The following is a 57,215-nucleotide window of genomic DNA, read 5'->3' as shown; positions in this document are numbered from 1 at the left end:
GTTCGCTGATGTGGATGTCTCGTCCATCCCAGAGCGCAAGTTGACGCAGCTGGCGGACCATGCCTTGACCGAGCGAGTGCCGCGCCTGAAGGAGCAGAGCGGCAAACGAGCTGCGGTACTTGCGGCCATCAAACGCCTGGAGACGAGCGCCCTGGACGATGCCATCGACATGCTCGACAAGCTGATTAGCGAGTGCTTCATCGTCAGACCCAAGAGGTGGGCCGACAAGGCCCTCGTCGATGCCTACCCGAAGTTCGCCCCTGACGGCACGCTGACGGCGCAGGCCCTGCTCGCCGTCCTGGAGTTGGTGGCGGAGTACGTCGATCACGACACCGGCGAGGTGACAGACCCCTACACCGACACCGACACTATGCGAGCAGCGCTGGAGACGGTCGCCGACCGAGACACTCTCGTCAGGGCTGCCAAGAACCTCCTGGAGTACATGCCTGCCCAGGGCTCCGACACCGACGAGGCCCGTCGTGCCAAGGCGCTGGAACGATTCCGAGACGTGCGGAAGCTCGTACCCGTCCTTGTCGAGAGGGTGCGCTTCGGTGCGACCTCAGCGGGGCGGGCTGCCCTCACCGCGCTCCATGCTTTGCCTCATCTCCTGGATCGCGAGGACCTCCGACCCGATGACATCGACACGACGCTGTTGAAAGGCTCCTGGGATCGTCTTGTGCGGGGTGGTCCGGAGCAATCTGAGGGCACAGTGAATCTGCCGGCGTACGCCCTGTGTGTGCTGGAGACTTTCCACCGGCAACTGTGCAAGCGCGAGATCTTCGTTCACGGCTGTTCCCGGTGGGGAGACCTGCGCGCGCGACTCTTGTCAGGTGAGATCTGGGAGCAGGCTCGTCCTGGCCTGCTCAACAGCCTGAATCTACCCGAAGATCCCACCACGTACCTGGACCGTGTCTCCGGGAAGTTGCACGACAGCCTCATGAGAGTTGCCTCTCGCCTGCCCGAAGGCGCCCACATCACCAGCGGCGACTTGACCTTGCCGAAGACGCGCCCACCGCGTACGTCGAACTTGAGCCGACTAGTGGAGAAGATGCTCCCCCGGGTAGAGCTGCCTCAAGTCGTACTGGAGGTCCTCGGTCGAACGGGCGGGATCGCTGCGTTCACCACCCGTAATGGCAATCCGCCGCCCTACGCAGAGTTCGAATTGTCCGTAGCCGCAGTGATGGTCGGGTACGGCTGCAATATCGGCCTCGAAGCCGTCGCGAGCGACGAGAAGGAGGCTCTCGGACACGACCACCTCGTCAGGATCAGCCGCGATTACTTCCGCCCCGAGGTGATCGAGGCATGCACCACCCTCATGCTCGGGGCAGAGTCCGCCACACTCGCCACCATGCAGTTGAACGGAGAACGCCTTGCCTCCGTGGACGGCCTCCACTTCGCCATCCCCACGCCACACCCCGGCCTGCGCATCGCTCCCGAAGGCAGCTCCGAGTTCACGTGGGTAACCGTGTTGACCGAGCAGGCCATCCAGCTGTCCGGGCGCATGGTCAGCGGCCGACCTAGCGCCGCGCTGGAGGCACTCAACACCTTCACCACGTACCGGGACCAACTCGATGCCTCAGGCGCCCGACAGCCTGAAGCCATCGTCGCCGAGGCCGGAACGCACGAGGACCTCGTCTTCGGACTGCTGGCGCTCTCCGGCTACTCCTACCAGCCCACCCCGCAACAAGTCGTCGACGCCAGGCTATGGCGCGTCGACAAGTCGGCGGACTACGGCCCTCTCCAGAACGCGACACGGCGGCACATCGACCTATCGCAGATCGCTGATCACTGGGAAGACATTTTGCGTGTGATCGGATCCATCCATCACGGCGCCGTCAGCGCACACGACGCCCTTCGGATCCTGACCCGCAATGGCAAGCCCACGATGCTCGGATCAGCGATCGCCTCCTTCGGACGCATCGCCAAGACATGCCACTTGCTTCGCCTCTACGACAACCCTGATTATCGTTCGGGGATCGAAGCACAGAGCAGGCTTCACAAGGAACGCTCCGACCTCGCCAGGCGTATCTGCCACGGAATCGACGGGCCCTTCCCTGACTACTACCCCGGCCTGGAAAACCGGCTCGGTATTCTCGGCCTCCTCCTAAACGCCGTGGTCCTCTTCAACACGATCTACATTCAGAAGATCATCGAGAAACTGCGTGCACAGGGCCAGGACATCCCCCACAACGAGCTCCGCGAGCTCTCGAGGCTGATGTACAGCCACATCAACATGCGCGGGCGATTCCACTTCGAGATGCCCACCGAGACCATGTTTGCGATCCCCGACCTCGAACCGGATGCCAACTGAAGGTCGCAGGCCACTTCCACCAGTGGGCCCGCCCTCACGAGGTGCAGAACGGCGAGTCCTCCGCTTCGCCTCGGTGCCGGTGCCTCACCGAGGCGCCGGCACCGCTTCTGCCCGCCATGGTTCACCCGCGCCAGCTCCCGCACGGCAAGTTCATCAACGCCCCAGCGCCGTGTCACCTTCGCTGGTACTGCGGTCAGGGGTTCTCCCTGGACTCTCTCCAACTCAATCGGGCCGGGCCTCTGACCAGCCAGGACACCTGTTAACCCACATACTTGAGATCTTGGTCGCGGAGCAGCAGGACGCAGGGGCTGCCAGAGACGCCGACCTGACGGGCTTCGCCGTCGAGCGCCTTGCTTGGGTGACGAGGGACAACTGAGGTGACGGGCCCTTGAAAGAAAGGGGTGGCCAACAAGGGGCCCGGAGGTACATGCTGGCCTGTTTCCCATGGTGAGGAGAGGCACAGGTGATCCGGCCACTTGAGGAGTTGCGCGCCGCGGACGATCTGTCGTTGGCGTTTAACCCGTATGGACTCGGCGGCCGCATGAGGCCCGAGGACGCTGCGGAGTTCCAGCAGCGGCAGATCGCCGACTGCGACCTGGCGCAGTGCGTCGCGGCAGGGACTCGCGACTCCTTCGAGAGGCTGCGTACCGTCTTCGCCTACGGTGTGCTGTGTTACGACGTGTACACCATGGTCGGCGACCAGGCCCTTCTCATCTACGAGCAGGCGTTGCGCGACCGCTTCATGGAGTGGTGCGCCGGCACCGTTACCTTCCGTCTTCCCCAGGCCTCCGACGTCTCCTACACCGTCACGTCGTACGACGACGTCAAGAAGCGGGCGGACAGGATGACGCGGCAACGTGCGAAGCTGGTCGTCGCCGACCAGGCCATCGAGTTCAACGGGATGCTGCACGGGCTCCGGCTGTGGGCGCGTACGGCGGGTCTGCTCCGCGGTCGGCGAAGCCGTGCGGTCGAAGACGCGCTGGCCAAGCTGCGTAACTACGTTGCCCATCCGTCCGGCCACCATGTCGACACCCCTGTCGGGGCGGCCCGGACGGTGCGGGACCTGGCGGAGCTGATCAACCAGCTGTGGGGGCAGGCCACTCCCGATGGGCGCCTGTACCCGGCGCCTCTGCGTCGGGAGATCGTCGTGCTGAGCTGGAACGGTTCGGGGCGGACACGGATGGAGCCCGCCAGCGCCCTCGCTGTCCCCGACCCCGTGGAAGATCAGGAGAGCGACGACGAGTACCAGCACGTCGTCGTGCGAGCCATCCCGTTCATCCCAGGCAGTCGCTGGAACGATGCTCACTGGGCGGAGTTCGACTCCCGCTACGAGACCACGCGTTTCCCCACGGAGTACCTGTGGGGGCCAGGCACGCGCGAGGAGGCCCGGGCCTGGCTGGAGCAGGAGCGCCCCGACGGGGACAGCGTCGACTTCACCGACCGGGTATTTCTCGTCCAGGACCACGGGCGCCTTCTGCCGCCAATGCGGCCGGCGGTAGCGGCCGGGCTGCCCGACGACGAGCGTGCCGGGGTCTGGCATGCCGTGCGCGCTGACTTTCCCGATGACGCCTTCGCGCACGTCCGAGGCTCCGGAGATCGCAGCGCCGGTCACACCCGCCGCCCCGGAGACTGTCCTGCCTGCTCTGCTGAGTTCCTAGGCTCCGGCACCTACGACGAGGCCCACCGAGCTGCTGCAGTCGCTCTCGGACCGATCCGGGCAGTACAGCTGCCCTCTGTACGACTCCCCTCGTCGACCTTCTGGCCCAACCGACCGTGAGCGGCATACCACGAGGAGACGGTGGCCGCCAACAACACCAGTCCATCGGACATGGTCGCGACTGCGCGCAGAGAGCATGCCAGGCACGATCGGTGCGGGGCATGACGACGTGCCAATCGCCAGCACTCCGTCGCGCCGTGTGGCCGTGTTTCTCCGCGTCGTCATTCGCTTGAGTCGAAGTCTGGCGAGGAGGCAACACGGCTGGCCCTGAGCACCTGGGCAAGGGTCGAAAGCGCTTCGAAGACACCAAGAACCTCGCTAAGGAACTCGAGATAGGTCATCCCGGACGGGTTCTCATCGTTGACAACGCGGCCTGTCTGGAGGTCGTGATGTGCTGTCGCGTGCCCAATCGTGTTCCGGCGGCGGTTGTTGAGCAAGCTTTCGATCGGCTCCCAACCTGGAACTTGTGCCACATATGCGATCTTGTAGGCATTGGGAAGTTTGTCGAACTTGTCGAGGTTCTTGGGGCGCTGCTTCTCGGGTACGCGGTCAGGGTGGACTTCACCGAAGTCGTCAGGGTTACCGCGTTTAACCGAGTTCTGTGCCGCGATGAGCGGCCACAGGCACTTACAGGCGAGTTCGAATCCTTGCTGGTATAGATCCCTCACTAGCGAGAACTCGTCGCGGTACAGCACCAGTTCCTCGAAGGCACTCTTATCGCTCGGCCGGAAGAACCTCTCGAGGAGCCCCATCTCCCAGGACTCGTGATGCTCTATGAAACGGTTGAGTTCGGTGAAGACATCTCGCTCCAGATTCGCTGAGGACTGTCCTCGACGCCGAAAGGTCAGGAGGTGATCCCTGTGGCGTTTGATCGCTGCGGAGTGCTTCCGTGAGAATCGGCCGATGATGTTCGAGCTGGTTGCCCCCGTGGTCCCCGTGATCACCACCGTTGCTGTTCCCATGGCCTGGTAAGCGACAGTCGTTCGCTCGTGGCTCGTGCTCGGTTCCCATGTGAGCCCGAACTGCTGCTGTGCGATGCGAGTGAACATCTTGGTATTACCCTGGAGGTAGTACTGAAACAGCATACGGACCTTGGGCCAGAGGACTCGGCTTGCTTCGAGCGCTGCATGCCGTTCGGACTCGAACTTCATAAAGGCGTCGTCGCCAAGGGCCTGCAGGAGCGTCATCGTCGGGAAGGCCCCGTTCGGGGTATACGAGTCGGCACCGTATAGCGACGGCACAAACGGATTGACCGTCACGACGCGCGTATCGGGAGACTCTGGCGCGGAGCCGCTCACCACCTCACACTCGATGTCGACACGGTGGTTCTGAAACTCAATGCCGGACATCGATCCCCGGATCGACAGTCCGCAATACGGGCACGGCAGATAGAAGCGCGTCCCCCGGGTCGGTTCCACGCCCAGCCGGGCGACGAATACTTCACTACAACCGTGGCACTTGAGGTGATATTGGGAAATCATGGGATCAAGCTACTCTGTCTCGATGCGCCCGTGCACGGAGACCAGCGTGACAGGTAGCTTCTCAAGCATCTAGGAGGAAGCACCCACGGCACTCGGCCTCGACAGCGGCGCTGCCCCGGCGGATCCTCGGGTGCCGAAAGAGGTCGATCTGTCCGGCTCTCCCTGGATACTTGTAAGGCCCTGAGGATCATTCCTTAGGTTCTCAGGGCCTTCGCTTCGGTCGGGTCTGGATCAGTCGGTGATGGAGTGCCTACCTGCGGCGCTCTGAGCGTCTCCCGCCTTGGTACGACGTCGAGAAAGGTAGAAGACTGCACCTCCGGCGAGCAGCAGGGCTGCCCCGCCGACGAGTAGGGCGGTGGTGGTGGAGCTGGAGCCGGTGTTCGCGAGGGAGCCGGTCGGGCCGGCGTCGCCCGTCGGGGAGGCGGAGATGGTGGCGGAGTCGCTGTCGGCCGTGGTGGAGGCGAACGGGGAGGGCAGCGGTCCCTGGGACGAGGAGCCGGTGGAGGGGGAGTTGCTGGGGGTCGGCTGGCTGGAGGCTGACGCGGTGGGCCGGTTAGTCGGCCGCGCGGTCGGCTTCTGAGTGGGCGCCGCCGTGCTGGTGTTGGCGAAGGAGGCCGTGACGGGCTGGCCGGGGACGGCGGTGACGTCGACGGTTAGGGTCTGAGGCCGGTAGCCAGCGGGTGCCTTGGTCTGGGTGACGGTGTAGGTGGTGCCGGCCTTCTTCCCGACCGGGAGGGGGGCCTTGGCGGTGCCGTCCTTGCCGGTGGTCAGGGTGAAGGCACCCTTGTCGTCCTTGGCGCCCTTCGGTACGACATTGGCGACCGTGCCGGCTAGGCCCTTGCCGGTGGCCTTGTCGGTGACCTTGATGGTGAGGGCGGCGGCCTTGTAGGGGTCGGTGATCGGCATGTCGGTGGGTGGTCCGGGGACGATGACGACGTCCTGGTCGGGGACGGTGCCCAGGAGAGGGCTTCCGGAAGTGGTCTCCTTGAGCCGGGCGATACCCGGGGCCAGGCCGGAGCTGGTCAGGGTGCCGTCGCTGCCGGCCTTGCCGTCGGCGATGGTCTTGCCCGTGGTGTCGAGCAGTTGAAATCCGGCGCCGGTGACGGGATTTCCTTCCGGGTTCGTCTTGATGATGCGCAGAGCGCCACTGTCTGGGGCCTCGGCCTTGGTGGACTGGGGTGCAGAGGTGGGAGGCGTCGGGGCCGGGGCAGCGGCCAGGGCGAGGGGGGCGGCGGCGACGGCGGTCGCGGCGGCAAGGGGGAGAACGAGTGTGAGAGGGCGGAGAGACATACGGTCGGATGCTCCAGGCGTCAGCGGAGGTGTCGGGCGGGTTGGACTTCGGGGCCCGGGCCCCGCAGGCATGGGCCCGGGACTGCGGGTCAGCTGTCCGCCGTGTCGGTGCGGCGGCGGCGACTGAGGACGTAGAGTCCGCCGCCGGCGGCGAGGAGACCGGAGGCTCCTGCGATCAGCCAGGGCGTGGTGTTGGCGCCGGTGTGGGCGAGTGAGCCGGACGGCGGGGTCGGGGGCGTGCTCGGCGGGGCCGGCGGAGCCGGGGGCGGGGTGCTGGGGCTCGGCGGCGGGGTGCTCGGGACGGGGTGGTCGGCGAGGGTGACCGCGACGTCGGCGCCAGGCTTCGCGGTGAAGGCGACGGGGGTGGTGTCGAGCTGGTAGCCGTCGGGGGGCTTGGTCTCGGCTGCCCAGTAGCGGGTACCGGCCTTGAGGGTGACGTCGAGGTCGGCCTCGGCGGTGCCGTTCGTGCCGGTGGTCAGCGTGGTGACGACCTTGCCGGGCATGTGCTTGCCGGTCTTGTCCGTCGCGTCGGCCCGGATGGCGATGACCGCGCCCGCGAGCAGCTTGCCGGTGTTCTTGTCGATCTTCTTCACCTCCAGGTCGGCCTTCTTGAACGGGTCGATCAGGTAGATCGGGTTGGCCTGGGCGGTGCGTCCGGCGGTGATGGTGATGGTCTGCTCGGGCACGAGGTCGTGGACGGGGCTGCCGGAGGAGGTCTCGCGCAGGCGGTAGGTGCCGGCCCGGAGCTGGTCGAAGGCGAGGATGCCCTGCTCGTCGGTCTTGCCCGCGGCGACCTTCTTCCCGTCCTTGTCCAGGAGCTCGAAGGCGGCGCCGACCAGGCGGCTGCCCTCGGGGTCCTTCTTCCGGATGGTGACGCCGCCGGTCGCCGCGTCCACGGTGACGGTGGCCGAGTCCTCCGCGTTCGTGGTGCCGCCGGCGAGGAGCATGCGCTGAGCGGCGGGGTTCTTTGGAGTGAGGACCTGCAGGTCGGTGGCGGGCAGGCCGTCGGCCTTCGCGGTGACGCTGGCGGTGCCTGCGGTCTTCGCGGTGAACCCCCACTGGGCGGTGCCGCTCACGCTCGTGGTGACCTTCCCGGAGGCGGTGCCGGAGCCGGACTCCGCCAGCGCGACGGTCACCATCGGCACGGGGGCGCCCGCGCTCGTGGCGACCTTCACGGCGACGGTGACCTTCGTCCCGGCGGTGGTGGTCTTCACCGAGGGAGTGATCGTGAGGGTGTAGGGGCCGGCGAGCCTCTGGGCCTCGGCGATGTAGCCCTGGGCGAGGGTGCGGGCGGTCGGCGAGACGACGGGGTAGGCGAGGCGCTGCTTACCGCGGGCGCCGTCGAGGGCGTACGTGCCGCCGGCCAGGTACTCGTACACGACGGCATCGACCGCTGCCGCCTGCGCGTTCTCGCGGGTCTGCCCGTACTTGCCGATCACGTACGCGGCCTGGGCGAGCCGCTCCTTCGGCACGGTCTTGCCGGTCACCGACGACGTCCAGGACGTCACCGGCCGCGGGGCGCTGTAGCCTCCGGCGTCGGCCGGGCCCTTGCGCTCGGGGTCGGCGCAGTAGGTCTCGGTGTTGCCGTGGACGGCCGGGCCGGGCGGGCCGTATGCGCCGATGTGGCTGGAGGCAGCGTGGCCTTCGGAGTCCGGGATGGTGTAGCCGGGGCCGAGGATCTCGCCGGCCGACGGCGCCGCGGTGGCCGGGGCCGCCAGGAGGGTGCCTGCGGCACACGCGGCGACGGCGACGGCCAGGTGGACGGGGCGAGCAGAGCGAAGACGCATGGAGGTGGGGAAGTCCTGTCGAAGTGGGAGAGGTGGGCAGGCGCGAGTCAGCGGATTAGGGAGACGCGGAGAGCCGAGGACGCCGAAGAACGCGTGCTACCGGCTGCGAGCGGCGCGGGCGGCGGGCCGCGTGGGCACAGCGGCAGGGGCCTTCGGTCCCGTATGGACCGAGGGGGCACCGGGGAACCACAGCTGGACGTACCGGTCGATCGCTGCCCGCAGCGGGGTGACATTGATGCCCTCCCACGGCGGCGCTCCCCTGGGGTGCCAGTCCGTGAAGGTGCCGTGGAGCCCGTCGCCGGGCCTCCAGTCCAACCGCTTGTCTCGGGCGGCGAAGGCACCGTGCTCGGCGAAGTACAGCAACTGGGCGTCGATACGCGCCTGTTCGGGATGGACGACTTCGACACGAAGCGCGTCGTAGCGCTTGTGGTAGCTGGTATCGGCGAAGCTGACGCGCAGCCGGAGGGGCAGGTCGGAGACAGGTCGGGCGTAGTAGGTGTCTCCGACGACGGCCGCCTCCGGGTACGGGAGGGCAAGGTGGCCGGTGAAGAACTGCTCAGCGAACAGGGGCAACTGCGGGGGCTCCTCGTGGTCAGCAGCGGGCGGCGGCGCGGGCGGGCAGCGGTGCCGAGGGAGTGGTGGTACTCCAGCGCGGGACACTGCCGATGGGGTTCGGCGGGCGGACCGCGATCCGGGAGCGGATGTCGCGGGGCGTCGGGGCCGGTGACTTGGGCGCCTCGACCGGGGTGAGCGTGGCATGGGTGGCCAAGCGAGGGTTGAGGGTCTCCCGCCAGCGCGGCACGGGGGCCGGGTCGGTGAAGGCTCGCGCGGTGGCGGCTATCAGGTGGGCCGGTGTCCGGGAGCTGAAGACGATCTCGGCGCGGGTGCCCCATCCGGCGGGCCCGGCCCACAGCGTGATCGCATCATCGGAGTTGAGGTTGACGACGTCGACGGTCGCCCCGGCCTGTCCGTCGGGGGCGTTGACGTGGAGCCGCCCGCGGCCCAGGCCGCCGAGCGTCCAGCCGGCGGCCATCAGCGGCTCGATCGCTCCGGATGGGCGGCCGGCGGCCTCGAGGAACCGGTCGCTGTCCTCTGCCCAGTCCTGGGCGAGCACGGTCGTGAGGGCGCCGACCAGTTCTGCGGGCGTGTTCTGGTTGGCAGTGGCCATCCATCGCGGCGCGGACATCGCGTCGGCTGCGGCGCTGATCGTCCACAGGTCGTAGTCGTCTCCGGCCCAGCCGATCCGGATGCGGTGGTCCGGACTGGTGACGACCAGCTGGTGCGGCCCGTTGCCGAGGTCGTGGCGGGGCCAGTGGGCGACGGGCGCGAAGCCGGCGTCGCCATCGCCGGAGGATCCGGCGAGGTAGCGGGGTGTGACGTAGACGTCACCGTCCACGGGCAGCGGCAAGGACAAGAACATCTCCAGGAGGGATGGGTCAGCGGACGGCGGTAGCGGGGAGCACGGTGCGCGCGGGCGGCACCGGAGGCAGTGCGGTGTCCAGCGGTCGGGGTGTCTGTGCGGCGGAGCGGGCCTCGGCAACCAGTCGCCGCTTAAGGTCGGCCCGGTCCCGGGCCGACAGTTCGATCAGGCCGTCGCCGGTGATGTGCGGGCACAGTCCGGTCACGACACGAGCGGCGGCGGCCGGCTGCTCGTTGACGAGCCGGTCGATGGCCGCCCCGACAGCGCGGCGGCGCAGATCCTCTTCCGGAGCGGTACGGCGGGCTTCGGTTACGGCGGAGGCGTACTGGTGGAGGAGACGCTTGTGTTCGGACTGGCGCTGCCACACGGCGGTGAGGAACCGGCGGGCGTTGAAGATCCTGTACGCGTCGATCTCGGGCATGTCGTACACGCCGTCGGGAAGCGGCCCCAGGGCGGAGTTGCTGGACGCGCGGGCCACGGGCACCGTGAGATCGGTGAGTTCGGCCAGCGCCTGCCCCCAGCGCCGCTGGAGGAGCGGGTGGCGCAGCGCGGCCACGCGTGCGCCCTGGGCCCGGGCGTCGTCGGCGACCAGGCCGCGGAAGGCGACGGGGCCCTTGGCGAGCAGCTCGTCGACCTGCGGTGTACGCGGTGCCGCGAGGTGACCGTCGCGCCACCCCTCCTCGACGGTGTCGAAGACGTCAACAGCAGCCGCGCGAGCAGGGAGCCCCGCGTCCGCGAGCGTCTGGGCGAGGTGCCGGTGGAAGTGATCGGGAAGAGCGTCCACGAGCCAGCTGCGGGCCGTGACGATCACGTCCGTGACCGGCGGTTCGGCGCCGGCCTCCCGCCGTCGTGCTCCGGCATGCCGGGCGGCGGCTTCACGGTTGACCTCGTGCAGGGCGGTGCGGACCCGTCGCAGGAGGCTGGCGGTCCGCGCGGCACGAGCGTCGTGCTGGTAGGTCATCCGCTCGACGCCCACCTGGAGGTCGCCCTCGGCGAACGTGAGGGCGTCGCGCAGCTGCTGGAGGCGTTCGGGGGCCCGGAGGACGGTGTGCTGCGCGGGACGGAGCCGGCCGTCGGCGTCGGCTATCGCGGCCGTGACCAGCTGGTCGAACCGCTCCCCTATATAGAGGGCGAAGGAGTGGTCGTCGAGGGCAGCGACGTCACGTAGGCGCAGACGCTGTCCGTGCCGTATCTCGTCGGTGGGCGGAGTCATGGGGGGTGTTCCTTCTACGGGCGGTGTGAGCGGGACCGGCGAGCGTCAGGCGGTCACGGGGCGGCGTGCGGCGGGGTGGGTGCGGAGCTTGGCAAAGGAGACGGCGAGCCCGAGGGCCTGCAGGACGGCGCAGGCGGTGATGGCGTGGCCGAGCAGGGCGGCCGGGGTGAGGGCGACGAGGGCTCCGGCGATCGGGAAGGGCGCCAGGAGGAGCAGGATGATCAGGCTCAGGGTGCTGCCGAAGACCTCGGCGGGGACCAGGCGGGCGCGCAGAGTGCGCAACACGACGGTCATTCCGGCCTCGCCGGCCATCAGCAGGGCGACCAGGACCAGGAAGACGGTGTAGGTGTCCGCGGCGGCCAGGACGAGGCAGGCGGCGGAGGCGAGGGTGGCGGCTGCGGCGCCGACCGGCCACAGTCCGACATGGTCGATGGCGAGGCGGGCGAGGGCGACCATCGCGAGGGAGGCGACCGCTGCGGCCGACCAGACGAGTCCGACCTGGCTGCTGGTGCCGCCGAGATGCTGGATGACCAGCACGGGGCCGGCGGCCTGGACGAGGCCGATCGCCGTGTTCGACAGCAGCAGGCCGACGCACAACCAGCCCAGGGCGGGCAGTGAACGCAGAGTCCTCCAGCCGGTCTTCATACTCTGAACGACCGGGATAGGCGCCTCCTGCGGCCAGTTCGGGCGCTGGCGCGGGGCGAGCACGGCGCCAAGCACGGAGCAGGCGGCGATCGTCAGGAGCATGCCGGTCGCGCCGACGGACTCCAGCAGGACGCCGGCCAGAGCCGGGCCGGCGAGCGTGGCGCCCTGGTCGATGCCGAGCAGCACGGCTTGGACACGGTGAGCGTGCTCGCCTGCGTCCCGGCTGGCGGCGCCGCCGGCGGTCTCGGCCGCGATGTACGAGAACTCGGTGAGAACGCCGGTGACGGCGGCCAGGGTCATGACGGTGACCACGGCACCGGCGCCGTCGCCGACGGCAGGCAGGAGGGCGGCAGCGGCGAGGACCACCAGGGCGCGGAGGACCGAGGCGATGCGCAGCACCCGAGTGCTGCCGACCCGGTCCACGGCCGCGCCCGCGAGCGCGAACGCCGATAGGCGGGGGAGCCATTCGAGCACGAACGCCAGACCAGTCAGGGCCGCGGACTCGGTCACCGCGAGCACGAGCAGCGGGATCCCGTAGGTGCTCATCGCGAAGGCGCCGGCGTCCGCGGTACGAGGTACGTAGACACCGCGTACGGGGCCGAAGGCCGGGGTGCGGGCGTGGCGGCCGGCCGGTGGCCGGGGCTTGGAGTGCGTACGGGGCATCGGGGGTTTCCGGTGGAAGGGTTCGGTATGTTCAGCGGCCGGTGGGGCGACGGGCCGGGACGCGGCCCACGGCCGGGGCGGGCACGGTGGCGGTCTGGGACACGGCCTTGAAGGCGGTGCAGAGGCCGGTCAGGTGGCGTACGGCGTCGCCGCGGCGGGCGAGGAGCATGTCGATCTGCGGGCCGGTGAGCTGCAGGACGCCGTCGGTGGAGCGGTGGCGGTACTGGTCGCGACCGTCGACGACACGGCTGAGCTGCTCGATGGCGTACTCGGCCTGGGCCTGGAGCCGCTCGTCGATGCCGTCGAGCACATCCGCCTCCTCGCGAATGAGGCGACCGAGGAGGGCTGCCGCCTGTCCACTGGCGGGATCCCGGACCGGAATCCCGCCCAGCAGGGAGCGGACGGTGGCTTCACCGAGTCGGGGCGTTGACCGTCGTGCTCCGGTCACCGGCACGGGCCTGTCGTCGGGGACGAGAACAGGTCAGCCGGCCGCCAGGTCTTCGCGGGGGCCGGGGCAGGCGGCTGGGCGACGGGCACGGCGGTACGCATCGTGTGCCGGGCCTGGTGAGCGGCCCACTGTCCGGACCGGACGGCGGCGGGCAGCCGGACGGTCCCCCACAGGGGATGGTGGCCGGCGTCCGTGTGCGGCCGGCCGGTCGCCCAGGTGGCCACGGCCTGATACACCGGAGCGAGGGCGCGGGCAGCGGCCGTCAGGCTGATCCGCGCCGTGCTGAGCGTGTCCTTGTCCGCTCCAGCCTGGGGGGTGATGGTGACGAGGCGGTCCTCGCTCAGCTTGTACACCGGGTGGTAGACGGCGGCGACGCTGAGGTCGGGCATCGTCTCCTGGTGCAGGGCCGCCATGGTCGAGGGGCCGCGCTCCTTGAGCGCCCACAGCAGCGGGGTGGCGTGCTTGTACGAGATCAGCGCGAGGGCGTCTTCGGCGTTCTGCGCAGCCGGTATCCGCTCCGGCAGCATCTCCACCTGCGTGGTGCCGTTCTTGGTCACCTTCGTCTCGACGAGCTGCTTGTCGAGGTGCTGGTCGCCGTAGGCGGCCAGTGTCTCCAGGGTCGGCAGCAGGGTGCGGCCCCGGTCGGTGAGCCCGTACGTGACGTGCTTGCGGGAGAAGGCGGTGCGCTCGATCAGGCCGGCATTGGACAGCGCGCGAAGGCGGGGCGTGAGCTGGCCGTCGACGAGCCACGGCAGTCGGGCGTTGACCTCGCTGTAGCGCATCGGCTGGGTCTCGGCGGCGAGCGTCATGAGCACCCACACGCTCCAGCGCGGCGCGATCATCTCCAGCGTCTCGACGACGCGGGGCAGGTCGGTGGACGGAACTCGGGCAGCGGCCACAGGAGAACTCCAGACGGGGCGGAGGTACGAGGGAGAAGAGGAGGCGGGTTACCGCGAGCGGGCGGAGACCGGCGCGGGCGCCGCCGGCAGGGCCGCGGTGGGTTTGCGGACCTTCGGGAGGTCGGGCGCGCCGCCGGGGACGCGGTGCAGGCTCTGCAGGACGTCACCGAGAACCTGAGCGTGGGAGTCGCGGGTGGTGACGGCGTGGGCGAGGCGACGGGCGGCGTCGATGATGTGGCCGACGTCCACGGCCTCGATGGTGCGCTCGGGCGCGGTCAGGCGGTGCAGCTGCTCGGTGTGGAAGACGACGCCGCGGTCGGCGTACTGGAGGGCGTCGAAGCTGTTGAGGAGGGCGTAGCGCATGCTGCCTGGCTGGGCACCGGCGGCGAGTTCGGCGATCGGGCGGCCGTAGAGGGCCTCGATTCGCCCCCCGGCGGTCCGGGAGGCGGCGTACGGATCGGGCACTCAGCGGCCCCGGGCCAGCACCCCCGCCTCCACGGACGTGGCCGGTGGAGCAGGAGGAAGGCTGGTGGCCAGCGCGGGTGCCGGTCGGGCCGTCGGCGGCGGCATGGCGGACAGCAGTGAGTCCAGCGCACGGCGATAGCCGCGCCGGCCGTCCAGCGCGGCCTCCAACCAGTGCACATCGGACTGCAGGACCTCGGCCGACAACTGATCCAGATCGCCGTCCGGCGCCATGCTCGCGTGAACGCGGTCGCGGACCCGGACGACCTGCTCCTCGGCCAGGGCGAGGAAGGACCTCAACTCCAGGGCCCGGACGAGCGCGGGCGAGGCGCCCGGGCGCACGGCCCGCTCGTACAGGTCGGCCAGCGGGGCGCCGAAGATGTTCTCCAGGGCCTCGTCCTGGCTGCTGGGCTTCCGGGTGGTGGTCATCGTGCGACCCCCGAGATCCGGGCGGGCTGGGCCGGGACCGCAGCCGGGAGTGTGGTGGTCAGGCGAGGCACCGGGCGTGTCCGCATCTCCGGCTTCCCGGCCGGCACGTCGAGGAGGAACCGCAGTCGCTCCGCGCGGGCATCGCGCACTTCGACGGCCTCGTTCACCTGCTGGGCCAAGCCCATGACCGGGTCGTCGAGAATCTCGCCCACGGCGGTCTCGAGCGCAGCGAGGAGCGCGTCCTCGGTCTTCTCCACCGCGGACTGGGCCTGGGTGAGCAGGCCGTAGGCATGGACGACGTTGGTAGCGCCGGCGTGGGCGTGAGGTGCGGCCTTCACGGCCCGGGCGAGCTCGGGCAGCGTCATGGCGAAGTGCGTCTCGATCTGCTCGGCGAGCACGGCCACAATCTCGCCGTCGAGGAAGTCGGGGGTCTCGGACACGGAATGGTGCTCCATGGGAAGAAGACGGTGCAAGGCACGGCGGCTGCCGGGCGCAGGCGCTCGCGGCGGAGTTGCCCGGCGGCGGTTCAGCCGGGGATGCGCGGTGCACGCGTGACGGGCTGCCAGTCGCTGCCCGGCGCGGCGTGGATGGCGACGGCGAGGGGCGACACGATCCACGGCGCCGAACAGCCCGCGGGCGCCGGATCCGCGCGGGGAGGGGTTGCCGCGGGATCACCGACGAGGGCGGTGGCGGTGATGGCGGTGGGCGAGTGGCACACGGCGAAGGACTCCAGACCAGGCAGAACAGGAAGTACCGCCTCCACGGGCGTGGCGGCGACAGAGGCAAGGGTCCGGAGGATCCCCGGTTTCCGAAACCGGGGATCGCCCGATATATTGCCCCCTCTTCCGCCCGCCGCGGACGCCTCCTGCGTCAACTCGGGCCTGGCCACGGGCCTTACCGGCTCCTGCCCTGAAGGCCCGTTGATGCCGGCCGAACCGGCGCTGTCGCGCTGGTTCCTCGACGAGGGGCAGGCGCGGGAGGGCGCAGCGGGGGCGGATCGCCTTGCTGCCAGGCGTTCCACCAGGCGCGTGCCTCGTCGTACGTGGTGAAGCCGCCTTCGCGAAGGGTGTGGGCGCCGGAGGCCACGTCGTAGCTCTCCCACAGAATCCGGAAAGGAGCTTCGGCTTCCGGGCCGGGCGAGCGAAGCATCACTACGACCTGCGGCGATGCGCCGTCGTCCGTGTAGCTGTCGAGCATGGTGAAGCGGACGGCGTCGCGACGAACCCGGTTCTCCAGGGCGTGGGTGAGGGCGTCGGCGGCCACGTGCACGTCGGGAGGTTCGATGGCATCAGGTGGACAGCGCCGGGCGAGGAGCCACGACTCTGCCATGGCGAACAGCGGAAACTCCTGCGTGGCCACTTCAAAGGTACGAGCGTCCAGGTCTCGCGAGAGGTGCACGGCTCGAAGCTGGGGTGAGCCTGGGACGCCCCATGTGGCGGCCTGGTCATGAAGGATGAAGTAGCTGTTGGCCGGCGTGTGGTGTTCGGCCAGGACCTTGAGTTCTGGCGCGTCGACGCCGTAGAGGAGATCCCGGTGGCTGTCGTCGGCCGGCTCGAAGCCGTCTATCCCATAGTCGGGGCACTGATAGAGCAGGGCTGAGGCGCTTTCGCGAGGAGTGGTCGGGGCTGGGCAGATCGCGGACAGCTTCGGAGACGCCGGCCTCTCTCGCGCGGAGAGGTCGGCGAGAGGGGCACCGCGCTCCGGGGCAGCGACACGGACCTGGATGTCAGTCGAGGCACATGTACACGTCCCGGTAGACGTAGCTGCCGGAGACCCAGCCCTTCACGCCCGTCGTACGGTCCGTGATGTAGTGCCAGCCCCCGCGAGAGGAGTGCACGGTGAACCGGTGGCTGCGGTAGAGGACGCCGACGACGGAGGAGCGGGTCGTGGGGCTCTTGCGGATATTGACGGCGCTGGTGCCGATGGTCCACGGCCCGGGTCGGTCGCAGTCCCGCACGAGCGGGAGGGACGCCGGTGCGGCGGTAGCTGCGGCGGCGACGGTGGTGGTGGCGGGGATGGCGACGCTGGCGAGAGCGACAGCGCACAGGGCGGTGCGGGCGAAACGCATGGGGATCTCCTGAGGGTGGGAGGACACAGGGAAGGGAGGGTGCGCTGCAGTGGCAACGGTGCCGCCGGGGGCAAAGCCCCGGATGACCTGTTCGGGCCGGAGCCAGTGGGAAGGGTGGTCAGCGGCTGCGGGCCGGGGCCGGCCAGGCACCGACCGGGCGGGTTGGCGCGGGGGCCTGGGAAGCCGCCGGACGGCGGGAGCCGAGGAGCGCGGTGCGGCCGGTGTGGGTGAGGGTGACGGGCTGCCCCGCGATCAGGCTGCGGGAAGTGTCGCGGGCGACCAGGCCCTGGTGTTCGAGGCGCTGGTAGGCGGCGTAATCCACGATCCGTCCATGGGTGGTCCGTACGGACAGACGGTGGGTGTGCAGGTGCTCCCGCACGGTGCCGCCCGAGGCCAGTGAGAGCAGAGCGGCAAGATCGTGCGGGGTCAGCTCGGTGTGTGCCGGGACGGCAACGGGGGAAGCCGCGCGGACCGCGCCGAGCGCGCTGGCGGCGCGGTCCTGGTTCTCGTCGCGTTCGGCGGCTGCGTGAGCGAGGTTGGTCAGTGCCCGGCGCATCCGGTCGAGCAGGGCGGCATCAACGGGGTGGGTGCCGGCGGAGAGCTTCATCAGCACGTTCAGGTGGTATGCGACGGCTGTCTCTGCGAGCCCGAGGTCGCGGTGGGCTGCGGCCAGCGCCGCGCGCTCGGGGGTGAGCAGTCCGGCCTGGTGATCGTGGTGAAGGGCAGCGAGGTCTCCGACGGCTTGCTCGATCTCCCCGTCCAGGGCGGTCGGCGCCGCCGAGGAGGTCGACGCGGTCATCGGGCCGCCCGTCAGCAGGCGCAGTCGTCAGGGAGAGCGGCCAGGAGGGCGGTGCGCCGGTAGGACTTTCGGCGGCGGCCGTCGGGAAGGGTGATGTCGCGGCTGGCTACCTCGTAGGCGCGCAGCAGGGTGGCGAGGCGGGCCTGGGTGAGTTCGGCGTAGCGCCAGCGGCCTTCGGCGGTGCCGTTCATGGTGCGCAGGGCGGCGACGAGGTCGGCCGAGGCCAGGGCGTCCGGGCAGCCGTAGTCGTCGAAGACGGACAGGCAGGCGCAGACGACGCAGGGGGCGTTGACGCGCAGAGCACGGCGGGCTCCGTCCCCGGTCGCGGCCAAACCTTCGGAGATGTGGACCGGTTCCTTCTCGTCAGACGCCATGCCGGTGCAGCAGGTGTCGTCGCCGAGCAGGAGGCCCAGGTCACGAGCGACGTCGAGCCTGTCGATGAGCAGGTTCACGATGTCGTCCAGCTCGGCTTCCGCCTCGGCGTGGCTCCTCGGCTCGGGGCCGGCCAGTACGGCGCGCAGTTCCTTGTCGAGCTCGGCCTGTCGGTCCTTCACCTGCAGCAGCGTCTGGTGGTGCGGGTGCGGCGCGGGGACGGGATAGAGGGCATCGGTCAGCAGGCGCCCGATGAGGTCAGGCAGGCCGCTGGTGCGCCGGGGGGCGGTCAACGTCGGTTCCCCTTCGGGTCGGTGTCGGGCTTAGGCGAGGTGAACAGGTCCGCAGGCCGCCAGGCCGCGGGCGTCATTGCCGTGGAGGCGTCGGGCCTGGCGGACGGTGGCTTACGGCCCTGCATCTGGGGCGGGAGGGTGCGAGCCGCATGGGCGCGGGGGCCGACCGCGGGGCGTGGGCGGTGCACGCGGGCGCGGACGGTGTCGTAGATGTCCTGCCGAGCTCGGGGTCGGATGGCGACCACGTGCGCCTCGTGGTGGTGATGGGAACCGGGCGGGGCGTTTTGGAGGCGGTAGACGATCCGCCACTCGGACCTCTCGCCCAGGTAGAGCTTCCGGTATTCGCGCAGCTCGCCGGTGAGCGAGCCACCGGTGACGCGGGCCCGGACGACGTCCTCGATGAGGCCCAGGGCCCGGTCGCGGATGTCTCGTGGGAGTGCCCGCAGGTCGGTCAGCGCCTGAGGGTTGAACGACAGCCCGTACGCCGGCGGCGGCGTCACGGCGCGAGCCCGATGTCGTCCTGCGGGGAGGCGGAGGCGTCGCCCTCCTGCTGTGCCTCGGCCTCGCGGGCGATCGACCGCGCGGAGGGACCGGGGGCGCGCAGGAGGCGGTGCTCGGGCCGGTCGGGGTCGGTCTGGCAGGCGCTGAGCGGCCCGCCGGCCCCGCGGACGTGGGCCATGGCGTGGGTGAGGAAGTCGCGGTGCCAGACGAACATCCCGCTGGGCCCGGCCTCGGGGTCCTTGTGCTGCTGGTAGGCCATCCACAGGGCGTGCAGCCAGGCCACGACGTCGAGGTGCTCCTGCCACTGCGGGCACCAGGGCGCGGCGGTGGTGATCTCGGCGCCGTAGACGTCCATGAGGTGGTCGTCGACCCAGTCGGTCAGGGCGGCCAGCTCGTCCTCGAACTCCTCGCCCTCCAGTTCCAGGATGGGCTTGGGCTCGGGCGGCGGGGCCGGTGGGATGAAGGCCGGTATGCCGGGAATCCCGGCGTACGGCATGCCCGCACTCCGCGGATCGGCTGAAGGCGCGGCGGCCAGGCTGTCGATCATGCGGGCCTGTTCGGCAGACCGGTCCAGAAGTTTCCGCACGGACGCCTCGATGGATTCGAGGTCGGCGTCGGGAAGACGGACCGGTTCCATTTCCCCGCCGACGCGGGTCTGGGGGGATTCGGACACGAAAAGGGGTCTCCTTGCAGCGAGAGCCGGTAACTCAGCAACCCCGATGGTCCGGAGAATCCCCGGTTTCGGAAACCGGGAATCCGCCGCTATATTGCGCCCGCCATCGAAGGAACAGTGGCCGGCGGACCGGCCTGGCTCAGGCAGTGAGGGCGAAGTCCTCCTGTGACGTGGTCTGCTGGACGGTGTCAGTCAGCCGATCGGCGGCGACCGCGGCGTATTCCTTGGTCTTCTCGATGCCGATGAACTGCCGTCCTTCGAGTAGCGCGGCCACTCCGGTGGAGCCGGATCCGGCACAGAAGTCCAGGACCGTTCCTCCCGGCGGGCAGATCTTGACCAGCTCGCGCATCACGGAGACCGGCTTCTGGGTGATGTGCCGGCGCTCCTTGCCCGAGGGCTGCGAGGCGCTGTAGAGGCCGGGCAGGTAGACCGGGTTGGCGGCGGCGTCGATCCTGCCCTTCGCTCCCCAGACGATGAACTCACAGTCCTGCCGGAACTTGCCCTTCTGCGGGCGAGCCTGCGGCTTGTGCCAGGTCAAGACGCCGAGCCACAGCCAGCCGGCGGCCTGGAGAGCGTCCGTGGTCGCCGGGAGCTGGCGCCAGTCGGTGAACAGCAGCGCCGTGCCACCGGTCTTCGTGGCGCGGTGAGCCTCGGTCATGAGCTGCGTCAGCCAGAGGGTGTACGAGCGCTGGTCCATGTTTTCGCCGGTGAAGTCCGGCAGCGCGTGCTGGGCGTCTGCCGAGACGTACTTCTGCCGGGCTGAGCGGCTAGTGCGCTCCTTCGCGGTCCGGCCGCCCGAGTTGTACGGCGGGTCGGTGATGACGGAGTCGGCACAGCCGTCGGGCAGGGTCGTCAGGACGCTCAGGGCGTCGCCCTGGTGAAGGGAAAACGACAAAAGGGGGCCCCATTCGGGAGAGGGATACGGGAGGAAGGGCTCCAGACCGCGCCATGGCTCACAAGGGAAGGACGGTGAGCGCGCGGGGAGGCCAAAACTGTAGGGCACGATCCCCGGTTGGGAAGCATCGCCGCCGAAGCCGCCCGGAATTCTCAGCAGTTCCGGCGGCGATTTCGGTGACCGGGGATTCGGGCTTACTGTCTTGTCACTGCCCGGCGGATACCGCTGATGGCGCCACTCTCCCCCCTTCCCTCTCCTGCCCAGGAGGCCCCTGTGTTCCGACCGTGACCCCGCACGTGCTCCGCGCCGCCACGTGTCCTCTCCCGATCGCCGCAGACCGGAGGCACCTCCATGTACCGCCCCTGACGCCCAGCCGCTCTCCGCACCGTCGCCGCTCCAGCCACACCAGGAGGTCCCGCTGATGTTCCGCCCGTAACTCCCCTCGCCCAACTGGGTGCGTGAGGCAACACGCGCCCAGCCCGGGCCCGCCCGGATCCACCCCTCCGGCCGTACGGCCCTTCCTCCCGCACACCGTGCGGCCGGAGGCCCACCCCCGAGGACTCACCGTGACCCGTCCCGCTCCCATCCCAGGTGACCGCTCCGCTGCCCGCCGGCCGGAGGCCGCCCGCGAGTGAAGGGCATCGCCGCCACGATCGGCGTGCTCTGCCTGTCCCCACTACTCCTTGCCGGCACGGCCGTCGTCGCCGCGGCCGGCGACTCCTCGGCCACCACCACGGCCTCGTGCGACGCCGCCCCGGTCGACACCGCCGCTGTCCAGCAGCAGGTCGCCGCCGTACTCGGCGGCTCCGGCGCCAAGGACCTGCACATCGCGGGCCTCGAACTGCCCGACGAGCAGATCCCCCACGCCCGCACCATCGTCGCCACCGGCATCACCCTCGGCGTCCCCGAACGCGGCCAAGTCGTCGCGCTGGCCACCGCGATCCAGGAATCCCGCCTGCGCAACCTCGCCTACGGCGACCGTGACTCACTCGGCCTGTTCCAGCAACGGCCCAGCCAGGGCTGGGGCTCCCCCGCACAGATCCGAGACCCCGTGTACGCCAGCACGAAGTTCTACAAGGGCCTGCTGAAGGTCGCCGGCTGGCAGCAGATGACGATCACCCAGGCCGCGCAGGCGGTCCAGCTCTCCGGCTTCCCCGATGCCTACGCGCAATGGGAGACGCTCGCCCGGGCCCTGCAGAAGGCCATCGTCCCCACCCTCAAGACGCCCGGCCGCCCCGCGGGCGACGGGCCCGATCGGCCGGCCGACTCCTGCTCCCCGCTCGACGACGGCAACGCGATCGGCCCGATCCCCGAAGGCGCCGTCCCCAAGGGCTATGCGATCCCCGGTGACGCCGACCCCCGCGCAAAGAGGGCCCTCACCTGGGCGATGCACCAGCTCGGCACCCTGTACCAGTGGGGCGGCACCTGCCGCGCACCCCACGGGCCGGACCCGATGGGCCGCTGCGACTGCAGCTCGCTGACCCAGCAGGCGTACAAGGCCGCAGGCGTCACCCTGACCCGTACCACGTACACACAGATCGGCGAGGGCCGCGCCGTCGCACTGGGCCAACTTCGCCCTGGAGATCTGGTGTTCAGCCGAGGTACACCGGCCCGGCCCGAGCATGTCGGCCTGTATGCCGGCCACGGCCTCGTCATCGAGGCTCCGCGCACCGGCAAGCCGGTCCGGTTCACGGCGCTCGCCGACTACGCCGCCCACAGCGCGCGCCGGGTCCTGTGACACCGCTCCGCCCGGCGAGCCCATGAGGCGCCGGGCGGACCGGGCCGCCCTCGCGCCCCAGAGCACCACCTCTCTCTCCTTCCTTCCCGTTCCCGGCACGGGCCACCGAGCCGTGCCCGCACAAGGAGCGCACCACCATCTCCCCCGTCTCCCTCACCGCACTTCCGTACGACCATCTCCTGCTCGCCTTCGACCCCGGAGTCTCACCGAAGGGCGGCGGTCTGCCGGGCCTCGAAGTCCTGCGCACCGTCGTGAACAGCATCAATCTGTTCGGCATCGTGGCCGTGGTCGGCGCACTCGCCGTCAGCCTCGGTGTGTGGGCCTGGGGCCACCACAGCGGTGGCCACCAGGCCGAGGCCAACGGGAAGAAGGGCGCGATCGTCAGCGCCGGCGCCGCCCTCGGGCTGGGCGCCGCCAACGGGATCGTGGCGTTCTTCTCCGCCCTCGGTTCTCAGGTCCGCTGATGCGGAAACGTTCCCTCGATGCGATCGGCATCGGCTGGCGGCCTTCCCGCCGCCTGCTCGTCGTGATCGGTGCTCTGGCCGTCCTGCTCGTTCTGGCCGGAGCGGTCGCCTGGTGGACGGGCAACGGCAAGCACGCCGGTGACACGCCGCCGAAGCCGGCCCCGTCCGTCTCGGACTCGCCCACCGGCGCTTCTCCCACCCGATCGGCCGCGGGTGACCGCACGCCGGCCGTGCCGGGGCCGTCGCCGATCTCCGACCCGCTCGCCTTCGCCCGGGCCAGTGCGGTGATGCTGTGGACCTTCGACGCCCGCACCACCAGCCACGCCGAGCAGCTCGCCGGCATGCGCGCCTGGATGACGCCGGAGTCCGCGTACGCGGACTGGGACTCCGTCCAGTCCCAGGTCCCCGACCCGGTGCTGTGGTCGCGACTGAAGGACAACGGCCAGCACGCCACCGCCACCGTCTCCGAGGCGCACTTCCCCTCAGCGTTCAAGCAAGCCCTCACCGACGACCCGGCCGCGATCACACAGGCGTACATCTACGCCGTCACAGTCCGCGGCAAGACGCAGCTCGCCTGGACGGGCGGCGGGTCCGGGGCTGAGGACCGGCAGATCACGCTCGCCGTCCAGTGCCGGCCCGGCACGGACTGCCGCCTGGTTGCCATCGCCCCGCGCGTCGCCCCGTAGCCCCTCCCCTACCTCCCGAAAGGACGCCCGACGTGGGCTTCTGTGACCTGCCCCTCGCCGGTTCCATCTGCGACGTAGGCGACGCGATCGACTTCGCTTCCGATCCCGTCGGCGCGATCGGGGACTGGATGGTCCAGAGCGCCGGCGACGTCGCCGCCGCGGCGGCCGACCTCGCCGCCAAGGCCATCGACCGCACCACCAGCATCGACCTCGGTGCGGCCTGGTTCCGCGACAACTACGAGACCATCCTCCCCATCGGCCTCGTCGTGCTCGTCGCCACCTTCTGCGCCCAGCTCGTCAGAGCCGCCATCAAACGAGACGGCCAAGCCCTCGTCCAGGCTCTGACCGGCACCGCCTCGGGCGTGCTGTTCGCGTTCTGCGCGATCACCTTCACCACCGTGGCCATCGAGGTCGTCGACGCCCTGTCCGACGGGCTGTTCGCCGCGGCCGGCACCGACATCTCCTCCGCGGTCCGCAGAATCGTCAAGGTCTCCCAGATCGGTGCCGTCGCCGGACTGGGCTGGCTGGTCGCCGTCGTCGCGGCCCTCGCGAGCGCGGTCGGAGCGTTCCTGTTCTGGTGCGTGATGATGGTCCGCAAGGTGGGCATCCTCATCCTGGTCACGCTCGCGGTCTTCGCGGGAGCAGGCGGCGGGTGGGAGGTCGCCCGACGCTGGCGCCGTGGCTGGATCGAGGCCACCGCCACCCTCGTCGTCTCCAAGCTGCTGATGACGATCATCTTCGTGCTCGGCATCTCCGCGCTCGGCAACGCCGACAGCAAGGACGGAGTGGCCGCCCTCGCGGACGTCGCGGCAGGCATGGTGATCATGCTGCTCGTCCTCCTCTGCCCCTACATGGTCTTCAAGTTCGTGCACTGGGCGTCCGAGGGAACCGACGGCGAGGCGATCCACCGCGCCGGTGGCGCCGGAGCGTCGATGGCCCGCCAGCACGCCGAGAACGCCGGACGCAAGGCCGCAGCAGCAGCCGCGACCGCCGGAACCGGCGGCGCTGCGGCAGCCGGCGCCGGAGCGACTGGTGGGGCCCAGGCCGCCGGCGGTGGAGGATTCCCCGGCGACATCGCCGCCAACCCGACAGGCGGGATGAGCATGGACAAGGGCGGCTCGGACGACTCCTCCGGCGGTGGTCTGCAGGATCTGCTGCAGCAGGCCGGGCCCCCGCAGTCCCAGAACGCTTCCCCTGCCAACGGCCAGGACGGCGGCGTGCCGAGCTGGAGCGGAGGCAGCACGGACACCGCTGGTGCCGGGCAGCAGACCGGCTGGGACCACGGTGTCCCGTCCGACCCGATGCCTCCGGCCCACGGCTCGCCGTCCACGAGCGACGGTGCCGCACAGCCCGGCTCTCCGGCCGGCCTGTAGTCCCCCGCCCGCGCCCGCCCCAGGCAGGGCCCGCCGCCCCGCGCGGTGCGCCCTGCCCCGGGCCCGACCCGTCCCGGAAGCGATCGTGTCCTCCGAAGTCCTCCCGCTCACCGTCAAGTTCCCCACCAGGTCCCGGCGGGGCATTCTGCTCGGCCTGACCCTCCCCCAGCTCGTCCTCGTCTCCTCGGCGCTCGCGCTGCTCCTGGTCACCGTCGTGGCCGCGGGTCTGGTTGGTGCCATCACCCTGACGCCCCTCTGGATCGCCACCGCAGTCCTGGTCGGTGTGCGGCGCGAAGGCCGGTCCCTGATCGACTGGGCCCCGCTCGTCGCCCGCTACACGCACCGCCGCCGCACAGGACAGACCCTGTGGCGGGCCCGCCCCGTTTCCCGACCGAAGGTCGAAGGGCTCCTGCACCTGCCCGGCGCGACCGCCTCGCTGCGAGTCGCCACCGCCGACTCCGGCGCCGCCGCCGTCCACGACCCCCACGGCCAGACCCTGACCGCCGTCGCCCGCGTCAGCTCCCGCGCCTTCGCGCTGCTCGACCCGGCCACCCAGAACTCCAACGTCGCCGCATGGGGCCGGGCCCTCGCCGGCATCGCCCGCACCGGGCACGTCGCCACCGTCCAGGTGCTGGAGCGCACGGTGCCCGACTCCGGCGACAGCCTCGCCCGCCACTGGGCCGAGCACGGCAACCCCGAGGCTCCCGTCGCCGGGCAGATCTACTCCGCACTCGTCGACTCCGCAGGCCCGGCCGCCGCCCCGCACGAGGCGTACCTGGCCATCGCGTTGGACCTGAAGGCCGCCAAGCGCCTGATCAGCCAGGCCGGCGGGGGCCTCGGCGGGGCCTTCACCGTCATGGAGCAGACCACCGCGGCCATCGCCCAGGCTGCCCGCACCGCTGGCCTCACCGTCACCGGGTGGCTCGGCGCCCGCGAGATCGCCGCTGTGCTGCGCACCGCCTACGACCCGGCCGCCACCGCCCGCCTGCAGCAGTGGTCCTCCACCGGCCGGGCCGAGGCCGACCCGGGTGCCACCGGGCCGGTCGCCCAGGTCGAGGAGCCAGACCGGCTGATCACCGACAGCGCCCGGCACGCCACGTACTGGATCGAGAACTGGCCCCGCACCGAGACGAACGCCGGCTTCCTGCACGGGCTGATGTTCAGCACGGGCGTCCGCCGCGTCTTCTCCCTTATATACGCACCCCAGGGCATCGAGTCCGCCCTGCGCGACGTGCAGCGCCGCAAGGCCGCGATCATCGCGGACGCCTCAGAGCGCCAGCGCCGGGGCCAGGTCGACTCCGAGGCCGACAGCGTCGAGTACGCCGACGTCAAGATCCGCGAGAAGCAGCTCATCTCCGGCCACGCCGATGTCGCCCTCACCGGATTGCTCACGGTCTCCGCCGACACCGACCAGGCCCTCGACGCCGCCTGCGCCCAGATCGAGACCGCCGCCGCCAGCGCCCAAGTCGACCTCCGACGCCTCAAGTTCCAGCAGGCCGACGCCTTCACCGCCAGCGCTCTTCCGCTCGCCCGCCACACCCTCTGACCGGTACCCCGCCCTCGCGGCTCCCCTCCCAGTGAGAAGACGATGTCCCCCGACGACCGCCCCGGTGGCCCGACCACCGGCGACGCGCACCCGTTCCTGCGGGCAGCCACCGCCGGCCTGCGCCACCACACCCGCACCCAGGCGCCGGACGAGGCCGCCAGGCCAGCCGACCGGCCCCACCTCGACACCCTCCACGCCCACCTCACCGCCCTGCACCGCCTGGTCGACCAGCTCGCCGAGCACACCCGCCCCGAACGGCCCGCCGCCGGACGGCAACTGGCCACCGCGCACACCCGCCTGTGGCAGGCCGCCGACTCCGTCCACGCCGCATTCCACCTGCTGCCCGCCGACGACGGCGAGTGCCGCCCCGAGCGGCTCCCCGCAGGACCACCGGTCCTGACCATCTGCCAGCGCCACCTCGCCGCCGTCCACGCCGTACGGCGCAAGACCACCGCCGCCGACCTCGCGTCCTGACCTCACCGACCGGAAGCGAACCGTGTCCCACCGCCGCGCCAGCGCGACCCCCCTGTTCACCCCGCACGGCATCGACCGCGCCCAGCGCCGCGCCCTGCGCAAGCAGACCGCCCGCGCCGAAGCCCGCGCCCGAAGCGCCGCTGGCGCCACCACCGACCAGCAGCCGGTCGAAGCCCCCTTCCCCGAGGCCGTCTACCCGCCCGCCGGGCGGCCCGGGCCCGCCTCCGCCCGCGGCAGCCGCCTCAAGCTTCCGGCCCACCGCATGACCACCGCCGTCGCGAGCGCCGCCTACCCCTTCCTCGCCGAAGGCGGCCTCGGGGCCGACGGCATCTACATCGGCCGCGACCTCCACGCCGAGGGCAGCTTCACCTTCGACCCCTTCTCCCTGTACGGCCGCGTCGAAGGGTTCACCAACCCCAACGTGCTGCTCGCCGGGGTGATCGGACAGGGCAAGTCGGCGCTCGCCAAGAGCCTGGCACTGCGCTCCGTCGCCTTCGGCTATCGGGTGTACGTGCCGTGCGACCCGAAAGGCGAGTGGACGGCCGTCGCCCAGGCACTGGGCGGCGCCTCCATCGCCCTGGGCCCGGGCCTGCCCGGCCGGCTCAACCCGCTGGACGCGGCACCGAGGCCGGCGTCGGTGCCGGAGGCGGAGTGGGAGGGAGAAGTCCGCAAGCGCCGACTGCTGCTCCTCGGCTCCCTGGCCCGCACCGTCCTCGGCCGCGACCTGCTGCCCATGGAGCACACCGTCCTCGACGTCGCACTCGACGCCGCGGTAACCCGGGCGACCGACTCCGGCCGCCCGCCGCTTCTCGGCGACGTCGCCCACGCGCTCGCCGACGGGCCCGGCCTCGAACTGGCCGGCGGCCTGCTGTCCGGACGCCTCGGGGATGCCGCCCGCGACCTCGCCCACGCCATGCGGCGCCTGGTCTTCGGCGACCTGGCCGGCATGTTCGACGCTCCTTCCACCACGGTCTTCGACCCATACCGGCCGATGCTGTCCATCGACCTCTCGCGCCTGGGCGGCACTGACGACGCCGCACTCGTCCTGGCCATGACCTGCGCGTCGGCATGGATGGAAGCCGCTCTCACCGACCCCCACGGCGGCCGGCGGTGGGTGGTCTACGACGAGGCGTGGCGCCTGATGCGCCACCCGGCCCTCCTCATGCGCATGCAGGCCCAGTGGAAGCTCTCGCGCGGCCTGGGCATCGCCAACCTGATGGTCATCCACCGCCTGTCCGACCTGCTCTCCGCCGGCGATGCCGGCAGCCAGAGCCGCGCGCTGGCCGAGGGCCTCCTCGCTGACTGCAGCACCCGCGTGATCTACCGCCAGGAGACCGACCAGCTCGCAGCAGCCGCTGGCCTGCTCGGCCTGACCTCCGTCGAGACCGGGGCTCTGTCCCACCTCACCCGCGGGCGCGGCCTGTGGAAAGTCGCCGGACGCTCGTTCGTCGTCCAGCACCAACTCCACCCGGCCGAACTGCAGCTGTTCGACACCGACGCCCGCATGCACTGAAGCGTCCACGGGCTGCTGGCTTCCGCAGTACGCCCCACATCGGGCCGCCACACGCGACAACAGAGCCGCGATCACCGAGACAGTCAGGAGCCCCATGGGTACACCGAGCTTCGTCGCCCGCCCCACCGACCCTGCGACGGGCAGCCGATTCCGAGGGGTCTATTGCCTCTTCGACGGTTACCCGGACCACCAGTTGCCGCTCCTGCTCGGGGCTCTGCGCTACCGGTTCGCCGGTGATCTCGATGCCCTGCGCCGGCATCTGCTCGACGCCCCGCACGACTGGCAGGGCCTCGGGGTCGACCTTCTCGAAGGTGCGCCAGACCATGTACTGAAGCAGCTCGACCCCCACGCGGAGCGCTTCCCGAGCATGCCCCTCACCGATGTCTTCACTCCGAGCGGGGAGCCCGCCGAGCCCATCCCGATCACGGAACGCAGCACCGGCGGCGACCTGGAATGGGGCTACATCCTGCACGACCAAGGCATCGAGGTCATCGCCCTGCCCTGGTACGACCGCGGTCCGCTCGTCAGCTGGAGCACCTCGCCGCTCGCCCGGATCCACAGCGCGCCGCTGCTGTGGGCCCCGGACAAGCCCGCTCCCGTCCAGGCCCCGCGCACAGGACTGACGCTCGTCAAGCCGCCCGGCCCGGCCCCCGCGTCACCCGCCCGGCGGCCCACCCGCTGACCACCCCGACCACAGGAGATTCCCTGTCCACCCCACAGATCACCGTCGTCATCGCCACCCAGCTTCGCCCCGACCGACTGCCCTACCTGCAGGAGATGCACGCGAGCCTCGCGCGCCAGACCGTGCCGTGGGAAGCGGTTCTCGTCCTCGACGGCGCCGACCCCGACCGGCTGCCTCCCACGATCGCCGCTGACCGGCGGGTCCGGACCCTGGCTCTGCCCCGCCCGGTCGGTGCCGCCTGCGCCCGCAACCTCGGCTTGAGTGAAGTGCGGACGGAGTTCGTGAACTGGGCAGACGATGACGACGTCCTCCCCGACTGGAGCCTGGGCGTACGGCTCGACGCATTCACCGACCGGCTCGGGTGGGTCGCCGGGTACAGCGAGGACCTCCTGCCGGACGGCACCACCCGCCTGTGGGAGTGCCCGACGCCGCCCGGCTTTCACGACGCCGGCGATGTCGTCACCTACTGGCCACGCCCGCAGGACACCATCCCGATCGGGCCCACCACCATCCTGGCCCGCACCCGTCTGATGCGCGCGGCAGGCGGCATGGGCGGCCTCGTCCAGGGCGAGGACTACATGGCGGCCGTCGGCGTCACCGCCCTGGCCCCCGGCGTCCTGCTGCCCCTGCCCGTCTACAAGTACCGCAAGCACGACGGGCAGATGACGCAGGGCGCGCGGTACGACGAGCTGGAGCTCGCCGCCCGGCGCCACGCCCACGCCTTCGGACACGCCCTGCGCAACACCTTCGTCGCGGCCCGGGCCGCGTGACCATGGCCGACCGTACGCGAGAGCAAGAGCAGCGGCGCCCCGACGCCGAGATCATCCTCTCCACCAGTGCGTCCGTCGGCCTGGTCGCCATCCCGGTCGGCGAGCAGTACAGGTGGGCGGACACGGCCCTGCTCGTCACCAACGGTTTCGAGCGGCACAACAACGGCGTCCACGTGCTGCGCGAGCTGAAGGCGATGCCTCAGGTGATGCCCGCCCTCGCCCGCGCCGCACGACAACACCGCGTCGTCCTGACCGCGAGTCCACGCCCCTACCTCGGGGACTACGCGCACGAGCTGGTCACCCACCTCCCGGGAACCTGGAGGGCGAAGGTCGAGGTCTACGCCCATCCCGTGTGGCAGGAGGACTGGATGCCCCTGCTGTGGGACAGCGGTGAGCTGACCGAGGCGATGGAGCACCGCCGGATCCCGTACGGAGCCGTCCTCAGCGACGGTGCCGGAACGGAACTGCTCCTGATCGAGCACCCCGGCAGCGCCCGCGCGTACCTGCTCGGGGCCTGCGCGACCAGCACCTTCGACGACAACTACCAGAACCCCTACGCACCCAAGTCCGTCACACTGCCCGCGTTCGCCCGTCTGGCGACCTCCCAGGTGGCGACGGAGTTCCTCCCCGCGTACGAGCGGGCCCTGCACGAACGCCTGCTGGCCGCGGTCGAGGCCGGCCACGCCCGACTCCACGAGATCCACCGCTCCCAAGGCGGGGGAGACGTCACCAGCCAGAACCTCGAGGGGGCCACCACCATCTTCCGGCGGCTGCGCCCCCACGCCGCGCACCTCCTCGACCGGGCCCGCCGAGCCCCCGTCTCGAACCCCGAGGACTCCGTAGTCCTGGACCGGCTGCGCAGTCTGCTCAACCCGGCCGGCACGAGCGGCAATCCGCGCCCTTCGGTGTTCGTCCCTCCCCGGCCGCTCACGCCGGCCTCGGCCGACGAGGTCGACCAGTGGCTCGCTGACGGACCCACCCTCCTGAAACATGCCCGGACCGCCCGGCCATCGGCACCGGTTTCCGGCGTGCTCCCGGCACTCGCTCCTGCTCCGCGCTCCCTCGCCGCTCCGGAACGGATGCCCCTTCGGCCCCGGTGACCGTCCGACGCCTCTCGCCCCCTCGCACTTGAGGACGCACATGCCCCCGCACTTCCACTTCGGCCTTCACTCCGAGCACGGTGTCGTCGCCCGCCCGACGACCGCGATCACGCCGCAACTAGCCCACTGGTACCTGACTCGAGAGCAGTTCGAACCGGTACCCGGCAGAACGGGCCTGTACCGGCTCACCAGCCCGGACCAGGACGCCCGACGACGCGGCCGACAGGCCGTCCACGACCTCCGCCGGCACGGGTTCACCGTTCAAGCCGACATCAGCCTCGACCCGGCGCAGTCCGCTCCACCGCCCACTCCTGCGCGGAGGAACGGCCTGGCCGAACGCCGGACCCGCATCGCCCAGGCGGCAGCGGGCCGTTCCACTCAGCACCACGCCAGCATCGCACCCTCGATCACCGCGCAGTCGCCCGGCGCTGGCGCCCCGCCCATGGCCGCGGCCGGCCGGAGGCGATGACCGTGGCCGACGACACGATCGAGATCGCGCGCCGCGGCCAGCGGCGAGGTCGACGTCGCCGGCCCGCTGGACGAGCTCGCCGTCGCGCTGCTCAAGCGGGCAGGGTTCCTGACCGAACCGACGCTGCGCGGGCTGTGGGTCCGGCTTCCCTTCGACATGGGCAGGTCCTGGGAGAACGAACGCGGTCGGTGGGCCGCCGAGATGCTCGGCGCCGCCCGGTACCCCGTCGTGCTCGACGACAGCCTGCGGCCGACCTCTGCCCACAGCCCCCGCGCCCGTGCGCCGGCCCTTCGAGCCGCCCCACCCCGCCGCCGCTGAACCACGTCCCGGAGTACACACTGACTTCCGCCCCCGACGAGATGGAGCCCGCGCACGTACTGCGCAGGCCGTATGTCGCGCGGCTTCTGGCGGGCACGATGATCGCGCGCCTGCCCACCGGCATGGCGCCTGTCGCGCTCCTGCTCCTGGTCGCCGACCAAGGCGGGGCGCTGTCGACGGCAGCCCTCCTGTGCGCCGCGTACGGGCTGGCCTCCGCGCTCGGGCAGCCAGCCCTCGGACGCCTCGTGGACCGCCATGGACAGACGGCCGTGACCTGTGCCGCGACCCTCTGCACCAGTATCGCGTTGCTCACCCTGCCCCACCTCGACGCAGCTGACCAGAAGGTGCTGTTCGCCGGGGCGGTCCTCCTCGCCGGTGCAGCGACACCGCCGATGGAGGCGAACCTCCGGGCGCTGTGGCCGAGCGTGCTAACCGATCCGGCACAGCGCAGAGCCGCGCTCGCCCTCGACACCGGATCACAGGGGCTGATCTTCATCGCGGGCCCACCGCTGGTCGCCGCCCTCACCGCGGTCACCGGCCCGAGTACCGCCTTGTCCGCGACAGCCGTCCTCGGCTTGGCCGGAGCCGCGGTCGTCCTCACCTCCGCTCCTTCCCGGCGCTGGCGTCCGGTCGCGACCGCGCCGTCCGGCTTCCTCGGGCCGCTGCGCTCGCCGGGGTTGGCCGCCCTCTTCATCGCCCTGACGGGGACCGGTGTCGCCCTCGGCGCCCACACCGTGTGGGCGGTCTCGCTCGCCGAGCGCACCCAGACCGCTGCCCTGTCCGGGCTCGTTCCCGCCGCACTGTCCGTGGGCAGCCTCATCGGCGGCGCCCTTTACGGACGTCGGGCCTGGCCCGGCAGCATCACCGTCCAACTCCTGATCTCCTCGGGAGCATTCGCCGCCGGCTGGCTGTCGCTGCTCGCCCACCCCGGTGCCCTCGCGGCCATCGGCGTCTCAGCGTTGCCGGGCTTGTTCCTGACCGCCCTGGTCACCAGCTCGTTCCTGACTGTGGACGCCCACGCCCCGGACGGAACCGTCACCGAGGCGTACGCCTGGCTGATCGCCGCCATCGGCATCGGCCAGGCCGCGGGCACCGCCCTCGCCGGCCCGCTCGCCGCCCACACGCAGCTCGGCGCCGGGCTCCCCGCCGCAGGCGCGCTGTTCACCCTCGCCGTACTCCTCCCCGCGCGCCGCCGGATCCACGTGCCCGGGCCCCCCGTACGACGGGGCCGGCACCGCCGTGTCCCGGCACACGCCGCCCGGCCGGCCTGACCACCACCACCGCCTCTCACACAAGGAGACCTTCATGGCTGTCCCCACCACGTTCGAGATCGTCCACAGCTGTGGACACACCATCACCCATGACCTGGCGAGCCGCTCGGCCGACCAGCGGGCCGGTTACGCCCGATGGCTCGCGGCCCGTCAGTGCACCGACTGCTGGCGTGCCGCCCACCAGGAGGACGTCGTCAGCACAAAGGAGTGGCTCGCGCAGAAGCGCGCCGAGGAGGAGGCCGCCGCCACGCACTGGGCGGCACAGTTCGACATGCCGCCCCTGGAAAACCCCGAGTCGATCCTGGGCTGGGGCGCGCGCAGCCGGCATCAGCTCGTGACCCGCGCCTACACCGAACTCGTCACCGAGGGAACGTGGGATGAAGCCGACTGGGCGGAGCTGGAGGAGCAGATCCGGCTGGTAACCCGGGCCGGGTGGTGGGTCGACCAGCGTGATGCCGTGGGCGCCGATCTGCCCGAGCTCCTGGACGCCGCGAGCGACCGTGACCGGCCCACGGAGAACCCGTTCCGGTAGGCGCGCGGCGCGCAATATAGCGGCGAAGTCCCGGTTTCCGAAACCGGGGATTGTCCGGACCCTTTGTCTTCCACCGCCACACCCTGCGCCTCTGTGGAAGGACCCGTCCGTGACCGAGACCCGCCCCGTGTACCTGCCGCCCGATCCGATCACTCCGGAGCGGGAGATCACCCACGCCCACTTCCGGCCTGGCGAGCATGTCGTGATCCTGAAGGGCGCGGCAGAGGGGCAGCTGTGGGGCGACGCGATGAAGGTCGTCACGCCGTCGTGGCACACGCCGACCGACGAGGACGGCTGGCGGCTGCTCGATCCAGACGGCGGCGACCGCTCCTACATCACCGCCCATCCTCGCTACATGGTGCACCTGTCCACTCGGTGTCCCGAGTGCCTGGTGCACCAGCAGGCGCTGCGCGAGTACCTGGTGCCGCGCGTCGGAACTGCCGAGGAGCCGGTCGACTGCCGCTGGTACTCCCTGACCGCGCTCAACCAGCTCGTCCACGTCGCCGACTCAGGGCGATAGCGCCGGCCGCCGGCTCACCTACGGCGACAACAGGCGCCTTTCCCTCCCCCCTTCTTCATCCGGACCTTCGGTCCGGCAGCGAGCGAGAGCATGATCATTCACGTCAACCGGCGCGGCATCAACGCCGTCGACGCCCTCGCCGACGCGCTCGGCCGCCCCCTCAGCCAGGATGAGGGCCTCACCACCGAGCCCGGCGGCAGCGTGGTGGCCCACTGGGAGCAGCTGGACCGATACACCGACGAGAGCCGGACCTGGACCACTTCGGAGTGGGCTCAGCACCTGGCCGACCCGCTGCGGGAGCGCCCCTTCGCCGCGCGCCGGCACGCGATCCTCCATCTGTCAGTAAGACTGCACCCGCTCGACCGGGAGCTCTCGCCCGCCGAGTGGTCGGAGATCGCGCACCGTCTGGCGCGTACGGCAGGTCTCGCTCCGCCGAACGACGACCGGGCCTGCCGTTGGATCGCCGTACGGGACGAGCCGACCCGCATGGATCTGATCGGCAACCTCCTCCGCGTGGATGGCGACTGGGCGGCCACTCCCCGCCGCCTGGCCCTGGTCCTGGAGACTGAGGCGCGGCAGCTCGAGAGCGACCTCCTCCTTCACACCCGGCATCCCTCCGCGGAGGATAAGGTCGCCACCCCACAGGCTGTTCTCGCGCCGCCCTCGGTGCCGACCGCGACCAGCCCGCTCGCCGGCATCCTGAACCAGCTCGCGGCCGAGCAGGCCGGGCCGATCGCGACGGTTCGGCAGCTGATCGAGCAGGTCGGACGTCAAGCCGCCGCCCTTCCCGGGCACGAGGCCGCGGCAGCCGGCCGGGACCTGTTCTGGGCGGCCCGTCGACTGCACGGTGTGCAGGAGCAGCTGGGCGAGATCGCCGCCCGCCTCGCCCGCGCATCAGAAACGGACCCGAGCCCGGCGGGCCTGCCCCCGCGGGCCCCTGCCCAATCCGCAGCGGTGAAGCGGTGAGCGCGACGGACACATGCCCCGGGCAGAGCGTCACCATCGTGCGGGATCCGGCGACCGGGCTGATCACTGCGAGCGGCGGGGACGGCCTGGCCCACGGCATCCTGGAGCGCAGCTTCTTCTTGCAGGAGAGGCACGGGGTCACATGGCACCGGCTGTCCCCCACCGTCTCTCCTGAGGATGAACGGACCGTCGCCCGAGTGGCCGTGGCACGCCTCCAGGCCGCCGGATACCAGGTTCTCGCCGACGCAGAGTTCGCCTGGGACGGCACCGAAGCCCGCTGCGTGACGACGGGCCGTGAGATCGAGAACCTCGCCGGCCGGGTCCGCGAGGCCACCTCCGTGGACGAGCTCACCTACGAGCTGGCGGAACTCGCCGCCACGCACGACGGGATCATCGCCTCTCTCGGTCATGTCCTGCATGCGCTCGCGGATGTCTACGACCGGCTCAGCGGACCGACCGATCCACGCTGGGGCATCCAACTGCGCAGCTTCGCCGAGCACGAACTCCGCCTCCTCGCAGCGCAGCTGCAGAGCGTGCGTACCAACCTCGCCGACCGCAGCGCGCCCCCTGACCGACGCGGACCTCACACTCCGCCACCCGCGCCGCCGTCCCCTCCAACATCTACCGCCTCCGGACGGATCCGATGACTTTCCCCGCACCCTCATCGAGGAGCCCATGCCCACCCCCCGATCCCTTCCCATCGACGACAACCGCGACCTGGAGTCGTTCGCCGCCGTCCTCGCCGACGCCCTGCCCGGCACCTGGACGGTCGAGTACCACCAGCACCAGTGCCACGACGACCAGTTCAATCACGCCGAAGACGTCTGGGACCTCAACCTCGTCAGCGGCGCCGTTGCCGAGTTCGTCCTGGGTGAGGATGCCCACCTCACCCGGCAGGACGGCGCCCGGCTGTACGTCACGATCCGTCCACTACATGAGGACGAGTTCCTCGTCGCGGCCATCGCTCCCACCCGAGACGTCGCCGCCGAGGCGTTCGAGGGGGTCCGTGAGCCCGAGGGGATCGCTGTGCCGGCCGACCCTGAGCTCGCCGCCCACGCCATCGACGCCGATCTCCTGCCCCGCTACGACATCGCGCTCGCCCAGGTCCGCCACGCCGCCATGAACCCGCCGCAGCCTGCTCCGCGTCCCGACACGATGGTCATGATGACCTGGCGGGACGACGGCTCCCTGGCCGCCACGACGACAACCCGGCCCGCCGCCGAAGTGCTGCTCGCCGAGGGCTTCGTGTGGGAGACCGCCTCGAACGCGTACGTACTGACCGGCGACGACACCCGCGCCCAGGGCCACGCCGTCCAGGCGGCCGGTGCCCGCCTCGCCCGCCTCGGCATCGGCACCGCCCTGCGGACCGCACACCGCTCCTCGACCGACATCGCCCTGCCCGCGCCGCAGCCGGGCGCCCGGGCCGTCACCCGCACCCGGTGACGCCGGCGCCGCGCACCCGCTCGTCCGTCCCTCCGCTCGACGCCGCCCGCGCCTCGCCGTCTTCCTCCTGCGCCGCTACCTGCGCGCAGCGGTCATCAAGGCCGGCGGCGGGCCCGACCGTTCCCCTGCGGCGCCGGTCGCGTCCTCGGGGCCGCCCACTCCCGTCCACCGCCGCAGCCGCTGACCACCGTCGCAGGCTGCGGACAAACGCTTCGGATCGCCCATGAACCCACCTGTGACCGACGACGCCCTCTGTACCTCCATCACCCAGCACCTCGAACAGCTCACCGCCCGCCTGCGGCGGGCAGACGCACAGCAAGCCGCACAGATCCTGGCCCGGGCCGTCGACATGGAACGCGGCATTCTCAGCAAGGTCCATGACCTCGTGAGTGCCGGCAGCCGGGCCTCCCGGAACCACGCCGCAGACGGATCGTTCCCGGCGGAGGCGTGGCTGGCGCTCGGACGTGCCGCCAACACCCTGGCCAACCTCACCATCGACCTCGAACAGCACCAGGAAGTCTTCGAGAAGATCGGCAAGCAGCCCCCGGCCCCGGCCACCGCACCGCCGAAGGCCACCGCGTTCGTGGCCAGAGGACGGCACCGGTGAGCAAGCAGCAACGGCAGTGGCCCGGCTGGGGTGACCCGCGGGCCGCCCAGCAGCACTACCTGATCGAGCCCCGCTACCTGGCCGGCGGCGGCGACCTGCGGCACGTCACCGAGTACCTGCGCGCCTCCGGCTGGACGGACAACACTCCCCGGTCCTCCGCCGCCCTCGTCTTCGACTCCCCGGACAAGACGGTCCGTGTCGCCTATCAGCCGCCGGGCGGCTGGCAGATCCACGGCGCCGCCCAGGGCCAGCAACCGGCCTGGCAGGTGACGCTCTCCGCGCAGGCCCCGGTCGAGATCGTCTCCGGCCTCACCGACGCGCTGACCAAGGCCCGCTCCGCGCACGCCCCGAACGTGTGGGCGCCGCTCTCCGAGCGAGGGTGGTCCACCGACACCGGCCAGGAGCACACCGCCGTCAGCCCCAACCGGGACGCCTTCGTCCAGTACGTCAGCACCGGACCGCAGCACTGGTGGATCGGCGCCCGCAACGAGCACGGGCCCGTCTGGAACCTCCAGGCGACCTCGACCACCCCCCTGTATCTGCTGCAGGGGCTGACCGAGGCCCTGGTCGACCCCGATCCGGTCATGCGCCCGCGCGGCCACGTCCCACCGAGCAACCGAATCCGCAGGACCTCCGTCTCCGTGCTCCCCGACCAGCTCCACGCCTGGCAGCAGGCCCGCATCACCGCGGCCCGCGCCGCCACCTGGGGCCGGAACTGGGTCGCGTCCCGGACCCGGACCCCCGCCCCCGCCCGCGTCGCCCGCAGCCGATGAAGGCGACCGTCGTCCCGGAGCCCTTCATGACCCACCCCATCACGTACCGACCTGTCATCCGGGTTGCCCAGAGACGTGCTGCCTGGGTGCGCGTCTCTCTACCTACCGGAGCGGTCGCATGGCCGTAAGCCGCGCCCAGCGGGCGTCATACGCTGACGACCACCGCTCAAAGATCCCCTTCCACACCTCACCCCGGCACCTCGCCGGTCCCGGCGACCCCCGGCACGTCACCCACGCCCTGCTCACCGCTGGCTGGAGGATCGCCTCCGCCCCCGGCGACCCCCGCACTGTACTGACCGGTCCCGACCACGCCCGTCACCAGCTCGTGCTCGATCCGTTCGCCGGCTCGTGCTGGCGGATCCAGCCCGCTGACTGGTCCTGGTACGCCTCCTTCGACCGCATGGTGCCCGCCGAGATCATCGCCGGATTCACCGACCGCCTCATCGACACGCCGCGCCAGACCGACCCCGGTCCATGGCAGCTGATGGAGAAGGCGGGATGGACCATCGAGCAACGGCCCGATGGAACGCGCGAGGCCGTCTCACCTGACCTCCACCCGCTGCGGACCGAGCTCGTTCCCATCGGGAAGACCACCCTCGAACAGCCGGCCTGGCACATCGAAGCCCAGCCTCAGTACGGCGGCGCGCGTCTGTGGCACATCTGGATCAGCGGCGCCGTCCCCGACCACCTCATCACCGGCCTCGTCGAGCAGCTCGTCTCCACCGCGCCCGTCGTACGCGGCATGCACGACACCGAGAGCCACGGTGCCCAGCAGAAGCCGAGCGGCTTGTCCCCCGAGCAGGTCCTCGAAGCGCACTTCGCCCGACTTGAGGCCCTCACCCGCGCCGAGCGCCGCACGCGCCTCGCGGCGTCTCTGCCGAGGCCCCTGCCGAGCGCGGCGCCACGGTCCGTATCCCCCCGCTGAAATCCCGAAAGAACTCCGTGCCACGATCCCCTTCACCCGAGATAGCCGCCTCCGACCAGCGGCCCTCGCTCACGCGCCTGTCGGGCTTCCTGCTCCGGGCGGAGGACGTGACCACCGCCTGGGAGCGGTACGCCGACGAGCACACCGACCTCGATGGCTGGCCGTACGACCAGGACGCCTTCGACAGACGCATGGCCGCACGTGATGCGGCGCTCTGGCGCCTGTTCGCCCCGGTGCGTGACGAGGCAGCTCATCTCCTGGACACAGCCGAGGCCATAGTCGACCAGCTCGCTGGGAGGTCCGTTCAGACCCGGTGGGTATGGCAACTCGACCAGCTGCGCAGCGCGTTGGAACGAGTCGCCGCCGCTCAGACCGCCTTCACGGACTGGCAGGACACCCACCCGCACATGAGCGACGAGCTCGTCCACCGAGCGAGGGCGGCCCGGAACAAGCGGGCCTGGGAGGGCCTGAACGACTGGATCACCCACGGCCGCGCCGTCCTGGAGATCCACGCCACCGCCCTGCGGGCCGGCCGCCCCGGTGTTCGCCGCCCGCTCCAGGCCCTGACTGTGGTCCGCTCCGCGGCCACCGCCCAGGCCCCGCGCCGCTGAACCCCTCTCCTTCTCGCCGCCGTGCAGTTTCCGGCGGCGAGGGTGTGGCCGCAGCCCAGCGCTCACCAGTTGCCCCCCGAAGCGGGAGGCCCCCTCCCCCGCCGTTGCCGGTGACACCGCCCCCGACCGAAGGAACCACCCTGACCACACCGCCCCTCCCTCCTGCCGACCGGCACGCCGCCGCTCTCCAGGGCCTGGCGACGTTCCTGGTGCAGAGCGAGATGATCCTCGCCTCCTGGGACGCCTACTCCGAGAACCACACGGACGTCGACGGCTATCCGTACGACGAGGAGTCGTACGGCTGGCGCAAGGCCCAGCGGGACGTCCAGACCTGGCGGGCCTTCGAGCCCGTCCGCCGATCCGCACGCGACCTGCTCGCCACAGCCCGGTTCCAACTCCGGCACATGGCCGCCGGTGACTTCGACGACCGATGGCCGTGGCAGCTGTCCGAGCTCACCAAGGCCCTCGACCGTCTGGAGGCTCTCCGCCACGAATGGGCTAAGGCCCGTGAGGCGGGACGAACCTCGCGCCCGACACACGAGCAGTTCATCGACGCCCTGGCCGAACGGAACGCAGAGGCGTGGAGCGAGCTCGACACCTGGGCCACCCAGGGCCGCGCCCTCCTCGACGTTCATTTCGCTGCCTTCAAAACCCCGGCTCCCGTCCCGACCAGAGTCCCGGACCCCACCCTCATGGCCACCGCCGCAGCCGGCCGCCCGGCGGTGAGGCGCTGATGAGCGACATGGTCGACCAGGCACTGATTTCGCCCCGCTACCTCGCCGGCCCTGGGGACCCGGCATGGGTCACCGTCCCCCTGCACGAAGCGACCGGCTGGAGCCATGGGCACGAGCCGCTGCTGCCCCGCGTCATCCTCTCCAGCCCGGACCAGAAGACCCTGCTGCGGCTCGAACCGACTCCCGGGGACCAGTGGTGGCGGATCAGCCACAACGGAGGGAGCCCCTCCAACAGCTGGTACGCATCCTTCGGCGGCAGGACACCGGTCGAGCTGATCGCCGCGGTCACCGACACCCTCACCGATCCCACCCACAACGAGCGCGCCCTCGCCGACCCTCTCCGGCCGCTGCGGCGACATGGCTGGGAGACGTCACCGTCCGGCGAGTTCCGCTCCCCGGACGGCATCGTGAAAGGTGAGCGGATCACCTTCTCGGGCTCGAACAGCTGGTTCATCACCGCCGCTTTCGACGAGGACGACGCGCTCTGGCAGGCGCGCTTCGACGGCCGCACCCCCGGCCGGCATCGTGGCGGCCTTCACCCAGGCGCTCGCTGCTCGCGAACCGCTGTGGCGCACCCACGAGGAGACCCTCGGCCTCAGCAGGCAGGGCCTCAACCTCCGTTGGCAGCAAACGACAGCTGCGAGCGTCGCCTCCGCCCTCCCCGACCGCGTCGAACGCCTCGCAGCCCGCCGTACCGGCCCTCCCCCGCCGCCGCAGCCGCCCCGGCCGGCGCCCCGCCGTACCCGCTGAACCGTCTCACCGCCCGCCGACCCCGGCGTCGCCCAAGGAACCTGCCCTTGCCCACCTCTCCCTCCACCAGCTCCGACGGCTACGACATGGCCCTGAAGATCGGCGGCGCCGCCCTCGCGATCGGGTTCCCCCTCGCCTCCTTCGCCTGGCTGTCCGGGAACCTCGCCGCCTGGACGACCGGGACCGGCCCGTGGGTGCCCTACCGGCCGGCCGACGCTCTCCTCCACCCCGAACACCTGTGGCCCAGTGCCGGAGAAACGACTCTGCTGGTCGCCACCCGCATCGTGCCCGTCCTGCTGATGCTCCTGATCGCCGCCGGCGCCGCCACCATCTGGGTCCGGTACAAGAACCGGGCCGGCGGCCGGAAGAAGAAGGTGAAGGGCATGGCGAGCGCCCGCGACATCGAGCCGCTGCTCGCGAAGGCGATCGAGGCCAAGGCCCGCTCGCTGCGCCCGAGCCTGAAGGATGCCAAGCACATCGAGCCGCGTGACACCGGCATCCTCCTCGGCAACCTCCAAGGCACCAAGCGGGAGGTGCGTATGGGCTTCGAGGACGTGGCCGTCGCCATCATGGCGCCTCGTTCCGGCAAGACCACCTCGCTTGCGATTCCCTCCATCCTCGCCGCGCCGGGGCCAGTGCTGCTGACCTCCAACAAGGCCGCAGGTGACGCGTACACCGCGTGCTACGACGCCCGCAGCCGAGTCGGACGGGTGTGGTCGATGGACCCGCAGCAGATCGCCCACGCCGAGCGGACCATGTGGTGGAACCCGCTCACCGACGCCCGCACCCTTGACGGCGCGGGGCGGCTCGCCGGGCACTTCCTCGCCGCCTCCGTCGATGCGAACCAGCAGGGCGACTTCTGGTCCAAGGCCGGCAGCAACATCCTCAGCCAGCTGTTCCTGGCAGCGGCGCTCGACGAGCGGCCGATCACCGACGTCATGCGGTGGCTCGCCTTCCCCTCCGACCGGCGCCCGCTCGACATCCTGCGCGACCACGGATTCGCCTCCGTGGCCTCCCAGTTGAAGGGCACCGTCGAGGGACCGCCCGAGACGAGGGACGGCATCTACGAGACCGCCCGCCAGTACGCCTCCGCCCTGCTCAACTCTGAGATCGCCGCCTGGGTAACCCCCCAAAAGGACGTGCCCGAGTTCCGCCCGTCCCACTTCGTGACCTCCAGCGACTCGCTGTTCCTTCTGTCGAAGGACGGCGGCGGCGGCGCCTCCGCGCTGATCGCCGCGTGCGCGGACTCGGTGATGCGGGCCGCGACCGCCCAGGCCGAGCGGGCGGGTGGCCGACTGGACCCGCCGATGCTCGCGATCCTCGACGAGGCCGCCAACGTGTGCAAGATCAGCGACCTGCCGGACCTGTACTCCCACCTGGGCTCGCGCGGGATCATCCCGATCACCATCCTGCAGTCCTACCGCCAGGGGCAGAAGGTCTGGGGCGACGCGGGCATGGACGCGATGTGGTCCGCGGCCACCGTGAAGGTCATCGGCTCCGGAATCGATGACCCAGATTTCGCCGACAAGCTCTCGCGGATGATCGGCGACCACGACGTCGAGACCACCTCCACCTCCGTCTCCGACTCCGGCAAGTCGACCTCGATCAGCATGCGGCAGGAGCGGATCCTGCCCGCCGACGCCATCCGCGCCCTGCCCAAGGGCTCCGCCCTGTGCCTGGCCACCGGCATGCGAGTCGCGATGCTCGACCTGCGTCCCTGGTACGCCGAGCCCGGCGCCGACGAGCTGGCCGCCGCATCGGCCCGCGCCTCGAAGGCCATCACCGCCCGGGCCCTCGCCAAGGCGAACCCCCGCCAGGCCGACTACGACCCCGCCGTATGACTCCCCTCCCGCCCGGACCACGACAGAAGGAACTTCCGCACTGACTACCCCCGTCCCGTCCCCTTCCAGCACCGACTTCGACAACAGCAACCCCTCCCCTCGGCCGAAATCGCCCGAGGATCCGCCACTACAGGTGATCGACCTGGCGGAACAGACCCGGCTCTTCGGCGAGCTGCCCCAAGAGCTGGAGGTTCTCGCCAGCGCCATCGACACGGTCCGGGCGGGCGAGATCAGCCGGCCGTCCGCGAGATCGCCCCGATCGCCGTACGCACCCACGACCTCTCGATCCGATGCCTGAAGCAACTCGACACCCTCACCGGCAGCCAGTACGCCGTGATGAAGGACGGGCACGAGAACCTGGCGTTCGTCGCCGAGGCCACCATGAGGGTTTCACTCGTCGCGACCCTGTGCGCGTACGGGATCACCGGCCGCACCGAAGCCCTCCTTTACGAGGGGACGGACGAGACGCCGGAGACAAGCCGAGGTCACCTCGCGGAGGCGAACGAGGAACTACGGCAGGCGGCGGGCACCTACCGCGTCCTCGCGCAGAATCTTTCGCGTCGCCTCGCGTCAGCTGCCGCCCGGGCCGAGGACCGGCGGCGCATCGAGCGGGCCCTCGCCCGGCCCGGCCCCGCTCCGGCAACGCCGGCCCACAGCCCGTCTCCCGCCTCCGGCCGCTGCCGATAGCCCACCGTCCACCCGGCTCGGGCGTCCCCCGGCCCCTGCCGCGCCCGACCTTCCGCGGTCAGTTCTCTCACCGCCTGCGGTGCCCCCTCCCCCTCAAAGGAGCTTGTCCTGCACCCCTTCCACCTGTTCGCGCTCCAAGCCGCCGAACGTCTCCCCGGCACCTGGGCAGCCGATCCCCGGTCGTACGCGCGTCCTCTCGACCAGTCCCTGGACACCGGCCGCATCTGGACACCTTGGAACGACCGTCCAAGTCTCGCGCCCCGCCCGCGCGCAGCGCACCTCCTCGGGCCCGACGGTATGCGGCTCTATCTCGTCGAGCACCGCCGAGACCGCGTCCTGGTCTGCCCTGTCGTTCCGCTCGGTCTGCACGAGGACATCACCGACCGTGTCCCCGCGCCGCCGACCGTCGCCGCTCCGCTCGACCCGGCCCGCGCCGCCTGGCGGATCACCGACCGCGTCCTTCCTCACTACACGGCCGCAGTGGCCGACGCCCGGGAGGCCGCCGCCCTCACCGCCCGCCGCACACACGGACCCGCACCGCTCCCGGGCCCGCTTCCGCACCCTTCGTCGCCGGCCCGGGCCCGTTGACGCCTCACCCGTCCCCTCCTTCAGACGGAAAGCCCCGCTGATGCCCGAACACCTGCCACAGGCTCCTCACTTCACGGTCTGCCTGCAGATACTGTCCCTCGCGACCCGGTACACGCGGTGCCTCGACGTGCTCAACGACAACACCCTCGGCACTCCGGAGGCAACCGAGCGGATCATCCGCCTGCGCACGGCCGTCGAGTCGCTCGCCGAGGAGGCCGCCGACGTACGCGCGGCCCACGAGAAGCTGCCGATGTCGCTTATCGACCACACGGACACCACGATCCGCTCCAGGCTCGCGCAGCTCCGCGTCGTCACCGGGGCCGCGGTCGACGCGCTCACTCGGGCCGTCGAGGATTTCGACGCCGCCTCGTTCGCCTCGATCGGCGCCAGGCAGACGAGCGTGGACTCGGCCCGGGAGCTGCTCGCCACCGCCGCCCACGACCTCGTCGCCTGCGCCGAGCGCGTCGCCGCCGAGATGCACCGGTACCGCGGTTCCTACTCGATACCCGAGGTCGGCGCCAACGTCACCCTCACGGCCGAGCACCACCAGGTCTTGCGGCTCATCGCCACCGGAGTGGTCGCGGTCGGCGAGGACGGCCGCGTCTGGGTCGGCCTGGACAAGGACTCCGTCAGTGCGGACGTGCTCCTCGATCTCGAACAGCTGGGTCTGATCACCGATGAGCCGTCCGCCTCCTGGGCCGACGAGGTACGGGTCGCGTCCACCCCGATGGGCCGGCTCGTGCTCGCCGCCACTCTGAGCCGACCGGAACCCCTTAAGGCCAACAACCAGCCGGCGTACGCCGCACCTTCTCCGCGCTCACGGGGGGCTCGGCGATGACCAGCCTCGCCGATGCCCTGGCCCTCTATCGCTTTTTGACATGCCGGTCAACCGACGGCTGGACCCGCCGCTCGCGCCCTGGCCCCGAAACGGCTGCCTGACCTCGGACGTGGTCGTCCGCCCCGCCAGACCGTAGCCCGACGCACCGAGACTCGGGCATCGCGTGTGCCTGCAGTCCGCCCGACGCAGGAGCTCTCACGCTCCACGGGCTTCCGACGCCGGACATCCCGCCCACGCAGCGCGCCTGCCACAGCGTCGTCGACGGCCATTAACGCCGGGCCTGTCCAATTCACCAACGCCGCAATTCCGTCCCCCCAAGGAACTCCGCATTTCCACACACACATCACCTCAGTTCCGTGCCCTTTCCCTCGGCGCCGGAGTCCAATCCAGCACCCTGCTCGCCCTTTCAGCGAAAGGGGTTATCCCGAAGATCGACTGTGCGATATTCGCTGACACCGGATGGGAACCGAAGTCCGTCTACGATCATCTCGACCGGCTTGAACGGGAAATCGCAGCACCGGCTGGCATCCCCGTCCTGCGAGTTTCGTCCGGGAATATCCGCGATGACGCCCTGAACCCTGATCACCGCTTCGCCTCGATGCCGCTCTACATCCTCAACAAGGACGGCCGACCGGGTATGACCCGGCGCCAGTGCACCGGCGAGTACAAGGTTAAACCAATCAAGAAGAAGGTCCGCGACCTCCTTGGCTACCCGTATCCGACCCGGGTCCCGAAGGGTATTTTCGTCGAGCAGTGGATAGGCATATCGACCGACGAGTTCCACCGCGCGAAGGACGCTGACGTCCAGTACATGCGGAACGTCCACCCCCTTATAGAGATGAACTGGTCGCGCTCCGATTGCGTCGACTATCTGAGTTCTCTTGGACTCGCCGACACCCCGAAGTCCAGCTGCCTGGGCTGCCCGTTCCATGGGAATTTCCAGTGGCGACACATACGCGACAACTCCCCCGCCGAGTGGGAAGACGTCGTGAAATTCGATGCGGCCATCCGCAAGGGAAACGCCCGCGCCAACGCCACCGGGAACGTGCTCTTGGGCGAGGCGTTCCTGCACCGCTCGCGCGTCCCGCTCGACCAGGCGCCCATCGACCACGTCACCGCTGCGGAACGCGCCGCCCTGGGCGAAGAGGCAGCAGCCGAGCTGGAGCAGGGCGTCGCCAACGGCTGCTCCCCCTGGACCTGCCGCAGCGAAGTCGAGGCGGTGCAGGCCGAATTCGGACTCACCGCGTGAGGGGGCTCGTCCTCGACCTGTTCGCGGGCCCGGGCGGCTGGAGCGTCCCGCTGCAGCGCTTCGGGATCCGGGACGTCGGCCTGGAGTGGGACGAATGGGCCTGCAAAACGCGGGCGGCGGCCGGCCTGCTGACCATTCGCACGGACGTCGCGATGTATCCGGCATGGATCTTCGCCGGCCGCACGCGGGGGTTCATCGCCTCCCCGCCCTGTCAGGCGTGGTCGATGGCGGGCAAGCGCCTCGGACTGGTCGACCAGCCGCTCGTCCACCAGGCGGTCGCCGACCTCGCCGCCGGCCTGGACACCCGAGACAAGCTCCTGACCGCGTGCCGCGACGAACGCTCGCTCCTCGCGGCCGAGCCCATGCGCTACCTCCACGCCCTGAACACCGTCGGTGATCCCGCCTGGGTGGCAATGGAGGAGGTCCCCGACGTCCTGCCCCTGTGGAGGCAGTACGCGGCGATCCTGCGCTCCTGGGGCTTCTCCGTGTGGACCGGGATCCTCAACTCGGCGGACTACGGCGTCCCGCAGACGAGGAAGCGAGCGATCCTGCTCGCCTCCCGCGTCCGTACGGCCGAGCCGCCGACGCCGACGCACGCCCGCGCCGCCGAGCCCGAGTCACTGTTCGGGCCGGGCCGCGCCCGATGGGTATCCATGGCCGAGGCGCTCGGCTGGGGCGCGACCGACCGCCCCGTCCCGACCATCTGCGCCGGCGGCGGACCGGGCGGCGGCCCCGAGCCGTTCCCCTCCGGCGCGCGCAAAACGCTCTCCGACGCCCGCGCCCGCGGCACCTGGACACCCCTCGCAGGCGACGTCGTCCTGTCCTCCCGCCGAGAAGGAGCCGGCTGGACCGCCCGGCACGGCGTACGGGAAAACCGGGCCACCGACGCACCGGCCCCCACCTTCACCGCCGAGGCGCACCGCTGGTCATGGTCGCTGCGCAGCAACAACCAGACCAACGCCACGGTCCGGGCCATCGACGAGCCGGCCGGGACTCTGTTCTTCGGGCACCGTGCCAACGAGTGCACCTGGATCGCCGAGCCTCCCCCGAACACCGCGGTCGGCGACGCCGCCCCGCCGCCACCGCCGCCGATCCGGATCACGGCCGCCGAGGCCGGCATCCTGCAGACCTTCCCCGCCGACTACCCCTGGCAGGGCAACAAAGGCCAGGTGTTCAGCCAGATTGGCAACGCCGTCCCTCCAAGGCTCGCCGCCCACCTTCTCGCCCCGCACCTCGATCACAGCTTCAACCCCGACGACTTCGCCCTGGCCGCCTGATGCCCCACGCCGCCGAACCCCAAGACGAGGCGCCGTACGAACCGGCCCAATGCGACCCCGCCCACTACACCGAGCAGGCCCTGCTCGGTGCCCTCCTCCTCACCCCCCAACTGCTCCGCACGACAGCCGGACTCGAGCCGGACTCCTTCGCCAACCCGGCCCACGGAGCCCTCCTCGCCGCGATGCGAACCGTGCCGGCCCCAAAGGAGCAGGAGTCCCAGACCGGCTTGACCTGGCTACGGGCGGTCCTGAAGGAAGCCCGCCAGAAGGCGCCGGCCCTGACCGCGGCCTACCTCCACCTGCTGATCTCCGCCTGCCCCCGCCCCGAGCACGCCGGTGCGTACGCGGCTATGGTCCACGCCGAACACGCCCGGCGGTCCATCCGGCTCCACGCCGAGACCCTCGCCCAGGCCGCCCAGGACGACACGGTGCCCGACCGCCCCGCACACGCTCTCGCCGCGGCCAACGCACTCGCTCGGCAACTCGACGTGCTCTCCCGGGACTTCCCAGCCCACCCCGGCTCACTGCCCCGAACCCCCACGCCGCCCTCGCCGCCTTCGCCTGATGTCGACGAGGCCCAGGACCAGGAGCGAATGCTGCTCGCGAGCGCGCTGATCTGGCCGGCCACCGTGAAGGAGATGCGATGGGTTGCTGCCGAGGACTTCGTCCACCCGGTGCACTCCGGGCTGTGGCAGTGCGTGACCGCGCTCACCCACCGCGGTGATCCGGTAGATCCGATCACGGTGATGTGGGAGGCGCAGCACCGAGGCGTCCTCGCTGCCGGCATCGCGCCATCGGAGGTGCTCACCCTGCTCGGGGACGCCGCCGGCTCCCCCGACTACTGGGGCACCCGGATCGTCGAACGCGCCCTGCTCGCTCGCGCCCGCCACACGGCCGACCGGATCACCGCCTTCACGAATGATCCGGCCAACACGGTCCACCAGCTCCTCACGGGCGGGCGCAGGGCCCTGGCCGACCTCGCCTCCGTCCGCCGCCGCTGGCAGCAGGCGGTCCGCCCGCCCCCCGCCTCGCCTACTCCCTCGAAGACCCGGGCCACGCCACGGGCAGGCCCGCGAAGTCCCCTCTCCGTCTCGCAGCCGCATGCGCACGCCGCCGCCCGGCCCGCCGCCCCTCGAACCCCGTAACCGAAGGACCCCGATGCCGTACGCCCCTGCCGACGCCCACGTCCGCTTCGCGCTGCACCCGGACCACCACCCCGCCGTCGTCGCCACTACGACCGGCCCCACGGCCGACGCCGCCCACTCCCACCTGCATGACCTCGGCTTCCGCAGCACCGGCCCGGCCACCATGCTCCTGGCCCGCATCGACCGGGAGGAGCCCTACTACACCGCCAAGGCCGCCGAACTCCTCCAGCAGAACGGCTACACCACCGAGATCGACCCCGCCCTCCAGAAGGAGATCGACACCGAGTGGACCTGGGCGAACTACCCCATGCCCTGGTGCACCCGCGACGAGATCCGAGAGGTCGGCGCCAAGGCCCAGCGCATCCACGACGACATCGCCGAAGGCCGCCTGATCATCCACCTGCACGCCGACGACGACCAGAACACCGTCGCCGTCGGCTCCTACATCACTGGCGTGCGCAGGCATGTCCACCTGCACGGCGAGAACCACCTCCGGCAGATCTCCACCTCGTACGCCGACGAGACCGAGGCCATCGCCGAGTTCCACCGCCTCTTCTCCGCCGCCGTCCGCCCCGGCCCCGCCCCGCTCACGGATCTCGGACAGTCGATACGGCAGCTCCTCGGCACCAACCCCACCACCCTGGCCGAACCGCCCACCGCCGGCCCCGGGGACCACGAGGCGTTCCTCGAAGTCTTCTTCGACGAGGAGCGCCAGTGGGAGAAGTACCGCCCCTTCGACGAGACGACCATCGCCTCCCACGAATCCCTCACCGTTCGGGTTGAGTTCGACCACGAGGCCCGGCACCGCACCGACGTCGCCTGGACCATCGCCGAGTACGACGGCCCCGTCGGCGAGCGCCTCTGGCACGCCACCATCACCGTCGGCACACCCGTGCCCCTCATCCGCACGATGCTCCAGTACCTCGATGCCCCGCCCCTCGTCACCGCCGGCGACCCGAACGACGTCCTCCACAGCGCCGCCTGGCACCCAGCGAGCCACCCCGCCCGCACCACGTGGACGGCACCTGACCGGACCATCGTCTTCGAGTCCACCCCTCACGCCACGCCGGACCGATGGATGCTGTACGGCGGGGACAACCTCGACCGGGCAGCATGGCCCATCTGCCTCTCCGCCGGCGCCCCCACCGACCTGCTGGCCCAGCTCGCCAGCACTGCCGCCGACCTCCTCCCCGTGCCCGCACCGCCGGCCCGGAAGCCGCTCCCGGCGCCCGCCCCCCGGCTCCCCGCAGCCGCGCCGGCCCAGCGCGCCCTCAGTCGGTAACCGGTCCGCCGGCTGGCCACCGCCAGCGCTCGGCACAAGCACTTCACGTCATCCCACAGCAGATCAGCCACCCCGCCATGCTGCCCCGGCTCACCGACCCACCGCACCCCCGTTTCCCTTGACCAAAGACATAGGGGCCCCCGCGGGGCCCACCCGAAGCGGTACGCCAAGAGATTCGACCTACGCCCCCGAACAGGAGCAGCCCGCGGACGCTTGCTCTTGAAGGCTGTGGCCGCCGGCCGGAGCGTGCCCGTCGATGTCGCCGGAGAACCTCACCCTGAAGAAGCGGCTCGGCCGCAAGGGTTTGGCCGTACTGCCAGGCCCGGAATAGGAGTAGCCCACAGGCCACGCCGAAATGCGGTGTGAGGTTCGGCCCCCGGTGAGCGGGACGGAGGGGTCACTGGGGCGTGCTCGGGATGCCCAAGACGTCGTACAGGTGCTGACCGTGAGCCCATTTCTTCAGTTCGGGACGGCCCATGAGGATGAGGTCGTGGTGCGCGGCGAAGTCGATCGCAGGCTGGGTGAAGCCGTTGAGACCGATCATGATCGGGACATCGGCTCCATGGTGAAGGCGGGCCGTTCCGTTGAATTTCTGGACATGCCCCGAGCCGACCGGCGCCTTGTACTGCTTGCATTGCAAGATCAGGAGCCGGTCGTCGTGGTCGCGGGCGCTGACGTCCACCCCGAGGTCCCCGGCGCCTCCCACCCGCCGTGTGCTGCGGAACCCGTCACGGGCCAGAAGGTCGGCGCACGCCTGCTCGAACCCCGTCGCGCTCATCGCGGCGAACTGCTTCATCTTGAAAGTCAGCACATCCGGACCTACCGCCTCGCTCGGCGGAGCGCTGGATGCGTAGTCCTCGTCCTGATCGACGTAGGCGTATGTGCCGGCGCCGAACAGGAACGAGAGCAGCTTCGCGAGAAGGACGAGCGCAGCCAGTGCGCCGACGACGATGCAGCCGGTCCACCAGGGGTGATCGGCGATCACCCCCCACAGATCCACGGTGATCCACTGGCTAACGTCTTCCGTGAGCCACTCCCACAGCATCTTGCCCATCGCCAGCGCAAGGACGGCGTACAACAGGAACTTCAGCAGCGGGTCCAGTGACCCGTCTTCGTCGAACACCACACCTCCGTAAGCGCTGACGATGGGAGAGCGGCTGTCAGGCAACACGCCAGGAGCGGGCGCGGCGGGAGCGTGCGGACAGTCCGAGGAATTCGTGCAGCGCGGTTCCGTTCTCCGCCCAACGCCGGAGTCGGTCCCGGTCGACCCAGTGGACGCCGTGCCGGTCGCCCCAGGCCATGGCGTCCCGGGTGAAGGTGCCGTTGGTGACAACGACGCCGTAGTCGGCTCGGTGCGCTGGGCCGGCCGTCCCCTTCACGGCGTACATCACCGACGACCCCACCTTGCCGCCGACGCGGGTGTGCTTGGCTTGCAGGACGATCCGGCCGCGCTGCGTGTGGTCACCGATCACGTCAGCGGCCTGATCACCGCCACCGCCCACCCGGCGCGCCGACCAGCCGTCACGGACCAGCAGATCCCGCAACGCGTACTCGAACTGCCGGTCGTCCATGGCATCGAACTCCGCCAGAGCGATCCGCAGCGTGGCCAGCCGTTCAGCGTCGCGTCGCCGACCGGCCACGGCCCGCGCGACTCTCCAGGCGCCGACGGCCCCCGCCAGCAGGACTACGGCCAGAAGGAACGGCCACGCGTCCTTGAGCGCCCCGACCGCCGCGGCGGCCGTCCGGACGGCCAGGGCCAGGACAGCCAGGGCCACGACCGCGGCCGAGAGGATCTCGGCTGCGCCGCGCGGACGGCGGAGACGTAGCCGCTTGCGTCCCATCAACGCGCGGCCGGAGTGGAGATGGCCGGCTGCGGTTGCGCAGGCGGCGTCGTGTTCGTGGTCGTCTCTCCGAACCCGAACACCTGCCCCCACAACCACACGCCGGCCGCAAGGCCGGCGATCATCCAGCCGCTCATCCGCTTCCCACTCCCCGGCTTCGGATTACGGCGGATGTGTCCGCGCACATAGTGGAACCCCTCCGGCACCTTCGACATGGTGTCCCCTCCCGTCGGCGAGCCGCACTCGCGGCCCCTCCCTCAAATTGGTGTAGCAGCGGGCACTGACAGAAACTGATGGATCATCACGAGGTCGAGCTGGGCCAGGACGTCATCAAGCCAGGCCCGGCACACCACCCGGCTGCCCATCAAGCGGGAAGCCTTGACTGCTGACCTCGGACAACGTGCTTTCTGGCGCCGGGTGTGGCCACCGTCGCCCAACCACCGAAGCCCCACGAGCTTCATCCGTCAGATGCCTCCACCTGCGAAGAACGGCTGCGACCTGCTCAGGCTGTACCGCGATGGTGAATGGCGAAAAGCAACAGGAGCGCACTCAGTGCTGGTGTGCGCCGGTGCCGCCCCCTGGGCTGGGGGTTTTCCGCAGTGCGCCGCGCCGTGTGAAGCACCCCAACACTCAACGTTTTGCGACGATTTGTTGAATCCGCCGACCTGGGGCGGGGCTACCGGGCGGACAGAGGTGACCTCGCCATCGACGCCGAACGGGGAAACCCTCGCGGCCCGCGGCGCTGGCAGCTTGCTCTCTGCCTTGGAGGAATTCGACCCTGCGCTGGGTAACCCGGACCGCCCGGACGGCGTTAAGGGAGACGTGACCACGAGACGGCTCACGCCTGTCATCGGCGTGCAGCGAAGCAGCGGTGAAACGGTTCCGGGCCCAGAGCTGGAGCCGATCTTCATCGAGCTGGCCCGGCGGTGGGAGACGGACGACCGTCTCGTTCCCGGCCGGGCGGACGAGGAGTGGACGATCCTGGCCCGCCGCTACTCCTGGCCCGGACGCTGACGCGCGGTGCGGCAGCGCCCCCGCACCGCATCCCCAAGGAACCGCAGACACCCCTGGCTCCGCGCTTTCGGGCTGCGGACCGGCACACCGTGTTTCGGCCGTGCAGCGTGAAGCGAGCCAGCGGCCGATGATCAGGTCTTCCACTTAGAGGTCCTAACAAAGGCGTTGGACGTGTCGGTGGGTGATGAGGCAGGTGGCGAGGCCGAGGAAGGCTTCGTGGATGTCGTCTCGTCGTTCCCAGCGGACGCGCAGTCGCCGGAAGCCGTGCAGCCAGGCGATGGTGCGCTCGACAACCCACCGATGCGCTCCGAGGCCGGATCCGTGAGGGACTCCTCGGCGGGCGATCACGGGCTTGATGCCCTGGGCCCGGACGAGGCGGCGGTATTTGTCGTGGTCAGCCCCGGTCACCGAGGAGTGTGTCGGGACGCCGTCGCGGTCGGCCGACCAGGCCAGGGACCGAGGGAATCTTCGCGAGCAGGGGTATCAGCTGGGTGATGTCGTTGCGATTGCCGCCGGTCAGCGACACGGCGAGGGGGATGCCCTGCCCGTCGACGAGGACGTGGTGCTTGCTGCCCGGACGTGCGCGGTCGACCGGGCTGGGTCCGCTTTTGGGCCCCGCCGGGCGGCCCTTACGTGGCTGGAGTCGATCACCGCCCGAGACCAGTCCAGCTGCCTGGACGCGCGCAGCTTCGTCAGCAGTACGGCATGGAGCCGGTCCCACACGCCGGCCTCGTTCCATGCGGCCAGGCGCCGCCAGCACGTCATGCCCGACCCGAAGCCGAGCTCCTGGGGCAGGTACTCCCACTGGATCCCGGTGTGCAGTACGAACAGGATCCCGCACAGAGCCTGCCGGTCAGGAACCCGCGGCCGCCCCGCGACCAGCCTGGGCGCCGGCTCTGGCAGCAACGGCTCGATCAGCAACCACAGTTCGTCCGAGACGATCCACGGCCGAGAGTTCCTCTTCCCCACGAACGAACCAACGAGCATCCAAGCCGACAGTCACACCATCAACGACTTCTGTTAGGACCTCTTAGAGGTCCTAACAAAGGCGTTGGACGTGGCGGTGGGTGATGAGGCAGGTGGCGAGGCCGAGGAAGGCTTCGTGGATGTCGTCGCGTCGTTCCCATCGGGTCCGTAGTCGGCGGAAGCCGTGGAGCCAGGCGATGGTCCGCTCCACGACCCACCGGTGGACTCCAAGGCCGGAGCCGTGCGGGACGCCGCGGCGGGCGATCACCGGTTTGATGCCCAGTGCCCAGACGAGACGGCGGTATTTGTCGTGGTCGTAGCCGCGGTCGCCGAGCAGGCTGTCGGGTCGGTTGCGTGGGCGTCCGACCATGCCGGCGACGGACGGGATCTTCTTCAGCAGGGGTACCAGCTGGGTGACGTCATTGCGGTTGCCGCCGGTCAGAGAGACGGCGAGTGGGATGCCGTGGCCGTCGACGATGAGGTGGTGCTTGCTGCCCGGACGTGCTCGGTCGACCGGGCTGGGACCGCTTTTGGGCCCCGTCAAGCGGCCCTGATGTGGGAGGAGTCGATCACCGCCCGTGACCAGTCCAGCTTCTTCGCGACCCGCAGTTTCTTCAGCAGCACCAGGTGCAGTTGGTCCCACACGCCGGCATCGTTCCAGGCGGCCAGACGCCGCCAGCAGGTCATGCCTGATCCGAAGCCCAGCTCCTGCGGCAGGTACTCCCACTGGATCCCGGTATGCAGCACGAACAAGATCCCGCAAAGGGCCTGCCGGTCCGGCACCCGAGGGCGTCCCTCCACCTGCTTCGGCGCCGGCTCAGGCAACAACGGCTCGACGAGCGACCACAGTTCATCTGACACGATCCACGGCCGTGACTGGCGTTTCCACACGACCAGACCAACGACCATCCGAACCGAAAGTCACATGATCAACAGCTTCTGTTAGGACCTCTAAGTCACACTCCGGCGGAGGGACTGGCCGAAGGCTCGGGCGCCTGCGGCGCCTCCGGGAAGATGTCCAGCACGAAGGGGCTCACCCCTGCGATGATCACCGTGGCCACGCCGGACGCGAGGGCGACGGCGACCGAGGACCACCAGGCGGTGATGAAGCCCAGGTTGTGGATGTCGGTTAGGCGCCCCAAGTGCATCCGGTTCGCGGCCAGCACGGCGGCGTCGGCGAACAGCCCGAGGCTCATGGCGAAGGTCAGGGCCTGCAGCCCGTACAGGATGGTCCCGGTCCACGAGGACCAGTGCGAGGGGTCGCGCGAGGCGACGACCTGGAGGGCTGCTGGGACGATCATGACGCCCCACATCCACAGGGCTTTCGTCAGACCCGTCTCGCCACGCAGGACAGGGAAGAAGTAGCCGTAGAGCAGGCCGAAGCCGACCCACGTCAGCAGGATGGGCACGGCGGTGGTGAGGACGGCGAGCACGGGGTGGCGGTGGTCGAATCCCGCGCTGACCACCGCACCGGCAAGGGAGAGCAATGTCCAGGGAGCACCGAGTACTGCGGCGTTTGCTGCGGTACGGATCGCCCGCTTCCAGGGCTCAGGGCTGGTGTATGCCCCAAAGGCGCGCTGATGCACACGGACGACCTCCCCGTCCGCAGGCACCGGGCGCACGTCGTAGGACGCCCGCTCCACGCTCCGCAGCCGGCGCCGGGCCCTGGTGTCGGCGGGCGGCCCGTCGGCGACCGCAGCGTGGGCAGCCTTGCGCAGCAACGGCAGGGACCTGCGGAGGGTACCCATCCTCACGCTGTCATTGAGGGCGCCCAGGTACTCCTCACGGCTTTGCGCCAGCACCACGGCAGCACGGCGCATCTGCCCGTACGGGAAGAGCATCCAGACCATGAGGGCGGCGGCACCGACGGTGACAGGGCTGGGAATGGTCAGCAGGGAGAAATTGCCTGAGGCCATGATGAACATCAGCACGATCCCGAGGGCGCGCAGCCCTCTGAGGGCACGCGGATCGGTGGCCGGTGACCGACCCGAGTCGTATAGAGCCTTCACCGTCGCTGCGACCAGGACCAGGCCGAGAACGCCATCCAGCTGGCGGGTCAGCTCGTGCAGGTCCCACCACCCAAACCTGCCCAGCACCTCCCGGTCCCAGGCCAGCGCCAAGAGGACCGCCACTGGGACGGCCAGGGGCAGCCCGACCCGGGAGGGCCTGGAGTCTGTGACCGCCCACCAGGCCACCACGCCTGTCGCCAGAACCGCCACGGTGCCAACCAGCAGTGGCCCCGACCAGCGGATGAGCGGGGGCAGTTCACCGCCGCCGGAATGAACGGACGCGCCAACAGCGACGAGTGGCACGAAGGCGGCGGCCCACATTAGCGACGGGAGCAGCCTGATGCGCCAGCCCGCCCGGCAGGCCACGAAGTAGGCGGACACCGCGACGGCGGCGAGGAGAACGGTCAGGACCGATGGTAGAAGGACCGCCGCGACCCGCGACGCCCCGCTCCGCTGCAGGTCGGCGAGCGCGAGCAAGGCGGCCGCCGCTGCGGCCAGGGCTCCGGCGGCACCGAGCCCGAGCCGGACCGTTCTCATCCGCGACCAGGCGCAGGGATCATCCGTGTCCCCTCCGCGCACGAGGGCGATTACCAGGCGGGGAACCATGACGAGGATCGCGGTGACCAGTAGCACCAGCGCTCCCGGCAACGGCGCGAGTTTGGCGGGCTGCCAGCTCAGCCACTTGCTCAGTTCGTCCCACCGCCACTGCGGCACGGCAGACCCCAGGGCATAGTCCAGCGGGCCGAGCCACGGGATCACCCAGATGGTGAGGTGGACCAACACCACCGCTCCGGTGATCCGCTTAAGGCGGTACAGGGGCCCTGTCCCTGTACCGAACGGCGGTGGGCCGGCCTGCCAGGCAAGCAGCAGGGCTACCCAGCCCGCCGCCGCGAGCAGGGCCCGTCCCACGGCTGTGAGAACGTCGCGGCCTGCCGTCGGTGCGTCCGGCCCGAGGGACGAGAGCAACTCCTTCGCCGAGCTGATCCCTGGAAGGGAATAGCCGGCCGGCTTCGCCCCCGCTGACACGACCGTGACCGACATCTGTAGGCCGCGCTTGCGCGTTTCGGCTGAGAGCTTGTCAGCGCCCCGGCCAAGGACGTGCCAGGTCGTCGTGACGGCCCGCAGCCGCATCGTCGGCAGACTCAACTGCAGTGTGGTGGGGCCCTTGGAATAGAAATCCCAGTCTCCCGGGCGCGTCGACACCGTGCCGGACAGCACGATCTCGGTCTGCGGCGACCCCTGACCGACGATGACCACGGGCACTTTCCACTCCGGCTGAGTACCGGCGAACGTCGGGACCCCCCACACCGCGTCGACGAAGGGGATCAGTTCATCCGCCGCCTTCCCCTCCGCCGTGTCCTGGGCGAGCGTGCTGTCGCTGGGGACCACGATGCTGAGCCGCACCTCGGTCGTATCGTTCCCACTCCCCTTGATGTCCACACGGCGCATGGCGTCGGGGGAGATCCCCTCGACCGCCCGTTCCCACGCGCAGCGGCGGTCGTCCAACTCGGTCTGCTCGACCGGCGACTTCACGGCCGGTCCGGAACACTCCGGGACGGGGATCCCTGGCCCGACGAGCAGGAAGCCCGTGACCGCGAGCGAGGCGAGCGCACCCAGCACGACGAGCACCAGAAGCCAGGCCGCCTGCCCGACACAGCGCCTGACCCGCTCGCCCATCACCCCAAGTTTCACGTCGGAACCGTCTCACTATGACACCCGGACCCCGCTGGATTCGGCTGTCTGTGGGCGCTACCGGATCACCACATAGGACACGGTCTTAGTGCCCGGCGCCTTCGCCGAACCGGTGGTCACCGCCACCGCTTCACGCGATCATGGCAGTGTCTGCC

The 57,215-nt window shown here is 70.7% G+C and carries 57 protein-coding genes and 2 pseudogenes (1 of these 59 cut by a window edge); 33 read left to right on the top strand and 26 right to left on the bottom strand.

Annotated elements, in window-relative coordinates:
• Positions 1-2,311, top strand: partial view of a Tn3 family transposase gene (locus tag NRO40_RS26225; RefSeq protein ID WP_058945450.1) — the 3' portion only. 716 nt of this gene lie to the left of the window's left edge; the window shows 2,311 of its 3,027 coding nt (coding positions 717-3,027); its start codon lies off the left edge, out of view; the stop codon is at positions 2,309-2,311.
• 463 nt (positions 2,312-2,774) lie between these two features.
• On the top strand, positions 2,775-4,088 hold the full coding sequence (locus tag NRO40_RS26220) for a hypothetical protein (RefSeq protein ID WP_058945451.1): 1,314 nt from the start codon (positions 2,775-2,777) through the stop codon (positions 4,086-4,088).
• 161 nt (positions 4,089-4,249) lie between these two features.
• On the opposite strand, the gene NRO40_RS26215 is transcribed toward NRO40_RS26220, so the two are convergent.
• The 13 genes from NRO40_RS26215 to NRO40_RS26155 all read right to left on the bottom strand — a co-directional run bounded on the left by NRO40_RS26215 (position 4,250) and on the right by NRO40_RS26155 (position 16,163).
• Positions 4,250-5,377 carry a hypothetical protein gene (locus NRO40_RS26215; protein ID WP_257375521.1) on the bottom strand — a complete coding sequence of 376 codons (1,128 nt, stop codon included), beginning with the start codon at positions 5,375-5,377 and terminating at the stop codon, positions 4,250-4,252.
• A 363-nt stretch (positions 5,378-5,740) separates the two neighbouring features.
• Positions 5,741-6,799 (bottom strand): MSCRAMM family protein, encoded by a 1,059-nt coding sequence (locus NRO40_RS26210; RefSeq protein WP_058942136.1) that lies wholly within the window; start codon positions 6,797-6,799, stop codon positions 5,741-5,743.
• A gap of 89 nt (positions 6,800-6,888) precedes the next feature.
• The gene (locus NRO40_RS26205) at positions 6,889-8,586 is read right to left on the bottom strand and encodes a SpaA isopeptide-forming pilin-related protein (RefSeq protein WP_058942137.1); all 1,698 of its coding nucleotides are present in this window, start codon (positions 8,584-8,586) and stop codon (positions 6,889-6,891) included.
• Between the two features lie 96 nt (positions 8,587-8,682).
• A complete protein-coding gene (locus tag NRO40_RS26200) occupies positions 8,683-9,159 on the bottom strand; it encodes a hypothetical protein (RefSeq protein WP_058942138.1) in 477 nt (158 codons plus the stop codon).
• A 19-nt stretch (positions 9,160-9,178) separates the two neighbouring features.
• Positions 9,179-10,000 carry a DUF317 domain-containing protein gene (locus tag NRO40_RS26195; protein WP_257375520.1) on the bottom strand — a complete coding sequence of 274 codons (822 nt, stop codon included), beginning with the start codon at positions 9,998-10,000 and terminating at the stop codon, positions 9,179-9,181.
• 22 nt (positions 10,001-10,022) lie between these two features.
• Positions 10,023-11,219, bottom strand: a complete 1,197-nt coding sequence (locus NRO40_RS26190) for a hypothetical protein (RefSeq protein WP_058942140.1) — start codon at positions 11,217-11,219, stop codon at positions 10,023-10,025.
• A gap of 45 nt (positions 11,220-11,264) precedes the next feature.
• A complete protein-coding gene (locus NRO40_RS26185) occupies positions 11,265-12,527 on the bottom strand; it encodes an MFS transporter (RefSeq protein ID WP_058942141.1) in 1,263 nt (420 codons plus the stop codon).
• 31 nt (positions 12,528-12,558) lie between these two features.
• A complete protein-coding gene (locus NRO40_RS26180; protein WP_058942142.1) occupies positions 12,559-12,837 on the bottom strand; it encodes a hypothetical protein in 279 nt (92 codons plus the stop codon).
• 134 nt (positions 12,838-12,971) lie between these two features.
• Positions 12,972-13,874 carry a winged helix-turn-helix transcriptional regulator gene (locus tag NRO40_RS26175; protein WP_058942143.1) on the bottom strand — a complete coding sequence of 301 codons (903 nt, stop codon included), beginning with the start codon at positions 13,872-13,874 and terminating at the stop codon, positions 12,972-12,974.
• 48 nt (positions 13,875-13,922) lie between these two features.
• A complete protein-coding gene (locus tag NRO40_RS26170) occupies positions 13,923-14,339 on the bottom strand; it encodes a hypothetical protein (protein ID WP_058942144.1) in 417 nt (138 codons plus the stop codon).
• Entirely contained in the window at positions 14,340-14,765 is a 426-nt protein-coding gene (locus NRO40_RS26165; RefSeq protein WP_058942145.1) for a hypothetical protein, read from the bottom strand.
• Positions 14,762-15,220 (bottom strand): hypothetical protein, encoded by a 459-nt coding sequence (locus tag NRO40_RS26160; RefSeq protein ID WP_257375519.1) that lies wholly within the window; start codon positions 15,218-15,220, stop codon positions 14,762-14,764. The genes NRO40_RS26165 and NRO40_RS26160 overlap by 4 nt, the downstream gene beginning before the upstream one ends.
• Positions 15,221-15,659: 439 nt before the next feature.
• A complete protein-coding gene (locus NRO40_RS26155) occupies positions 15,660-16,163 on the bottom strand; it encodes a hypothetical protein (RefSeq protein WP_157901830.1) in 504 nt (167 codons plus the stop codon).
• A gap of 48 nt (positions 16,164-16,211) precedes the next feature.
• Here NRO40_RS26155 and NRO40_RS26150 point away from each other — a divergent pair, with 48 nt between their 5' ends.
• On the top strand, positions 16,212-16,364 hold the full coding sequence (locus NRO40_RS26150; RefSeq protein WP_157901831.1) for a hypothetical protein: 153 nt from the start codon (positions 16,212-16,214) through the stop codon (positions 16,362-16,364).
• 127 nt (positions 16,365-16,491) lie between these two features.
• Here NRO40_RS26150 and NRO40_RS26145 read toward each other — a convergent pair whose 3' ends face one another.
• The 6 genes from NRO40_RS26145 to NRO40_RS26120 all read right to left on the bottom strand — a co-directional run bounded on the left by NRO40_RS26145 (position 16,492) and on the right by NRO40_RS26120 (position 20,366).
• On the bottom strand, positions 16,492-16,833 hold the full coding sequence (locus tag NRO40_RS26145) for an SH3 domain-containing protein (protein ID WP_058942148.1): 342 nt from the start codon (positions 16,831-16,833) through the stop codon (positions 16,492-16,494).
• 118 nt (positions 16,834-16,951) lie between these two features.
• Positions 16,952-17,632: a hypothetical protein gene (locus NRO40_RS26140; protein ID WP_058942149.1), complete on the bottom strand. Its 681-nt coding sequence runs from the start codon at positions 17,630-17,632 to the stop codon at positions 16,952-16,954.
• An 11-nt stretch (positions 17,633-17,643) separates the two neighbouring features.
• Positions 17,644-18,297 carry a DUF3631 domain-containing protein gene (locus NRO40_RS26135; protein ID WP_058942150.1) on the bottom strand — a complete coding sequence of 218 codons (654 nt, stop codon included), beginning with the start codon at positions 18,295-18,297 and terminating at the stop codon, positions 17,644-17,646.
• Positions 18,294-18,797, bottom strand: a complete 504-nt coding sequence (locus tag NRO40_RS26130; protein WP_058942151.1) for a type II toxin-antitoxin system RelE family toxin — start codon at positions 18,795-18,797, stop codon at positions 18,294-18,296. Before NRO40_RS26130 ends, NRO40_RS26135 begins: the two co-directional genes overlap by 4 nt.
• A complete protein-coding gene (locus tag NRO40_RS26125; RefSeq protein WP_058942152.1) occupies positions 18,794-19,471 on the bottom strand; it encodes a DUF4913 domain-containing protein in 678 nt (225 codons plus the stop codon). The genes NRO40_RS26130 and NRO40_RS26125 overlap by 4 nt, the downstream gene beginning before the upstream one ends.
• Positions 19,472-19,610: 139 nt before the next feature.
• Positions 19,611-20,366: a DNA-methyltransferase gene (locus NRO40_RS26120; protein ID WP_058942153.1), complete on the bottom strand. Its 756-nt coding sequence runs from the start codon at positions 20,364-20,366 to the stop codon at positions 19,611-19,613.
• Between the two features lie 631 nt (positions 20,367-20,997).
• On the opposite strand from NRO40_RS26120, the gene NRO40_RS26115 reads away from it, so the two are divergent.
• The 10 genes from NRO40_RS26115 to NRO40_RS26070 all read left to right on the top strand — a co-directional run bounded on the left by NRO40_RS26115 (position 20,998) and on the right by NRO40_RS26070 (position 30,712).
• Positions 20,998-22,104, top strand: a complete 1,107-nt coding sequence (locus tag NRO40_RS26115) for a C40 family peptidase (RefSeq protein ID WP_058942154.1) — start codon at positions 20,998-21,000, stop codon at positions 22,102-22,104.
• 179 nt (positions 22,105-22,283) lie between these two features.
• Positions 22,284-22,568: a DUF6112 family protein gene (locus tag NRO40_RS26110; RefSeq protein WP_408057097.1), complete on the top strand. Its 285-nt coding sequence runs from the start codon at positions 22,284-22,286 to the stop codon at positions 22,566-22,568.
• Positions 22,568-23,254 carry a flagellar basal body-associated FliL family protein gene (locus tag NRO40_RS26105; RefSeq protein WP_079047043.1) on the top strand — a complete coding sequence of 229 codons (687 nt, stop codon included), beginning with the start codon at positions 22,568-22,570 and terminating at the stop codon, positions 23,252-23,254. The genes NRO40_RS26110 and NRO40_RS26105 overlap by 1 nt, the downstream gene beginning before the upstream one ends.
• A gap of 32 nt (positions 23,255-23,286) precedes the next feature.
• The gene (locus NRO40_RS26100; protein ID WP_058942156.1) at positions 23,287-24,627 is read left to right on the top strand and encodes an SCO6881 family protein; all 1,341 of its coding nucleotides are present in this window, start codon (positions 23,287-23,289) and stop codon (positions 24,625-24,627) included.
• An 85-nt stretch (positions 24,628-24,712) separates the two neighbouring features.
• Positions 24,713-26,173, top strand: a complete 1,461-nt coding sequence (locus NRO40_RS26095; RefSeq protein WP_058942157.1) for an SCO6880 family protein — start codon at positions 24,713-24,715, stop codon at positions 26,171-26,173.
• A gap of 42 nt (positions 26,174-26,215) precedes the next feature.
• Entirely contained in the window at positions 26,216-26,647 is a 432-nt protein-coding gene (locus NRO40_RS26090; RefSeq protein ID WP_058942158.1) for a DUF6238 family protein, read from the top strand.
• A gap of 22 nt (positions 26,648-26,669) precedes the next feature.
• Entirely contained in the window at positions 26,670-28,160 is a 1,491-nt protein-coding gene (locus NRO40_RS26085) for an ATP-binding protein (protein ID WP_058942159.1), read from the top strand.
• 94 nt (positions 28,161-28,254) lie between these two features.
• Positions 28,255-28,842 carry a hypothetical protein gene (locus NRO40_RS26080; RefSeq protein ID WP_058942160.1) on the top strand — a complete coding sequence of 196 codons (588 nt, stop codon included), beginning with the start codon at positions 28,255-28,257 and terminating at the stop codon, positions 28,840-28,842.
• 38 nt (positions 28,843-28,880) lie between these two features.
• Positions 28,881-29,612, top strand: a complete 732-nt coding sequence (locus tag NRO40_RS26075; protein ID WP_257375586.1) for a glycosyltransferase family 2 protein — start codon at positions 28,881-28,883, stop codon at positions 29,610-29,612.
• 2 nt (positions 29,613-29,614) lie between these two features.
• Complete coding sequence (locus NRO40_RS26070) at positions 29,615-30,712, top strand: hypothetical protein (protein WP_058942162.1); 1,098 nt, start codon at positions 29,615-29,617, stop codon at positions 30,710-30,712.
• A gap of 378 nt (positions 30,713-31,090) precedes the next feature.
• Here the strand turns inward: NRO40_RS26070 and NRO40_RS26065 are convergent, their stop codons facing one another.
• Positions 31,091-31,276 carry a hypothetical protein gene (locus NRO40_RS26065; protein ID WP_157901832.1) on the bottom strand — a complete coding sequence of 62 codons (186 nt, stop codon included), beginning with the start codon at positions 31,274-31,276 and terminating at the stop codon, positions 31,091-31,093.
• A gap of 264 nt (positions 31,277-31,540) precedes the next feature.
• On the opposite strand from NRO40_RS26065, the gene NRO40_RS26060 reads away from it, so the two are divergent.
• The 19 genes and pseudogenes from NRO40_RS26060 to NRO40_RS25970 all read left to right on the top strand — a co-directional run bounded on the left by NRO40_RS26060 (position 31,541) and on the right by NRO40_RS25970 (position 49,538).
• On the top strand, positions 31,541-32,770 hold the full coding sequence (locus tag NRO40_RS26060) for an MFS transporter (protein ID WP_058942164.1): 1,230 nt from the start codon (positions 31,541-31,543) through the stop codon (positions 32,768-32,770).
• 34 nt (positions 32,771-32,804) lie between these two features.
• Positions 32,805-33,302 carry a hypothetical protein gene (locus tag NRO40_RS26055; RefSeq protein ID WP_198549334.1) on the top strand — a complete coding sequence of 166 codons (498 nt, stop codon included), beginning with the start codon at positions 32,805-32,807 and terminating at the stop codon, positions 33,300-33,302.
• Positions 33,303-33,411: 109 nt separating this feature from the next.
• Positions 33,412-33,822 (top strand): hypothetical protein, encoded by a 411-nt coding sequence (locus NRO40_RS26050; protein ID WP_058942165.1) that lies wholly within the window; start codon positions 33,412-33,414, stop codon positions 33,820-33,822.
• A 90-nt stretch (positions 33,823-33,912) separates the two neighbouring features.
• Positions 33,913-34,788 (top strand): hypothetical protein, encoded by an 876-nt coding sequence (locus NRO40_RS26045; RefSeq protein WP_058942166.1) that lies wholly within the window; start codon positions 33,913-33,915, stop codon positions 34,786-34,788.
• Entirely contained in the window at positions 34,785-35,435 is a 651-nt protein-coding gene (locus NRO40_RS26040; RefSeq protein ID WP_058942167.1) for a hypothetical protein, read from the top strand. Before NRO40_RS26045 ends, NRO40_RS26040 begins: the two co-directional genes overlap by 4 nt.
• 28 nt (positions 35,436-35,463) lie before the next feature.
• A complete protein-coding gene (locus NRO40_RS26035) occupies positions 35,464-36,231 on the top strand; it encodes a hypothetical protein (RefSeq protein ID WP_058942168.1) in 768 nt (255 codons plus the stop codon).
• A 235-nt stretch (positions 36,232-36,466) separates the two neighbouring features.
• On the top strand, positions 36,467-36,838 hold the full coding sequence (locus NRO40_RS26030) for a hypothetical protein (RefSeq protein ID WP_058942169.1): 372 nt from the start codon (positions 36,467-36,469) through the stop codon (positions 36,836-36,838).
• The gene (locus tag NRO40_RS26025) at positions 36,835-37,611 is read left to right on the top strand and encodes a DUF317 domain-containing protein (protein WP_058942170.1); all 777 of its coding nucleotides are present in this window, start codon (positions 36,835-36,837) and stop codon (positions 37,609-37,611) included. Before NRO40_RS26030 ends, NRO40_RS26025 begins: the two co-directional genes overlap by 4 nt.
• A 118-nt stretch (positions 37,612-37,729) precedes the next feature.
• Positions 37,730-38,536, top strand: coding sequence for a DUF317 domain-containing protein (locus tag NRO40_RS26020; RefSeq protein WP_058942171.1), 807 nt, complete (start codon positions 37,730-37,732; stop codon positions 38,534-38,536).
• A gap of 17 nt (positions 38,537-38,553) precedes the next feature.
• On the top strand, positions 38,554-39,147 hold the full coding sequence (locus tag NRO40_RS26015) for a hypothetical protein (RefSeq protein ID WP_058942172.1): 594 nt from the start codon (positions 38,554-38,556) through the stop codon (positions 39,145-39,147).
• A gap of 110 nt (positions 39,148-39,257) precedes the next feature.
• The gene (locus NRO40_RS26010) at positions 39,258-39,881 is read left to right on the top strand and encodes a hypothetical protein (protein ID WP_058942173.1); all 624 of its coding nucleotides are present in this window, start codon (positions 39,258-39,260) and stop codon (positions 39,879-39,881) included.
• Positions 39,881-40,132: pseudogene (locus NRO40_RS26005) on the top strand (DUF317 domain-containing protein); the annotation flags it as partial. The gene NRO40_RS26010 and the pseudogene NRO40_RS26005, both read left to right, overlap by 1 nt.
• 585 nt (positions 40,133-40,717) lie before the next feature.
• On the top strand, positions 40,718-42,472 hold the full coding sequence (locus NRO40_RS26000; RefSeq protein WP_408057096.1) for a type IV secretory system conjugative DNA transfer family protein: 1,755 nt from the start codon (positions 40,718-40,720) through the stop codon (positions 42,470-42,472).
• A gap of 336 nt (positions 42,473-42,808) precedes the next feature.
• Complete coding sequence (locus NRO40_RS25995) at positions 42,809-43,159, top strand: hypothetical protein (RefSeq protein ID WP_157901833.1); 351 nt, start codon at positions 42,809-42,811, stop codon at positions 43,157-43,159.
• Positions 43,160-43,787: 628 nt separating this feature from the next.
• Positions 43,788-44,585, top strand: a complete 798-nt coding sequence (locus tag NRO40_RS25990) for a hypothetical protein (protein ID WP_058942178.1) — start codon at positions 43,788-43,790, stop codon at positions 44,583-44,585.
• Between the two features lie 394 nt (positions 44,586-44,979).
• On the top strand, positions 44,980-45,834 hold the full coding sequence (locus NRO40_RS25985; RefSeq protein ID WP_079047054.1) for an adenine nucleotide alpha hydrolase family protein: 855 nt from the start codon (positions 44,980-44,982) through the stop codon (positions 45,832-45,834).
• Positions 45,831-47,111, top strand: a complete 1,281-nt coding sequence (locus tag NRO40_RS25980; protein WP_058942180.1) for a DNA cytosine methyltransferase — start codon at positions 45,831-45,833, stop codon at positions 47,109-47,111. The genes NRO40_RS25985 and NRO40_RS25980 overlap by 4 nt, the downstream gene beginning before the upstream one ends.
• Positions 47,111-48,256: a DnaB-like helicase N-terminal domain-containing protein gene (locus NRO40_RS25975; protein ID WP_058942181.1), complete on the top strand. Its 1,146-nt coding sequence runs from the start codon at positions 47,111-47,113 to the stop codon at positions 48,254-48,256. Before NRO40_RS25980 ends, NRO40_RS25975 begins: the two co-directional genes overlap by 1 nt.
• A gap of 13 nt (positions 48,257-48,269) precedes the next feature.
• A complete protein-coding gene (locus NRO40_RS25970; protein WP_058942182.1) occupies positions 48,270-49,538 on the top strand; it encodes a DUF317 domain-containing protein in 1,269 nt (422 codons plus the stop codon).
• 397 nt (positions 49,539-49,935) lie between these two features.
• On the opposite strand, the gene NRO40_RS25965 is transcribed toward NRO40_RS25970, so the two are convergent.
• Genes NRO40_RS25965 through NRO40_RS25955 form a run of 3 tightly spaced genes read right to left on the bottom strand, consistent with a single transcriptional unit; the run spans position 49,936 to position 51,594 of the window.
• Complete coding sequence (locus NRO40_RS25965) at positions 49,936-50,661, bottom strand: restriction endonuclease (RefSeq protein ID WP_058942183.1); 726 nt, start codon at positions 50,659-50,661, stop codon at positions 49,936-49,938.
• A gap of 37 nt (positions 50,662-50,698) precedes the next feature.
• On the bottom strand, positions 50,699-51,379 hold the full coding sequence (locus tag NRO40_RS25960; RefSeq protein ID WP_058942184.1) for a restriction endonuclease: 681 nt from the start codon (positions 51,377-51,379) through the stop codon (positions 50,699-50,701).
• Positions 51,379-51,594, bottom strand: coding sequence for a hypothetical protein (locus NRO40_RS25955; RefSeq protein WP_058942185.1), 216 nt, complete (start codon positions 51,592-51,594; stop codon positions 51,379-51,381). Before NRO40_RS25955 ends, NRO40_RS25960 begins: the two co-directional genes overlap by 1 nt.
• Before the next feature lie 607 nt (positions 51,595-52,201).
• On the opposite strand from NRO40_RS25955, the gene NRO40_RS25950 reads away from it, so the two are divergent.
• A complete protein-coding gene (locus NRO40_RS25950) occupies positions 52,202-52,393 on the top strand; it encodes a hypothetical protein (RefSeq protein ID WP_157901834.1) in 192 nt (63 codons plus the stop codon).
• Positions 52,394-52,546: 153 nt separating this feature from the next.
• On the opposite strand, the pseudogene NRO40_RS25945 reads toward NRO40_RS25950, so the two are convergent.
• From NRO40_RS25945 to NRO40_RS25935, 3 genes and pseudogenes are all read right to left on the bottom strand, one after another.
• Positions 52,547-53,380, bottom strand: a pseudogene (locus NRO40_RS25945) (IS5 family transposase).
• A gap of 52 nt (positions 53,381-53,432) precedes the next feature.
• Positions 53,433-54,268 (bottom strand): IS5 family transposase gene (locus NRO40_RS25940; RefSeq protein WP_408057062.1). Its coding sequence is split into 2 segments (ribosomal slippage): positions 53,433-53,918 and positions 53,921-54,268, totalling 834 coding nucleotides; the frame shifts between segments, so codons are not numbered across the junction.
• A 47-nt stretch (positions 54,269-54,315) separates the two neighbouring features.
• Positions 54,316-57,060: a hypothetical protein gene (locus NRO40_RS25935; RefSeq protein WP_157901835.1), complete on the bottom strand. Its 2,745-nt coding sequence runs from the start codon at positions 57,058-57,060 to the stop codon at positions 54,316-54,318.
• Between the last annotated feature and the right edge of the window lie 155 nt (positions 57,061-57,215).

Origin of the sequence: Streptomyces changanensis, assembly GCF_024600715.1 — a bacterium.
GTDB lineage: Bacteria > Actinomycetota > Actinomycetes > Streptomycetales > Streptomycetaceae > Streptomyces > Streptomyces changanensis.
The sequence above is the reverse complement of the archived record's forward strand: the minus strand, read 5'-3'. Positions and strand labels throughout refer to the sequence as shown.

Coding starts and splice junctions, on each gene's coding strand:
- NRO40_RS26205 (WP_058942137.1), bottom strand. CDS start 8,586: ATGCGTCTTCGCTCTGCTCGCCCCGTCCACCTGGCCGTCGCCGTCGCC.
- NRO40_RS26105 (WP_079047043.1), top strand. CDS start 22,568: ATGCGGAAACGTTCCCTCGATGCGATCGGCATCGGCTGGCGGCCTTCC.
- NRO40_RS26035 (WP_058942168.1), top strand. CDS start 35,464: ATGCCCACCCCCCGATCCCTTCCCATCGACGACAACCGCGACCTGGAG.
- NRO40_RS26090 (WP_058942158.1), top strand. CDS start 26,216: ATGTCCCCCGACGACCGCCCCGGTGGCCCGACCACCGGCGACGCGCAC.
- NRO40_RS25990 (WP_058942178.1), top strand. CDS start 43,788: ATGCCCGAACACCTGCCACAGGCTCCTCACTTCACGGTCTGCCTGCAG.
- NRO40_RS26045 (WP_058942166.1), top strand. CDS start 33,913: ATGATCATTCACGTCAACCGGCGCGGCATCAACGCCGTCGACGCCCTC.
- NRO40_RS26160 (WP_257375519.1), bottom strand. CDS start 15,220: ATGGAGCACCATTCCGTGTCCGAGACCCCCGACTTCCTCGACGGCGAG.
- NRO40_RS25970 (WP_058942182.1), top strand. CDS start 48,270: ATGCCGTACGCCCCTGCCGACGCCCACGTCCGCTTCGCGCTGCACCCG.
- NRO40_RS26020 (WP_058942171.1), top strand. CDS start 37,730: ATGGCCGTAAGCCGCGCCCAGCGGGCGTCATACGCTGACGACCACCGC.
- NRO40_RS25975 (WP_058942181.1), top strand. CDS start 47,111: ATGCCCCACGCCGCCGAACCCCAAGACGAGGCGCCGTACGAACCGGCC.
- NRO40_RS25955 (WP_058942185.1), bottom strand. CDS start 51,594: ATGTCGAAGGTGCCGGAGGGGTTCCACTATGTGCGCGGACACATCCGC.
- NRO40_RS26070 (WP_058942162.1), top strand. CDS start 29,615: ATGGCCGACCGTACGCGAGAGCAAGAGCAGCGGCGCCCCGACGCCGAG.
- NRO40_RS26150 (WP_157901831.1), top strand. CDS start 16,212: ATGAAGGATGAAGTAGCTGTTGGCCGGCGTGTGGTGTTCGGCCAGGAC.
- NRO40_RS26000 (WP_408057096.1), top strand. CDS start 40,718: ATGGCCCTGAAGATCGGCGGCGCCGCCCTCGCGATCGGGTTCCCCCTC.
- NRO40_RS26165 (WP_058942145.1), bottom strand. CDS start 14,765: ATGACCACCACCCGGAAGCCCAGCAGCCAGGACGAGGCCCTGGAGAAC.
- NRO40_RS26145 (WP_058942148.1), bottom strand. CDS start 16,833: ATGCGTTTCGCCCGCACCGCCCTGTGCGCTGTCGCTCTCGCCAGCGTC.
- NRO40_RS25960 (WP_058942184.1), bottom strand. CDS start 51,379: ATGGGACGCAAGCGGCTACGTCTCCGCCGTCCGCGCGGCGCAGCCGAG.
- NRO40_RS26185 (WP_058942141.1), bottom strand. CDS start 12,527: ATGCCCCGTACGCACTCCAAGCCCCGGCCACCGGCCGGCCGCCACGCC.
- NRO40_RS26215 (WP_257375521.1), bottom strand. CDS start 5,377: ATGTCCGGCATTGAGTTTCAGAACCACCGTGTCGACATCGAGTGTGAG.
- NRO40_RS26190 (WP_058942140.1), bottom strand. CDS start 11,219: ATGACTCCGCCCACCGACGAGATACGGCACGGACAGCGTCTGCGCCTA.
- NRO40_RS26140 (WP_058942149.1), bottom strand. CDS start 17,632: ATGACCGCGTCGACCTCCTCGGCGGCGCCGACCGCCCTGGACGGGGAG.
- NRO40_RS26210 (WP_058942136.1), bottom strand. CDS start 6,799: ATGTCTCTCCGCCCTCTCACACTCGTTCTCCCCCTTGCCGCCGCGACC.
- NRO40_RS25995 (WP_157901833.1), top strand. CDS start 42,809: ATGAAGGACGGGCACGAGAACCTGGCGTTCGTCGCCGAGGCCACCATG.
- NRO40_RS26080 (WP_058942160.1), top strand. CDS start 28,255: ATGGGTACACCGAGCTTCGTCGCCCGCCCCACCGACCCTGCGACGGGC.
- NRO40_RS26060 (WP_058942164.1), top strand. CDS start 31,541: ATGGAGCCCGCGCACGTACTGCGCAGGCCGTATGTCGCGCGGCTTCTG.
- NRO40_RS26055 (WP_198549334.1), top strand. CDS start 32,805: ATGGCTGTCCCCACCACGTTCGAGATCGTCCACAGCTGTGGACACACC.